The following is a 54,926-nucleotide window of genomic DNA, read 5'->3' as shown; positions in this document are numbered from 1 at the left end:
CCTCGCACGCGTGGGCGGTCAGTTGAGCCGTTGAGCACTGAGCCGACGCGCTGCAACCGGCCGGTGCGTCTTGTTCCAGCGAGCCTGAATCCGTTCGGCCTCTACAGCGTGAAGTCGTAGTCCACCGTGATCGGCGCGTGGTCGCTGAACTTCACCGTCTTGTAGATCGACTCGTGCCGGGCCAGCGCGCCCAGTGCCGGGGTCGCCAGGTGGTAGTCAGTGCGACACCAAATCTGCATTCTTGGTTGTTGCGATCCGACGTCTGAATGCCGACACGATCCAATTTTTCGGCCCCGGTCATTCAGTTTGCCTTGAAGGCTTACGCAGCACGGATTCGATAGACGGATGATCTATCTGCGGTTTTGGTGATTCGCCCAAAGCTCGCAGCTACCCACCAAGCTCGTACACGTCGTGCATTCAGGAAAGGCCCTGCGCTGCAGCCGGGCGTCGGTCACGTCCGGCGCAAGGTGGCAACCGTGTGGACCATCCCGCGGGGGATCGCGTTCCGGGTCGGGGCGGAGTGCCAGGAATTGAATTTGAAATCTGCCGTGAAGCGGGCATGACCCGTGAATTCCTGCGTTTTGTCGAGGTGTTCGCTGCCCGCCAGTGCGGCTATGCCAGCGGTTGCTAAGTGATAGCCAACTCGGCGAAGAACCTGCAGTCAGAAGCGCCGATGTGGACTTGATCAAGCAGATTCGTTTGTCGGAAGCGATGCAGCTTCAAGTTGCATGCCTCCACTCAGGGACCGACGAACGACCGAAGAAAGGACAGGGTTTCCTGGCGTGTGGTCTGTAAGGCTTTCGATGGCTCGATGGACCCCAGACCCTGCGCAGCCAAGGCGCCGGGCGAGAAGTCGGGCACGTAAAAGCGCAACAGCCACTTCAGATCGCTGAAATCCAAATGACCGGCATCTTGCACCGTGACGCTGCGACTGGGGCCGCTGGCAAGCCGCAACACCGCTTCTATGGTCGGGTCCGCTGTGTGGTTGGAGGCGAGCAGGAACATCAGTGGTTTGTGCCACAGGCCCGCAGTGCCGCCATAGACGGTTCCGTCGATGTCCAAGCCTGCTTTTGCGCGTTCATCGGACCGTGCAGTCTGAATAGCGGCCGCGCCGCCGATGGAATGTCCAATGAGTCCTATGCGCGCAAGGTTCAGGTGACCACCCAGCATGCCGGTGTTGGGGCCCTGCAACCAGTCGAGCACATAGCGCTGATCCGCGACCAGCGTGGCCACCGCATCGTCCAGGAATTCCGACAACTGCTGTCCGGCGGCCGCGCCGGCCAGTGCCTGCACCACCTGCCCGTTGGCCAGGGAAGTCGCCCCCGAAATGTAGGGATGGTCAATGGCAACAACGACCATGCCTTGGCTGGCCAGGTCTTCCAAGAGGGTCGAATAGAGTTCAACGACCATGCCATACCCGGGCGAAAAAATGACCACTGGATAAATGCTGCCCGCTTGCAGTGCGGCTGCCGACCCGGCGTTGGTCAAAACGTTGGGCGCAGTGGCGGGGATAGACATTTGCGCCTTCACCAACGGGGCTATGGTTGAGTCTAGATAGTCGGCTCGCACGCCACCAGCGGTTGAGTTCGTGGGGTACCAAACCTTGACACTCAGTTCGCGACGGCCGGTTTCATCAGGCATGTTTTTTTCCGCACGTGAGTCGTCCACCAAACGGAATCCGACCTTGCCAATGCATCGTTCACCGGTGGGCGCGGGTAGCACCAGAGCATCTGGCGAACCGGGGGGCAACTGGCATCGATTGGCATAAGTTTGCGGGGGTGGCGCCGCGACGTCGGCGGCGTCGGAGCCACCGCCGCATCCAGTCACAAAAAGCAAAGCGATGCAGCAGGCGGCCAAGCTGAAACGGGTCATCGCTGCAGCGGTGCAGCGAGACTGTTGGGGGAAGTCAGATTTCATCGTGATGTAAAGGTGCGGTTGACCGGCCAGATTGTTGGGCCACGAACCTTTGGCTTGGCCAAAGGTTGGAGTGCTCCCAACAGCCTTTGGCTGGGTCGCTGACACAATCCAGGAGATGCATGTATTACTGATCGAAGACGATCTGGACCTGGGGCCCGCCTTGCAGAAATCGCTCAAGCTGGAAGGCATCAGCAGCGTATGGCGTAGGCGCGCCGAAGACGCAGAGCGCACGCTGGCGGGCGAGGGCTTCGACTGCGTACTGCTGGACTTGTCCCTGCCCGATGGGGATGGCCTAGACCTCCTCACCCGATGGCGCCGCCAATCGGCGCAGGTACCCATCATCATCATTACCGCTCGAGGCACGCTGCCGGATCGTTTGGCGGGGCTGGACAGCGGTGCGGACGACTTCATCGTGAAACCCTTTGCCCTTGAGGAACTGGCGTCGCGCCTGCGCGCTGTCGTGCGGCGCTCTGCCCGGCAGGCCAGCGATGTTTGGGCTATCGGAGACCTGGAGATCGAACCCCGCGGCCACTGCGCGCGGCTGCGCGCCGAAGCCCTGGACTTGTCGCCGCGTGAATTTCAGCTGCTGCTGGAGTTGGCGCGTGAGCCCAATGCCGTTGTAGTGAAGGGCACACTGGCTCAGCGCCTGGAGCCCTTGGGGGAGCCGTTGGACTTCAGCCTGATAGAGGTGCACGTGTCCAATCTGCGACGCAAGGTCGGTGCCGAGCGCATTAAGACCGTTAGGGGCGTCGGCTACATGCTGGTGCCGTGAAGCCGTTGTTACGCCCGACGCTGGTACGCCGCATCGTGTCCGCGTTGTTGATTGCGTTCGTGCTGGCGTGGTGCGCCGTTGCCACCCACACCTACCTGGGTTTCCGCGCCGGCTTGCAGAGCAACGCCGGCTTGCAGCAGGCGGGCCGTGGCTTGTCGAACGCACTCGCCGACATTCGCCGCGATGATCTCGCGGCCAGCGCGGTGCAGATCACGGCCCAGCAGTTGAACGCGACACGACGTCAAGGCGGTCAACTCCCAGGCGACTTGCTGTTCCAGTTGCGATCCGCGGAGGGTCGTGTGCTCTTCGCATCGCCGGAGATCGCCGACGCGAGTTTGCGCGGCGAGTCCGATCATGTCGTTGATACCAGCTTGAATGGCCAAGCGTATTGGCTATTTACCGGTCACTCCGACCGCTGGCAACTGTGGATGGCCGAACCACAAGTCAGCACGCAATGGGTGCTGTGGTGGGTCTTTGATTCACTGGCCCTGCCGTTCCTGGTGGCCTTTCCCTTTGCGCTCATCCCCGTGTGGGTCGCTGCGGCGCGCGGCCTCGGGCCCTTGCGCAGTCTGGGTAGATCGATCGCGCAGCGCCGGACCGGGGATTTATCACCGCTGGGTGTCGCACCGCGGTATGCCGAACTGACACCGCTGGTGACCGCACTGGACGCCATGCTTCTGCAACTACGCGGCACGGTGGCCCGCGAACGCTCGTTTGTGCATGATGCAGCGCATGAGCTGAGAACGCCACTCGCCGTCATCAGCGCCCAGGCCCATGTGGTATCCCGCACAGTAGATCCGCACGAGCGCGAGCAGGCCACCTTGAATTTGCAGCAGGCTGTGGCCCGCGGCTCGCACCTGGTGCAGCAACTGTTGGAGTTGGCGACTCTAGACGGAGCGGCAAACGCGCCGGCGCAGGTTGTCGATGTGGCCGATCTGACCCGCCAACACCTGGCGCAAGCCATGAGTCCTGCAACAGGCGCGAACGTGGAGCTCATCCTGGATGCCCCTGACAGCCTGACGCTGGCCCTCCCCGTCAATCTGTACGAGTCAGTGTTGCGCAATCTTCTGGACAACGCCGTGAAGTACGCGGGCGGCGCGGGCGAGGTCACATTGACGCTGGTCTTGCTCGACGGCGCGCTGCGCCTGATGGTTGCCGACCGCGGCCCCGGCATCCCTGCAAACGAGCATGCGCTCGTGTTCGAGCGCTTCTACCGGGGCACGGACGCGTCGGCGTCGGGCACGGGCTTGGGTTTGGCCATCGTCCGCCAGGCGTGCTTTCGCATCGGCGGCAGCATCGCCCTGCACGACCGCGGCGGCGGCGGCTGCTTGTTTGTGGCAACGATGCCTGTGACCGTTCCGGCAGGGGCAGCATCGAGTTCCTGGCAGCCCGCTGCGTCACTCGTCAAAGCTGAAAGTCGTAGTCCACCGTGATCGGCGCGTGGTCGCTGAACTTCACCGTCTTGTAGATCGACTCGTGCCGGGCCAGCGCGCCCAGCGCCGGGGTCGCCAGGTGGTAGTCCAGACGCCAGCCCACGTTCTTCGCGTAGGCCTGGCCGCGGTTGCTCCACCAGGTGTAGGCCTCGCCGGTGGTGTCGGGCTTGAGCATGCGGTAGACGTCGACCAGCCCGGCACCGTCGGCACCCGCGTCAAGCAGGCGGGTCATCCAGGCGCGCTCCTCGGGCAAGAAGCCGCTGTTCTTCATGTTGCCCTTGAAATTCTTCAGGTCGATCTCCTGGTGGGCGATGTTGATGTCGCCGCAGAGGATGAACTCGCGTTCCTTTTTCAGCGCATTCAGGTGCGGGAAGAAGCCCTTGAGGAAGCGAAACTTGGCGGCCTGGCGCTCCTCGCCGGACGAGCCGCTCGGGAAGTAGCAGCTGATGATCGACAGCTTGCGGGCTGGCGTGTCGAAGCGCAGCTCGAGGTAACGGCCCTCGGCGTCGAATTCGGCGTCGCCCCAGCCCACGACCACCTCGCTCGGGACGTGCTTGGTGTAAATCGCAGTGCCGGCGTAGCCCTTCTTCTCGGCAAAATGGAAGTGGCCCTGGAGGCCGGCCATCTCTTCGAAGCGGCCTTCGATGTCGCTGGCCTGGACCCGGATCTCCTGCATGCAAATACAATCCGGCGCCAGTTCGGCCACCCAGTCCGCCACGCCCTTGGTGGCGGCCGAACGCAGGCCATTGAGGTTGAGGCTGGTCAGTTTGAACAAAAGGAATTCCCGATGGCTGAGGTGAAGGGGGCGGGCGACAAGCTCGCGCTGGATTTCGTGCAGTTCGCGCTCGACGCCGGCGTGCTGCGCTTTGGCGAGTTCAAGACCAAGGCCGGTCGGCTCAGTCCCTACTTCTTCAATGCCGGCCTGTTCGACGACGGCGCCAAGATGCTGCGGCTGGCGGAATTCTATGCAGAGCGCCTGATCGACAGCGGCCTCGAATTCGACATGCTCTTCGGCCCGGCCTACAAGGGCATTCCCCTGGGCGCGGTGCTGGCCGCCGAGCTGGCCCGTCGCGGGCGCAACGTGCCCTTCGCCTACAACCGCAAGGAAGCCAAGGACCATGGCGAAGGCGGCACCCTTGTCGGCGCCAAGCTGCAGGGCCGCGTGCTCATCGTCGACGACGTGATGTCCGCGGGCACGGCGGTGCGCGAGTCGATTGCCGTGATCCGCCAGGCCGGTGCCACGCCGCATGCAGTAACCATCGCCCTGGACCGACAGGAAATGGCGACCGAGGACGGCGCCGATGTGGCCCACAGCGCGGTGCAGTACGTGCAGAACCAGTTGGGGATGCAGGTGCTGTCGATCGCAAGCCTCGACGACTTGCTACAGTACCTGGCCGAACGCGGCGGCGGCGAACTCGACGCCCATCGCGACAAGGTGCTGGCGTACCGTCAACGCTACGGCGCCGCCTGAAGAGCGGCCCGTCATGGGAGAACCGATGCTGCTGCGGAACCGAACCTTCTTGGCGACCTGGTCGCTGTGTGCGCTGGCAGCGTCCGCTTCGGCGCAGACCGCGGCATCGCCCGGCATCTACAGCTGCACCGACAGCCGAGGCCGCACCATCACCGCCGACCGGCCGATCGCCGACTGCAGCGACCGCGAGCAGCGCGAGCTCGGCCCGAGCGGCACGGTGCGCCGCACCCTCGAACCCACCTACACCCCGCGCGAGCAGGCCGAGCGCGAGGAGCGCGCACGCCTGGCGGCGATGCAGGCCTCGCGGCTGAACGAAGAGCGCCGTCGCGAGCGCGCGCTGCTGATGCGCTACCCCAATCCGACCGCGCACGAACGCGAGCGCTCGGAGGCGATGCTGCAGATCGACGCCGTGATCGACGCCGCCCGCAAGCGGCTCGGCGAGCTGGGCAAGGAGCGCCAGGGCATCGACGACGAGATGGAGTTCTACAAGAAAGACCCGAGCAAGGCGCCGCCGTCGCTGCGCCGCAAGCTCGACGAGAGCGAGCAGAGCGTGGCGATCCAGAACCGATTCATCGCGGCGCAGGAAGACGAGAAGAAGCGGGTGAATGCGCGCTTCGACGAGGAGCGCGGGCGGCTCAAGCTGCTGTGGTCGGCGAACGCGGCCGGCGGCGGCGCCGGCCGCTGAACGTCCGGCCCGCGCTCAACCCAGCTTCGACTTCAGCAGCGCATTGACCTGCGCCGGGTTGGCCTTGCCCTGGCTGGCCTTCATCACCTGACCGACCAGCGCGTTGAAGGCCTTGTCCTTGCCGGCGCGGTACTCGGCGATGTTCTTCTCGTTGGTGGCGAGCACGCCGTCGATGATGGCTTCAAGGGCGCCGGCGTCGCTCATCTGCTTGAGGCCCTTGGCTTCGATGACCGAATCGACGTCGCTCGCTTCGCCGGTCCACAGGGCGTCGAACACCTGGCGCGCCGCATTGTTCGAGATGGTGCCGTCGGCAATTCGGCCGATCAGCGCCGCCAGCACTCCGGCGTTGACCGGTGACGCCTCGATGCCGACGTCCTGCGCGTTCAGACGCTTGGCTATCTCGCCGGTGATCCAGTTGCTCGCCAGCTTGGGCGCAGCACCGGCTGCGACGGCCGCATCGAAGTACTGGGCGAGCGCGACGCTCTGCGTGAGTTGCGCGGCGTCGTACGCCGACAGGCCGTGTGTCTTCACATAGCGCTCAGCCATCGCGCGCGGCAACTCGGGCATCTCGCTGCGCACCCGCTCGATCCATTCCTGCCCAATCGCCAGCGGCGGCAGATCCGGGTCGGGAAAGTAGCGGTAGTCGGCCGCGTCTTCCTTGGTGCGCATCGCGCGCGTCTCGCCGGTGTCGGGGTCGAACAGCACGGTGGCCTGCTGAATGGCGCGGCCGTCCTCGATCTCCTCGATCTGCCAGCGGATCTCGTAATCGATCGCCTGCTGCATGAACTTGAAGCTGTTCAGGTTCTTGATCTCGCGGCGGGTGCCCAGCCTGGCGCCGGGCCTGCGCACCGACACGTTGGCGTCGCAGCGGAAGCTGCCTTCCTGCATGTTGCCGTCGCAGATGCCGATCCAGGTCACGATCTTGTGCAGTTCCTTCGCATAGGCCACGGCCTCGGCGGTGGAGCGCATGTCGGGCTCGGTCACGATCTCGAGCAGCGGCGTGCCGGCGCGGTTCAGGTCGATGCCCGATTGGCCGATGAAGTCTTCATGCAGCGACTTGCCGGCGTCTTCTTCCAGGTGCGCGCGCACCAGGCGCACGGTTTTCGGCTCGTCGCCGACAAAGAAGCTCACCGCGCCGCCCTGCACCACCGGGATCTCGAACTGCGAGATCTGGTAGCCCTTGGGCAGGTCGGGGTAGAAGTAGTTCTTGCGCGCGAACACGCTGCGCGGCGCGATGGTCGAGCCCAGCGCCAGGCCCAGCTTGATGGCGCGTTCGACCGCGCCCTTGTTCATCACCGGCAGCGTGCCCGGCAGCGCCAGGTCGACGGCGCAGGCCTGCGTGTTCGGCTCGGCACCGAAAGCGGTGGAGGCGCGGCTGAAGATCTTGCTGGCGGTCGACAGCTGGGCGTGCGTCTCGAAGCCGATGATGACTTCATAGCCCTGCACCAGCGGGCCGGTCGGGCGGCCTTCTTGCTGCGCTTCGAATGTGTTCACGGGGTCGCTCGTCTCACTCATCTCAGATTCCCTCGGGCGCGCGTGCATGCCAGTCGGTGGCCTGCTGGAAGCGGTGCGCCGCGTTCAGCAGCTGCGCCTCGGCGAAGTAGTTGCCGATCAGCTGCAGGCCGACCGGCATCGCGTCTTCGCCGAAACCCACCGGCAGGCTCATGCCGGGCAGGCCGGCGAGCGAGGCGGGCAGCGTGAAGATGTCGGCCAGGTAGTCGGCGACCGGGTCGTCGCCATGCTCGCCGAGCTTCCAGGCGACCGTCGGCGCCACCGGGCCGGCGATCAGGTCGCAGTCCTTGAAGGCCTGCTGGAAGTCGTCGGCGATCATCCGGCGCACCTTCTGCGCCTGCAGGTAGTAGGCGTCGTAGTAGCCGTGGCTCAGCACATAGGTGCCGATCATGATGCGGCGCTTGACCTCGTCGCCGAAGCCTTCCTCGCGGGTCTTGCCGTACATGTCGGCCAGGTCGCGGTAGTCCTTGGCGCGGTGGCCGAACTTGACGCCGTCGAAGCGGCTCAGATTGCTCGAGGCTTCGGCCGCCGCGAGGATGTAGTACACCGGAATCGACAGCTCGGTGCGTGGCAGCGTGACGGCCACGCGCTTGGCGCCCAGCTTCTCGTACTCGGCCAGGGCGGCATCGACCGCGGCGCGCACGCCGGGGGCCACGCCCCCATTGCCGGACTCGAGGAATTCCTTCGGCACACCGATGCGCAGGCCGTCGAGTGAGCCGTTCAGTGAACGTGAGAAATCTTCGGTCGGGCGGTCGATGGACGTCGAGTCGCGGTCCAGGTCGGGGCCGCACATCGCCGACAGCAGCAGCGCGCAGTCTTCGGCCGAGCGTGCCATCGCGCCGGCCTGGTCGAGGCTCGATGCGAAGGCGACCATGCCGTAGCGCGAGGCGCGGCCGTAGGTCGGCTTGATGCCGGTGATGCCGCAGAAGGAGGCGGGCTGGCGGATCGAGCCACCGGTGTCGGTGCCGGTCACCGCGGGCGCCAGGCGCGCCGCGACGGCGGCGGCGCTGCCGCCCGAGGAGCCGCCAGGAATGCGGGTCGTGTCCCACGGGTTGCGCACGGGCACGGCCTGGTCGGCACCGACGGCGGGCACGGCCACGTTCTCGTTGGCCGAACCCATCGCGAATTCGTCGCAGCTGAGCTTGCCCAGCGCCACCGCGCCGGCGTCGGCCAGGCGCTGCACCACCGTCGCATCGAAGGGCGAGCGGTAGCCGGCCAGCATGCGCGAACCGGCGGTGGTCGGGAAATCGGTCGTGACGAAGATGTCCTTGTGCGCGATCGGCACACCGGCCAGCACCGGTGCGTTGCCCTTGGCGATCCGCGCGTCGGCGGCCCGGGCCTGCGCCAGGGTCACGTCGGCATCGACCGCGACGAAGGCGCCCAGCGCCTGGTGCGCATCGATGCGTTTCAGGAAATGCTGGGCCGCTTCGACCGCCGAGACCTCGCGCGCCGCCAGCGCCTTGGCCAGCCCGGCCACGCTGCGTTGATGCAAATCGGCGCTCATTCGATCACCTTCGGCACGAGGAACAGGCCGCGCTCGACGGCGGGGGCGCTCTTCTGGTTGGCATCGCGGTTGTTCGGCTCGCTCACCATGTCGTCGCGCAGCCGCAGGGTGATGTCTTCGATGGCGGCCACAGGGTGGGCCAGCGGCTCGAGGCCGGTGGTGTCGACGGCGCGCATCTTTTCGACCAGGTCGAAGAAGCCGTTGATCTGGCCCTGCAGGCGCGTGCTTTCTTCGGGCGCCAGTTGCAGACGTGCCAGCGTGGCGATGCGGGCGATATCGGTGGAGGTGAGTGACATTCGGAAATGAGGGCGAAACGGCGTCGAAACCGGCCCCGCCAGGGGGCGAAAACGAGGGAAGTCCAGGGGATTCGGGTATTATCCCGCCTTTGCCGCAACCCCCGCGAACGCGCCGGCTTTTGCTGCAAAAACCATCAATCCATCCCTTCAGACGACCCAAAAAATAGAGCGACGACCTGCCGATGCGCATGCCGTGCTCCAGAGGACTTCCACATGTTTGGAGCTTTCCGTCGGTACTTTTCGACCGACCTCGCCATCGATCTCGGCACCGCCAACACCCTCATCTTCGCCCGCAACAAGGGCATCGTGCTGGACGAGCCGTCGGTCGTGGCCATCCGCCATGAAGGCGGCCCGCACGGCAAGAAGGTGATCCAGGCCGTCGGCCGCGAAGCCAAGGCGATGCTGGGCAAGGTGCCCGGCAACATCGAGGCGATCCGCCCGATGAAGGACGGCGTGATCGCCGACTTCGTGATCACCGAGCAGATGATCAAGCAGTTCATCAAGATGGTGCACCCGCGCTCGCTGCTCGCGCCGAGCCCGCGCATCATCATCTGCGTGCCCTGCGGCTCGACCCAGGTCGAACGCCGCGCCATCAAGGACGCGGCCGAAGCGGCCGGCGCCACCTCGGTCTACCTGATCGAAGAGCCCATGGCCGCGGCCATCGGCGCCGGCCTGCCGGTGTCGGAAGCCTCCGGCTCGATGGTGGTCGACATCGGCGGCGGCACCACCGAGGTGGGCGTGATCTCGCTGGGCGGCATGGTCTACAAGGGCAGCGTCCGCGTCGGCGGTGACCGCTTCGACGAGGCCATCATCAACTACATCCGCCGCAACTACGGCATGCTGATCGGCGAGCCGACGGCCGAGGTCATCAAGAAGACCATCGGCTCGGCCTTCCCAGGCTCCGAAGTCAAGGAGATGGAAGTCAAGGGCCGCAACCTCAGCGAAGGCGTGCCGCGCAGCTTCACCATCAGCAGCAACGAAGTGCTGGAAGCGCTGACCGATCCGCTCAACAACATCGTCTCGGCGGTGAAGAACGCGCTGGAGCAGACGCCGCCCGAACTCGGTGCCGACATCGCCGACCGCGGGATGATGCTCACCGGCGGAGGCGCGCTGCTGCGCGACCTCGACCGCCTGCTGGCCGAGGAAACCGGCCTGCCGGTGCTGGTCGCCGAAGACCCGCTGACCTGCGTGGTGCGCGGCTGCGGCATCGCGCTGGAGCGCATGGACCGTCTCGGCAGCATCTTCACCTCGGAATAAGCGCGGCGGTCGCGTATGCCGCTCGGCACGCTTGATCGCTCCGCGCCGCCGCTCTTTCACCAGGGCCCTTCGGCGCTCAGCAAGCTGATCTTCTTCAGTGCGCTTGCCGTCTTCCTCATGGTCGCCGACGCACGCTTTCACCTGACGCAGCCGGTGCGCGCGGCGGTGAGTGCGGTGCTCTATCCCTTTCAATGGCTGGCGCTGAAGCCGGTGCAGCTGTTCGCCCAGGGCGGCACCTACCTCGAAGACTTGCAGGTGGCGCAGCACAATGAGGCCGAGGCGCGCCGCGCGCTGACGCTGCAGGCCGAGCGTGCGGGCCAGGCCGACAGCCTGGCCAAGGAAAACGAACGGCTGCGCTCGCTGCTCGAACTGCGACAGACGACGCAGACGCCCGGCCGCGCGGCCGAGGTGCTCTACGACGCGGCCGACCCCTACACCCGCAAGGTCGTCATTGACCAGGGGCTGTCGAGCGGCATCGCGGCCGGCTCGCCGGTGATCGACGAGCGCGGCGTGATCGGCCAGGTGACGCAGGTGCTGCCCTTCAGCAGCGAGGTCACGCTGGTGATCGACCGCGACCTCGCCATCCCGGTGCAGAACACCCGCACCGGCGCGCGCAGCGTGGCCTTCGGCGACGCCAGCGCCCACGGCGGCGGTCTCGAATTGCGCTTCATGGCCGCCAACGCCGATCTGCAGGAAGGCGACCTGCTGGCCACCAGCGGGGTCGACGGCGTCTACCCGCCGGGCCTGCCGGTGGCGAAGATCGAGCGCATCGAGCGCCGGGCCGATTCCGGTTTCGCCCGCATCTACTGCCTGCCGCTGGCGCAGGTGACGGGCGCGCGCTATGTGCTGGTGCTGGCACCGATCGGCAGCGCGGCTGCGATGCGGTCCGCGGCCGCAGCGTCGGCGGCCGCCTCGGCCGCGAGCGCCAAGAAGAACGCCGATGCGAAGCCGAAGGCGGTGGCCGCCTCCGGGCCGGCTGCTGCCAAACCGGCGCCGGCCGAACCACGGCGCGTGCCACGCCGCGAAGGACGGACCCCATGATCATGCGTCCCGGCCAGCAGCAGCTGCTGCTGCCGCTCAACCCGGTCTTCATGTGGGGCAGCCTGATCGCGGCCCTGCTGATCGACATGGTGCCCATGGGGCGTGCCGCCTGGGCGCCCGACCTGCTGGCGCTGGTGATCGTGTTCTGGAGCGTGCACCAGCCGGCACGCATTGGCATCGGCGCGGCCTTCGTCTTCGGCCTGTGCATGGATGTGCACCAGTCCGCCATGCTGGGCCAGCATGCGCTGTCCTACACCACGCTGGGCTTCTTCGCGATCATGATGCACCGGCGGCTGCTCTGGTACCCGGTGCTGTCGCAGGCGCCGCAGGTGCTGCCGCTGTTCGCGGTGTCGCACCTGATCGAGCTGGCCATCCGAATGATCGGCGGCGGTGTGTTCCCGGGCTGGTCGTTGCTGATCGCGCCGGTGATCGAGGCGGCACTCTGGCCGATCGTCAGCGTCATCTTGCTGGCGCCGCAGCGGCGCACGCCCGAGCCCGATGCCAACCGGCCCCTGTGACTTGGCCCCCGTGAACTTGCTCCGCGCGCCTGGCGCGCGTAGTCTGCGTCCCGCATGACCGAGATCCGCAACGTTGCCGCCGACCTCGCCCGCTTCAAGCGGCGCGTGATGGTCATCGGGCTGGTGGTGCTCACCGCCTTCGGCCTGCTGTGTTCGCGGCTGGTCTACCTGCAGGTGGTGCGTCACGCCGATCTGGCCGAGCAGGCCGAAAGCAACCGCACGGCGGTGGTACCGGTGGTGCCCAACCGTGGCCTGATCCTCGACCGCAACGGCGTCGTGCTGGCGTCGAACTACTCGGCCTACACCCTGGAGATCACGCCGTCGAAGGCGGGCAAGGTGGACGACACCATCGACGCGCTGGCCGAGGTGGTCGACGTCACCCCACGCGACCGTCGCCGCTTCAAGCGCTTGCGCGAAGATTCGCGCAGTTTCGATTCCGTGCCCATCCGCACCCGCCTATCGGACGAGGAAGTGGCCCGTTTCGCGGCGCAGCGCTACCGCTTCCCCGGCGTCGAGATCAAGGCACGGCTGTTCCGCAACTACCCCTACGGCGAGACGGCAAGCCATGTGCTCGGCTACATCGGGCGCATCAACCAGCGCGAGAAGGAAGCGATGGAGGAGTGGCCGGAAGAAGAGGTGTCCAACTACAAGGGCACCGACTACATCGGCAAGCTCGGCGTGGAGCAGAGCTACGAGAAGACGCTGCACGGGCTGACTGGCGTGGAGCAGATGGAAACCTCGGCCGGTGGGCGCGCGGTGCGCCGGCTGGCCAGCCATCCATCGACACCGGGCGACACCGTGATGCTGTCGCTCGACATCAAGCTGCAGAAGCTGGTCGAGGACATGTACGGCGACCGCCGCGGAGCGCTGGTGGCGTTCAATCCCAAGACCGGCGAAGTGCTGGCCTTCGTCAGCAAGCCGACCTTCGACCCCAACCTGTTCGTCGAAGGCATCGATTCGGACAGCTGGAAGGAGTTGAGCGAGTCGCTCGACAAGCCGCTGCTCAACCGCGCCCTGCGCGGCACCTACCCGCCGGGTTCGACGTACAAGCCCTTCATGGCGCTGGCGGCACTCCAGACCGGCTCGCGCGGGCCGAACGTGGTGGTCAACGACCCCGGCTACTTCAACTTCGGCGGCCACCGCTTCGGCAGCCCCGAAGGCAACATCGGCGGCGTCGACATGCGCCGATCGATCCAGCTGTCGAGCAACATCTACTACTACTCGCTGGCCAACGAGATGGGCGTCGACAAGATCCACGACTTCATGAAGCCGATGGGCTTCGGCCAGATCACCGGCATCGACCTCGGCGGCGAACTGCGCGGCGTGCTGCCCAGCACCGAGTGGAAGCGCAACGCCTACAAGCGGCCCGAGCAGAAGAAGTGGTACGCCGGCGAAACCATCTCGCTGGGCATCGGCCAGGGCTATAACACCTTCACCATGCTGCAGCTGGCGCAGGCGACATCGATCGTTGCCAATGGCGGCGTGCGGTATCGGCCGCACCTGGTGCTCGCCACCCGCGACACGGTCACGGGGCAGATCAAGTCGGTGATCCAGCCGCCCGCAGAGAATCTGGGCTTCTCACCGGCCAACGTGGCCGTGGTGCGCGAAGGTTTGGTGAGTGTCGTCACCGCCGGCACGGCGCGCGGCGTATTCGCCGGTGCGGGCTACCAGGCTGCGGGCAAGACCGGTACGGCCCAGGCCGTGACGCAGGCGCAGAACACCAAGTACAACGCCCGGGCCCTCGAAGAGCATCAGCGGGACCATGCGCTTTTCATGGGCTTCGCGCCGGCCAATGACCCGAAGATCGCACTGGCCGTGATCGTGGAGAACGCCGGCTGGGGCGCCGGTGCGGCCGCACCGATCGCTCGGCGGGTGATGGACTATTGGCTGATGGATCAGTATCCGAACGAGGTCGACATGGCTGCGGTCCGAGTCGGGAAGGCGACGGTGCCGATCGGCAAACCCCGTGTGGCGAGCGAGGTGGCGTGGCCGCCGGTGCCTGCGAACACGCCGGCTACGGCGCCCTGAGCGTCACCATTCGCCGAGCTGGCGCACGCGCTGGTCGAGGTCCATGCGTTCGAAGGCGTCGGCGGACGGACGTGCGACCGGAATCTGCAGGGTGGAAGAGGCGGTGCGAGAAGACGTCTTGCGGCGTCCCATGGCTTGCGCGATGCGCTGGCGCCACGTGGCCGCCGACGCATCGGCAGTGCGGTAGGTGGGTGTGTGGGCGGGCATCGCAGCTCCTTGAGGGGGTTCGCCGATCTTCCGCCTGACGCGCATCCCGCGGGAAAAAGTTTCCGTGAACTTCGTCGTGTTTCCGGGTGTTGGCCGCGCGACTGTGTGCAACGCACCACAATGGAGCCGCTCCTCGGCGGCCGAATCCTGGGCAGGCAAAAAAAAGACGCCGTCCAGCGGCGTCTTTTTCTTTTGTGGCTTCTCTGTGGAAGCCTGTTTGTCTCGGGTTCTTCGAGTTCTGTGCGAAAGCTTTGTCTCCTCGGCACCCCGCTGGACGGGCAGGCCCGTTTGCGAGTTGCGCGACTTTAGAGTGCGCACCGCGGCAGTGCATTGGGAATAACCCGTTGGTGGATACCCGCGCGAAGACCGAAATGTATCTAGATGTGATCGACGGACTCAGCCCGCCACCAACGCGGCCTTGCGGATGCTCTGCAACGTGCTGCCGGGTGTGATGGCTTCCGGGTCGAGCAGACAATGCAGGATGGCCGGCTTGCCGCTGGCCCGCGCCCGGGCCAGCGCAGGCCCGAATTCCTCGGTGCAGGTCACGCGCTCGCCGTGGCCACCGAACACCTCGGCATAGCCGCGGAAATCGGGGTTCTTCAGCTGCGTCGCGCTGACGCGCCCGGGGTAGTGCTTCTCCTGGTGCATGCGGATCGTGCCGTACATCGCGTTGTCGAGCAGCACAACGATGATGGGCAAGCCGTACTGCACCGCGGTCGCGAATTCCTGGCCGTGCATCAGAAAGTCGCCGTCGCCGGCGAACACGACGACCTCGCGCTGCGGCCACAGGCGCTTGGCGCCGACGCCCGCCGGCAGGCCATAGCCCATCGAGCCGCTGGTCGGTGCCAGCTGGCTGGCGAAGGTGCTGAAGGGCCAGAAGCGGTGCACCCAGGTCGCGAAGTTGCCGGCGCCGTTGCAGAAGATGGTGTCGACCGGCAGCACCTCGCGCAGGTGCGTCATGACCTCGCCCATCTGCAGCGGGCCGGGAATGCGGATCGGCGCCGGGTTGCTCCAGGCCAGGAAGTCCTGGTGCGCCTTCGTGGTGGTGGCCGCCCAGGCGGGGGGCGCGGACGGGCGCAGCGTTGCCACGGCGGCCGCGAAGGCTTGCGGTGTGGCGTGAATCGCCTGGGTCGCGCGGTACAGCTTGCCCAACTCGTCGGCGTCGGCGTTCACATGCACCAGCGCTTGCTGCGGCGTCGGGATGCCGATCAGCTCGTAGCCTTGCGAGGGCACTTCCGACAGGCGTCCGCCGATCAGCAGCACCAGGTCGGACGATCGGATGGCCTGCAGCAGCTTCGGGTTGGCACCCAGCCCCAGGTCGCCGCCGTACGACGGATGCTTGGCGCTGCACAGCATCTGGCGCCGGAACGAGCAGTACACCGGCAGCGCGAAGGCTTCGGCGAAGCCGGCGAACTGCTGCACCGCGGCGTCGGACCAGCGGCTGCCGCCCAGGATGACCACCGGCCGCTCGGCCGCCTCGATGCGCTGCTGCAGCTCGGCGATCTGCGCCGCGCCCGGGTGCGTTTCGGTCACCGCATAAGGCAGGGCGTCGGCCACGGTGGCGGCTTCGGTCAGCATGTCCTCGGGCAGCGCGATGACCACCGGGCCGGGCCGGCCGGAGGTCGCGACATGGAAAGCGCGCGAGATCAGTTCGGGCATGCGCGCCGGGTCGTCGATCTGCACCACCCACTTGGCCATGGTGCCGAATACCGCGCCGTAGTCCAGTTCCTGGAAGGCCTCGCGGCCCAGCGCGTCGCGCGCCACCTGGCCCACGAAGAGCAGCAGCGGCGTCGAATCCTGGTGGGCGATGTGCACGCCGGCCGACGCGTTGGTCGCACCGGGGCCGCGCGTCACGAAACAGATGCCGGGTTGGCCGGTGAGCTTGCCCTGCGCCTCGGCCATCATGGCCGCGCCACCTTCCTGGCGGCACACGGTCACGGCGATCGAGGCGTCGTGCAGCGCGTCGAGCACGGCCAGGAAGCTTTCGCCGGGCACGCAGAAGAGCTGCTCGACGCCGTGGGTGATGAGTTGGTCGACCAGGATCTGGCCACCGGTGCGAGGTGAGTTCATGTGCGTTCCGAGAAGGTGGATCTGTTCATTCGAGCGCGGCGCAGGCCGCGGCGATGCGAGCGCAGGCTTCTTCCAGCTGCGCCATCGACGTTGCATACGAGATGCGGAAGTACGGTGCCAGGCCGAAGACGCTGCCCGGCACCATCGCCACCTCGAAATCCTGCAGCAGGTAGCGGCAGAAATCGCCGTCGGTCTGCAGCAGGGTGCCGCTGCGCGTGTGCTTGCCGAGCGCGCCTGCGCAACTGGCGTAGGTATAGAAGGCGCCTTCGGGCACACGGCAGCGCAGGCCGGGCGCGCCGTTCAGCGCGGCCACGACAAAGTCGCGCCGTGCCTGGAAGTCCGCACGGCGCGCGGCCACCAGGTCCTGCGGCCCGGTCAGCGCCTCGATCGCCGCTGCCTGGCTGATCGACGAGGGGCACGAGGTCGTCTGGCTCTGCACCACCGCCATCGCCGCGATCAGCGCGCGCGGCCCGGCCCCGTAGCCGAGCCGCCAGCCGGTCATGGCGTAGGCCTTCGACACGCCGTTCACCGTCAGCGTGCGATCGCGCAGCCGCGGCGCCACCGCCACCGGCGTGGCGAAGGCGAGGCCGTTGTAGAGGATGTGTTCGTAGATGTCGTCCGCCAGCACCCACACCGACGGATGCCGCAGCAGCACCTCGCACAGCGGCTTCAGTTGCACCGCGCTGTAGGCCGCGCCGCTCGGGTTCGACGGCGAGTTCAAGAAGAGCCAGCGCGTGCGCGGCGTGATGGCCGCCTCGAGCTGCGCGGCGCCGAGCCGGAAGCCGTTCGCCTCGGTGCACGCGACCGGCACCGGCACGCCGCCGCAGATCTGCACGATGTCGGCGTACGACGTCCAGTACGGCGCCGGCAGGATCACTTCGTCGCCCGGGTTCAGGCTGGCCATCATCGCGTTGAAGATGACCTGCTTGGCGCCCGCGCTCACGGTGATCTCGTCGAGCGCGAAGTCCAGGCCGTTGTCGTGCTTGAACTTGTGCTGCACCGCGGTCTTCATCGCCGGGCTGCCGTCGAGCACCGTGTAGCGCGTCTCTCCGCGACCGATGGCGCGCACCGCGGCGTCGAGCACGTTTTGCGGCGTGTCGAAGTCCGGCTCGCCCGCGCCCAGCACGATCACCGGCCGGCCGGCGCGCTTCTGCGCATTGGCCTGGTCGGTGATGCGCAGGATCTCGGACACGCCGATGGCGCGCACGCGTTGCGCCGGAACGAAGGCGGTCGTCACGCTCAGTCCCCGATGTCGAAGGTCACGCCTTGCGCGAGGGGCAGCGCCGTCGAGTAGTTGATGGTGTTGGTGGCGCGGCGCATGTAGGCCTTCCAGGCGTCGGAGCCGGCCTCGCGCCCGCCGCCGGTTTCCTTTTCGCCACCGAAGGCGCCGCCGATTTCCGCGCCGCTCGGGCCGATGTTGACGTTGGCGATGCCGCAGTCCGAACCCGCCGCCGACATGAAACGCTCCGCCTCGCGCATGTCGAGCGTGAAGATCGACGACGACAGGCCGGCGCCCACCGCGTTGTGCCATTCGATGGCTTCGTCGAACGACGAATAGCGCACCACGTAGAGGATGGGCGCGAAGGTCTCGCGCAGGGCCGGGCCGGCATGCGACTTCAGTTCGACCAGCGCGGGGCGCACGTAGTAGGCGTCCGGCGTGCCGATGCCGTCGACGCGCTGGCCGCCATGCACGGTCGCGCCGATCTCGCGGCTTTCACCCAGCGCCTTCTGCATGCCGTCGAAGGCGGCGCGGTCGATCAGCGGGCCGACCAGCGTGCCGGCCTCGCGCGGATCACCGACCTGCACGTTGCCGTAGACCTTGGCCAGCTTGGGCACCAGCGCGTCGTACACGCTGTCGTGCACGAACAGGCGGCGCAGCGTGGTGCAGCGCTGGCCGGCCGTGCCCATGGCGGCGAAGGCGATGCCGCGCAGCGCGAGGTCGAGGTCGGCCGACGGCGACACGATGGCCGCGTTGTTGCCGCCCAGCTCGAGGATGGCGCGGGCGAAGCGCGCAGCCAGCTTCGGCGCCACCTGGCGGCCCATGGCGGTCGAGCCGGTGGCCGACAGCACCGGCACGCGGTGGTCGTCGACCAGCACCTCGCCGATGTCGCGTTGGCCGATCAGCAGTTCGAGCAGGCCGTCGGGCGCGTCCGAGCCGAAGCGGGCGATGGCGCGCTGGGCGATGGCATGCGTGGCGAGCGCGGTCAGCGGCGTCTTCTCGGACGGCTTCCACACCACCGAATCGCCGCAGACCAACGCCAGCGCCGCGTTCCACGACCACACCGCCACCGGGAAGTTGAAGGCGGAAATCACGCCGACCACGCCCAGCGGATGCCAGGTTTCCATCATCCGGTGCTCGGCGCGTTCGGTGGCGATGGTCAGGCCGTAGAGCTGGCGCGACAGGCCCACGGCGAAGTCGCAGATGTCGATCATTTCCTGCACCTCGCCGGCGCCTTCCGACGGCACCTTGCCGACTTCGAGCGTCACCAGCCGGCCGAGGTCGGCCTTGTGCAGGCGCAGCTCCTCACCGAGCAGGCGCACCAGTTCGCCGCGGCGGGGTGCCGGCACGTTGCGCCATTTCAGGTAGGCGGCATGGGCACGGCCGATGGCCTCGGCGGCCTGGGCGGTGGAGGTCTCGGCCACAGCCGCGATCTGTTCGCCCGTGACGGGCGAACGCACCGCCAGCGCGCCGCCGGTGTGGGCGGCTCGCGGCACGCCGAGGCGTTGCAGCAGTTCGCCGACTTCGGTCGGCAGGGAGGAGGGGGTGGAAGCGTTGGGCATGGCGGGGGTCCGGCTGGGGAAAGCGATGGCGACACTGTCCGCCAGCGCGACCGGCTTGCATAGCGAAAATGCGGAACGAGTTGATGCCGAGGGAGAATGAAGTCGGCAGAATACCGTGTCTCACATGTAAGAAGGCGTCGATCGAGTCAGCGCTTCATTCCCCCTCCGAATGACGATGTTCAAGAAGTCCTTCCTCCCGCCGGTCGCCGACCTGCTCGCCTTCGAAGCGGCGGCGCGGCACCACAGCATCTCGCGCGCGGCGGACGAGCTGCACCTCACGCAGAGCGCGGTGTCGCGGCAGATCCGCCAGCTGGAGCAGCAGCTGGGCATCGCGCTGTTCCACCGGGTGCGCCAGCGCATCGTGCTCACCGACATCGGCCGCGTCTATGCGGCCGATGTGCGCGCGGTGCTGCAGCAGCTCTCGGGTGCCAGCCAGAAGGTGATGGCGTCGGCCGGCGGCGGGCTGCTCAACCTGGCGGTGCTGCCCACGCTGGGCACGCGCTGGCTGATCCCGCGGCTGGGCGGTTTCGTGGCGCGGCACCCGGAGGTCACGGTGAATTTCGCCGCCCGCTCCGAGCCCTTCGACTTCGCGCAAGAGCCCTTCGACGCCGCCATCCACTTCGGCGCGCCGCACTGGGCCGGCGCCGCCTGTGTCTACCTGATGCACGAGGCGGTGGTGCCGGTTTGCAGCCCGGCCTTTGCGGAGCGCCATGCGATCGGCCGCCCGGAAGACCTGGCGGCGGTGGTGCTGCTGCAGCAGAGCACCCGGCCGACGCAGTGGGCGGAATGGTTCGAGCAGGTCGGCGTGGCCGGCGCGCCGGCGCTGCGCGGCCCGCGTTTCGAGCAGTTCGCGATGATCGCGCAGGCGGCGGTGTCGGGCCTCGGCGCGGCGCTGTTGCCGAGCTTTCTGGTCGAGGCGGAGATCGCCGCCGGCGCGCTGACCGTGCTGTTCCCCCAGGCGCTGACCAGCGCGGACGCCTATTACCTGGTCTACCCCGAGTCGCGCGCGCAGGTGCCGCTGCTGCTGGCATTCCGCGACTGGATCGTCGGCGAGGCGCAGGCCGACGCAGCGGCGATCAATCCACCTGCGGCAGCTCGATCTTCTGCGCGGCCGGCGAGCTCGCCAGGCTCTGCGTCGGGCGGCGCAGGGTCGCATCGAAGGGGTTGATGCGCGGGCCGATGGCGGCCGCCTCGCGCTTGAGCAGATCGACCACCGTGGGCATGCGGTCGGCGTTCAGCCGGTCGGCGATGGTGCCCACGCTCAGCGCGGCCACGGCGCGGCCTTCGCGGTCGCAGATCGGCACCGCCACGCCGGCCATGCCTTCGAGCAGCCCGGTGTTGCGGCCGGCGTAGCCCTGCTGGCGCACCTTCTCGATCTCGGTGCGCAGGTAGACCTCGTCGTACACGCCGTACTCGCGCACCCGCGACAGGTTGAAGCGGATGACCTCCTCGCGCTCGGCCTCCGGCAGGAAGGCGAGGATCGCCAGCGCACCCTGGCCCACACCCAGCGCGATGCGCCCGCCGATGTCGCCGGAGAAGGAGCGGATGGGGAAGGGGCCTTCGCTGCGGTCGAGGCAGACGGCGTCGAAACCGCTGCGCACCAGCAGGAAGATGCTGTCGCCCAGGCTGGCGCTCAGGCGCAGCAGGGCGGGCCGGCACAGGGCGCGCAACCCGCCGCCTTCGCCAGCCTTTGCCGCCAACGCGAAGAAGTCGATGCTGAGCCGGTAGAGCTTGCTGCGCTCGTCCTGCTCCACCACGCCCTCGGTGACCAGCGATTGCAGCAAACGGTGCGTGGTGGCCTGCGTCAGGCCCACATTGCGTGCGATCTGGGTCACGCGGCCGCCCTCGGCCTGCAATTCGGCCAGCGCGCGGATCACCAGGAAGGCGCGGGGCACGCCCCCGGTGGTGGTGGAAGTGGTCGTCATGGGCGGGTCCTGCGGAATCTCTTGACTCCAGTTTATCGCAAACATTCCAATGAACGGAATAAAACAGAGATAACTTCCGATTAATGGAATACCACGAGCATTCTGGTTCGGTTATTGCAATAGATTGGTTCGAACGCCACGGGGATTCATACCTGCGGTGGCTCCCCGATCGATGAAAGGCCGTCCATGTCATTTCTTCAACTCACCGGCGTGACCAAGTTCTACGGCACGACCTGCGCCGTGCAGGCCATGAACCTCACCGTGGAGAAGGGCGAGTTCGTCTCGCTGCTCGGCCCCTCGGGCTGCGGCAAGACGACCACGCTGCAGATGATCGCGGGCTTCGAGGCCGTGAGCAGCGGCCGCATCGAACTCGACGGCAAGGACATCACCACCGCCAAGGCCAACACACGCGGGCTGGGCATCGTGTTCCAGACCTACGCGCTGTTCCCCCACATGACGGTGGCCGACAACGTGAGTTTCGGCCTCGAAATGCGCAAGATGCCCAAGGCCGAGCGGCAGGAGCGCGTCGCGCAGGCCCTGGCGCTGGTCCACCTCGAGGTGCACGCCAAGAAGTACCCGCGCGAACTCTCTGGCGGCCAGCGTCAGCGCGTCGCCCTGGCCCGCGCCCTGGTGATCGAGCCGCCGGTGCTGCTGCTCGACGAGCCGCTGTCCAACCTCGACGCCAAGCTGCGCGAGGAGATGCAGTTCGAGCTGCGGCAGATCCAGCGCAAGGTCGGCACCACCACCATCATGGTCACGCACGACCAGAGCGAGGCGATGTCCATCAGCGACCGGGTGGTGGTGATGGAAGGCGGCCGCGCCACGCAGATCGACCATCCGCACCGCGTGTACGAGCACCCGCGCACCCGATTCATCTCGACCTTCGTCGGCAAGGCGAACCTGCTGGAAGGCCGCGTGGTCTCGGTCGGCACCCGCACGCGCGTCGAGATCGGTCCGCTCGCCGTCGAGGTGGACGACGCGGGCTTCCGCCCCGGTGCCGCCGTGCTGCTGAGCGTGCGGCCCGAGAAGGCGCAACTCGTCGCCGCGGGCAGCGGCCGGCTCCAGGGCGTGGTGGGCGAGCGCTTCTTCCTCGGCAGCCAGTGGCTCTACCGCGTGGGCACCGTCGTCGGCGATCTGATGGTGCTGAGCCCCAACGACGGCCGCGATGCGCTCGACGAAGGCCAGGCCGCCGGCATCGACTGGCCCGACCACTGCACGCGCCTGCTGCCAGCCGACGAATCCGTCGCGGCGGAGGCGGCCGCCCTATGAGCGCGCTCACCCGAAAGTCCACGCCCTGGTGGCTCTCGGCCCCGGCGCTGGTGCTCTTCACTGTGCTGCTGCTGGTGCCGCTGCTGCTCACCGCGGTGCTGTCGTTCAATGTCTACGACCCGGCGCTGGGCGTGAAGAGCGGCGAGTTCACGCTCGAGCACTACACCCACCTGTTCACCGACTCCTACTACTACGGCATCTTCTGGCGCACCTTCTGGATCTCGGCGCTGGTCGCACTGATCTGCGTGCTGATCGGCACGCCCGAGGCCTATGTGCTGAGCCGCATGCGCAACCCGTGGCGCTCGATCCTGCTGCTGGTGGTGCTCGCGCCGCTGCTGGTGTCGGTGGTGGTGCGCGCTTTCGGCTGGAGCATGCTGCTCGGCCCCGAGGGCCTGGTGAACGGGCTGCTCGGCGTCTTCGGCCTCGGTCCGGTCAAGATCCTCTACACCGAGACGGCCATCGTCATCGCGCTGGTGCACGTGATGCTGCCCTTCATGGTGATCCCGGTGTGGACCTCGCTGCAGAAGCTCGACGGTGGCGTCGAGAACGCGGCCCTGTCGCTCGGCGCCACGCCCTTCACCACGCTGCGGCGCATCGTGCTGCCGCAGGTCATGCCCGGCATCCTGTCGGGCAGCCTGATCGTCTTCGGCCTCGCGGCGAGCTCCTTCGCGATTCCGGGCCTGCTCGGCGGCCGGCGCCTGAAGATGGTCGCCACGGTGGTGTACGACGAGTACCTGCACGAGCTGAACTGGCCGCTCGGTGCCGCCGTCGCGCTGGTGCTCCTCGTTGCGAACCTCCTGGTGATGCTGAGCTACAACCGGCTCGTCGAAGGCCGCTACAAGAAGTCGTTGGGCTGAACCATGACCCCCACGCTCCTTCACTTCGTGTATTCGCTGCCCCCCAAGGGGGCGCAGGCCTCCCTTGGGGCGGCCCGGCGGGAGGCCTCATGACCAAGAACGGCCCCCTCGCCCTCGCGTTCAACGCGCTCGTCATCGCCTTCATGCTGGCGCCCCTGGTGGTCGTCTGCGTGGTGGCCTTCACGCCCGAGAACACGCTCACGCTGCCCACCACCGAGTTCTCGCTGCGCTGGTTCCGCGCGGTGTTCGAGCATTCGGACTTCATGCAGTCCTTCTGGAACAGCCTGTGGCTGGCGCTCGCCTCGGCCACCATCGCGACACTGCTCGCGGTGCCGGCGGGCATGGCGATCACGCGCTACGCCTTTCCGGGGCGTGACTTCCTCAACGCGCTGTTCCTGTCGCCGCTGATCATTCCGCACCTGGTGCTGGGTGTCGCGCTGCTGCGGATGTTCGCGCTGGTGGGCGGCACGGGCAGCTTCGGCTTCCTGATCTTCGCGCACGCGCTGATCGTCACGCCCTACACGTTGCGCCTGGTGGTGGCCGCGCTGGTCGGCTTCGACCGCAGCGCCGAGCAGGCCGCGCTGTCGCTGGGCGCGAGCCAGGCGACCGTGTTCAAGCGCATCACGCTGCCGATGATCCTGCCGGGCGTTACGGGCGGCTGGTTGCTGGCCTTCATCAACAGCTTCGACGAAGTGACGATGTCGATCTTCGTCACCTCGCCGAGCACGGTGACGCTGCCGGTGCGCATGTACATGTACGCGACCGAGTCGATCGACCCGCTGATGGCGGCGGTGTCGGCGTTGATGGTGGCGGTCACGGCCGTGGCGATGATCGTGCTCGATCGGCTCTATGGCCTTGACCGCGTGCTGGTGGGCGGGCACCGATGAGCGTCGTCACCGTCCAACCGCTGCTGCGCCGCGTCGCCGAGACGCAGCGCGCGGCGGTGTCGTTCACGCTCGACGGCCGGTCCGCGCAGGCGCTGGAAGGCGACACGGTGCTGACCGCCGTGCTCACGCAAAGCGCGCAGCTGCGCCGCAACGAATTCAGCGGCGAACCGCGTGCCGGCTTCTGCCTGATGGGCGCCTGCCAGGACTGCTGGATCGCCACCGTCGATGGCGCCCGGCTGCGCGCCTGCTCGACCTTCATCGCGCCCGGCATGGCTTTACTGAGTGACGTGAGCGGCGTGAGCGGTGGAGCGCCCGCATGACGACGGCGTTGCAACCCGTGATCGTCGGCGCCGGCCCGGCCGGCATCCGCGCCGCGCAGACGCTCGCGGCGCACGGTCTGCGGCCGGTGCTGATCGACGAGGCCGCGCGCGCCGGTGGCCAGATCTACCGCCGCCCGCCCGCGCATTTCAAGCGCACGCCCAAGACGCTCTACGGCACCGAGGCCGCCCGTGCCACCGCCGTGCATGCGGCCATCGACGGTGTGCAGGACCGCATCGACCATCGCCCCGACAGCCTCGTGTGGAACGTGCAGGACCACCAGCTCGACGTGCTGCACGGCCCGACGCAGACCACGCGCACGGTGCCGTACCGGCAGCTCATCGTCGCCACCGGCGCCACCGACCGCGTGCTGCCGGTGCCGGGCTGGACGCTGCCTGGCGTGTACACGCTCGGCGGCGCGCAGGTGGCGCTCAAGTTCCAGGGCTGTGCCATCGGGTCGCGCGTGGTGCTCGCGGGCACCGGGCCGCTGCTCTATCTGGTCGCGTACCAGTATGCGAAGGCGGGCGTCGAGGTGGCAGCGTTGCTGGACACGGCGCATTTCGCCGATCAGCTTGCGGCCGTGCCCGCGATGCTGCGGCAGCCTGCGGTGTTGGCGAAGGGTGTGTACTACGTCGCCTGGCTGCGCGCGCACGGTGTCGCGCTGCACAGCGGCGTGCGGCTGGTCCGCATGCAGGGCGACGAGCGCGTGCGTTCGGTCGTCTGGGCCAAAGACGATGGCGAGCACACGATCGACTGCGACGCCGTCGGCTTCGGCTACGCGCTGCGCTCCGAAACCCAACTGGCCGATCTGCTCGGCTGCCGCTTCGCCTTCGCGCCGATGCACCGTGCGCACCTGCCCGAGCGCGATGCGGCCGGGCGCTCCAGCGTGCCGGGCGTGTACCTCGCGGGCGATGGCGCCGGGATCATGGGTGCCGATGCGGCCGAGTGGGCCGGCGAGTTGGCGGCGCTGACGCTGCTGACCGACCGTGGCGTCGCCATCGACACGCAGCGCGCGGGCGTGTTGCAGCAGCAACTCGCCAAGCTGGCCGGCTTCCGTGCGGGTCTCGAACGCGCCTTTCCCTTTCCCACCGAGTGGGCCGCGCACGCGCCCGACGAACTCGTCGTCTGCCGCTGCGAGAACGTCACGGCCGGGGAGCTGCGCCGCACCATCGCCGACAGCGGGGCCGACGAGATGAACCGCCTCAAGGCCTTGACGCGCGTCGGCATGGGCCGTTGCCAGGGCCGCATGTGCGGCGTTGCGGCGGCGGAAATCCTCGCGCACGCCACGGGACAGCCGGTGGCGCAGGTCGGCCGCTTCCGTGGGCAGGCACCGATCAAGCCGATCCCGATCCATCTGGTGCATGCGCCGAGCCCTGCGCACAAAGAGGTGGCGGCATGACGCAACGGATCAGCACCGACGTCGCCATCGTCGGTGGCGGCATCGTCGGCAGCTCGGCCGCACTGGCCCTGCGCCGGATGGGGCTGCGCGTAGTGCTATTGGAGCGAGACCTGTGCGGCTCGCGCTCCAGCGGCGTGAACTACGGCGGCGTGCGCCGCCAGGGTCGGCCGATTAGCCAGTTGCCGCTGGCGCAGCGCGCGCACGGCATCTGGGGGCGCCTGCCCGAACTGCTCGGCACCGATGGCGAGTACATCCGCTCGGGCCACTTCAAGATCGCCCGCAGCGAGGACGACCTCGCCGCACTCGAGATCTACCGCGACAAGGCACGCGACTTCGATCTCGGGATCGACATCCTCTCGGGCGCGCGGCTGCGCGAACAGTGCCCGTGGCTCGGCGGCAAGGCCGTCGGTGGTTCGCTCTGCATGGAAGACGGCCAGGCCAATCCGCGCCTGGTGTCGCCCGCCTTCGCCCTCGCGGCCCGCCGCGCCGGCGCCGACATTCACGAGCGCACCCGCGTCGACGAGATCGCGCACGACGGCCAGTTCTTCCATCTGCGCGCGGGCAACACGCTGGCGGTGAAGTCGCAGGTGCTGCTCAACTGCGCCGGCGCCTGGGCCAACACCATCGCCGAACAGTTTGGCGACACGGTGCCCATGCACTCCGGTCACCCGGCCATGGCAGTCACCGAACCGCTGCCCTTCTTCATGGACTGGAGCCTGGGCGTGGAAGGCGGCAGCGTGTACTGCCGGCAGGTCGCGCGCGGCAACCTGGTGCTGGGCGGCGGGCCGGGCCGTGCGCTCGATGCCGACCGCGCACGGTCCGACCGCGCCTCGATGGCCGCGCTCGCCGCGCAGGCGATCGAACTGCTGCCGGTGCTGCGCCACGCCCATTTCATCCGCACCTGGAGCGGCACCGAAGGCTACCTGCCCGACCGCCAGCCGGTGATCGGCCCGAGCCGCACCACGACCGGGCTGTTCCACGGCTTCGGCTTTGCCGGCGCCGGCTTCCAGGTCGGGCCCGCCGTGGGCGAGGTGCTGGCGGAACTGGTGAGCGATGGCCGCAGCACGACGCCCATCGACGCCTTCGGCATCGGCCGTTTCGCCAACGCACCCGTTGCCGAGCCAGCGCTCGCGCACTGAACCGTTCTCTCTCCGCATCCCCTTCACCCACCGAAAGGAAAGCCATGTCTACCTACCGCATCGCCCCCCGGACCGCGGCCCTGCGCCGCACCGTCTTCACCGCGGCGGCTGCCGCCGCCCTGGCCGCCAGCGGCACGGCCGGCGCGCAGACCAAGACGATCTACATCGGCATGAACGGCGGCACCTTCGAGAAGGCGTACACGCAGTACGTCTTCCCGGCCTTCGAGAAGGCCAACAACGTCAAGGTGGTGGTCGTGCCCGGCACCTCGTCCGACATCCTGGCCAAGGCGCAGGCCAACAAGGACCGTCCGCAGATGCATGTGATGTTCCTCGACGACGGCATCATGGCGCGCGCCATCGGCATGGGCCTGTGCGAGAAGCAGCGCCCGAGCGCCGCGCTCAACGAGATCTACCCGGCCGCGCGCTTCAAGGGCGACATGGCCAGCGGCGTGAGCCTGGGCATGACCGGCCTGGCCTACAACGCGAAGATGTTCAAGGAAAAGGGTTGGGCCGCGCCGACCTCGTGGATGGACCTCGCCGACCCGAAGTACAAGGGCAAGGTGGTGTTCCAGTCGGCCTCGGCGTCGTCCTTCGGCCTGCATGGTTTCCTGATGTTCAACCGCATCCAGGGCGGCAACGAGAAGAACGTCGAGCCCGGCTTCAAGGCCTGGCCGACGACCATCGGCCCGAACGTGCTGGAGTACATCCCGAGCTCGGCCAAGCTCTCCGAGATGGTCCAGACCAACGAGGCGGCGATCTTTCCGCTGACCCCGACGGCCGTGGCGGCCATGAAGACCAAGGGCATCCCGGTCGAATACGCGAACCCGAAGGAGGGCTCGGTGGTGCTGATCGTCGGCCAGTGCGTGATCGCCAACAACAGCGAGCCCGAGCTGGCGCAGAAGCTGACCGAGTTCCTGCTGTCGCCGCTGGCGCAAGCGAACGTGCTGCAGTACGGCAGCCAGATCCCGACCAACCCCAAGGCACCGGTCATGGGTGAGGGCGTTGCCCAGGTGGCGGCGATCAACGGCTACATGAAGACAGCGATCACGGTGGATTGGGACAGCATCAATGCGAATCGGCCGGCCTGGAATGCGCGGTGGAATAAGACGATCGAGCGTTAAGTGCGGGGTGGACGCGATCGTTGTGCATTTCCAGCGAGCGCAATCGTCGCGCCCGCACCGCCTGCCGGGCGCTCTCCATAGCGCCTACTGCGACTAGCGTCCGAGCACCCACCCCGCCGCCTTCTCCGCCATCATCAACGTCGGGCTGTTCGTATTCCCACTCGTGATCGTCGGCATCGCCCCCGCATCCACCACCCGCAGCCCCGCAATCAACCCGCCACGCCCATCCCGCACCCGCAAGCGCGAATCCAGCACCGCCATCGGGTCGCTGTCGGCGCCCATCTTCGTGGTGCCCACCGGATGGAAGATGGTGGTCGCGATGTCACCGGCCAGGCGCGCCAGGTCGTCGTCGCTCTCGTACTGCGGCCCCGGTTTCCATTCCTCCGGCTTGTACTTCGCGAGCGCGGGCTGCGCTGCGATGCGGCGCGTGACGCGCAGCGAGTCGGCAGCGACCTTGCGGTCTTCGTCGGTGCTCAGGTAGTTGGGTGCGATGGCGGGCGCATCTCCGAAGCGTGCGCTCTTGATGCGCACCGAGCCTCGGCTCGTCGGGTTCAGGTTGCACACGCTCGCGGTGAAGGCCGGAAAGGCGTGCAGCGGCTCGCCGAAGGCGTCGAGCGACAGCGGCTGCACGTGGTATTCGAGGTTCGGCCACTCATGGTCGGGCGAACTGCGCGTGAAGGCGCCGAGCTGCGACGGCGCCATGCTCATCGGCCCGCTGCGCTTCATCAGGTATTCGAGCCCGATCTTCGCCTTGCCCATCATCGAGGAGGCCAGCACGTTGAGCGTCGGCGCGCCGTCGATCTTGAACACGGCGCGGATCTGCAGGTGGTCCTGCAGGTTCGCGCCCACGCCGGGCAGGTCGGCCACCACGTCGATGCCGCGTTCGCGCAGCAGGTCGGCCGGGCCGATGCCCGAGAGCTGTAGCGTCTGCGGCGAGCCGATGCTGCCGGCGCACAGCAGCACCTCGGCGGTGGCGTGAGCCGTCACCATCTCCTGGCCGTCCCACACGTGCGCGCCGGTGCAGCGCTGCGAGCCGTCGGGCTGCGTCTCGACGATCAGCTTCGTCACCTGCGCGCCGGTCCACATCTCGAAGTTGGGGCGGCCGTAGCAGACCGGCCGCAGGAAGGCCTTGGCCGTGTTCCAGCGCCAGCCGTTCTTCTGGTTGACCTGGAAGTAGCCCACGCCTTCGTTGCTGCCGCGGTTGAAGTCGGTGGAATGCGGAATGCCGGCTTCCTGCGCGGCCTGCGCGAAGGCATCGAGGATGTCCCAGCGCAGGCGCTGCTTTTCCACCCGCCATTCGCCGCCGGCGCCGTGCATCGCGTCGGCGCCGAGGTAGTGGTCTTCATGCTGCTTGAAGGCGGGCAGCACGTGCTCCCATTTCCAGGCGTCGTCGCCGGTGAGCTGTGCCCACTGGTCGTAGTCGCGCGCCTGGCCGCGCATGTAGATCATCCCGTTGATGCTGGAACTGCCGCCCAGCGTCTTGCCGCGCGGGTAGCGCAGCGTGCGGCCGTTCAGGCCCGGGTCGGGTTCGGTGCTGTAGAGCCAGTCGGTGCGCGGGTTGCCGATGCAGTAGAGGTAGCCGACCGGGATGTGGATCCAGTGGTAGTCGTCGCGGCGGCCGGCCTCGATCAGCAGCACGCGCTTGCGCTTGTCCGCCGAGAGCCGGTTGCACATCAGCGCGCCGGCCGTGCCGCCGCCGATGACGATGTAGTCGAATGTGGTGTCGCTCAACGCGTTGTCTCCAAACTGAACAAACAAAAAGCCCGGGCCGGTGTATCCGGGCCTCGGGCTTGGCAGTTTAGGCGGCAATCGCTGGCGCGATGCTTACGTCACGGGTCGGTCGTTCACACGTTCTCAGGCCACCTCGGCGAGCGCGTCGCCCAGGGCGTTGATCATGCGGTCGATCTCGGCCTTCTCCGCGATGAAGGGCGGTGCGAGCTGGATCGTGTCGCCGCCGTAGCGCACGTAGAAGCCCTTCTTCCAGCACGCCATGGCCACCTCGTAGGGGCGCTTGGCCGGCTCGCCGGGCACCGGTGCCAGCGTGATGCCCGCGGCCAGGCCGAAGTTGCGGATGTCGGTGACGTGCTGGCTGCCCTTCAGGCTGTGCACCGCGTTCTCGAAGTGCGGCGCCAGCGCGCGCACGCGACCGACCATGTCTTCGCTCGTCAGCACGTCGAGCGCCGCGATGCCGGCGGCGCAGGCCACCGGGTGGGCCGAGTAGGTGTAGCCGTGCGGGAACTCGACCAGGTAGTCCGGGCCGCCGGCGGCCATGAAGGTGTCGTAGATCTCCTTGCTGGCGATCACGGCGCCCAGCGGCTGCGCGCCGTTGGTCACCTGCTTGGCGACGTTCATGATGTCCGGCGTCACGCCGAAGGCGTCGGCGCCGGTGAGTGCGCCCATGCGGCCGAAGCCGGTGATGACCTCGTCGAAGATCAGCAGGATGTTGTTCGCGGTGCAGATGTCGCGCAGGCGCTGCAGGTAGCCCGCGGGCGGCACGATCACGCCGGCCGAGCCGGACATCGGCTCGACGATGACGGCGGCGATGTTCGACGCATCGTGCAGCGCGATGAGGTCGAGCAGCCGGTCGGCCAGGTGCGCGCCTTCGGTCGGCATGCCGCGCACGAAGGTGTTGCCGGGCAGCACGGTGTGCGGCAGATGGTCGGCTTCCACCGCCTGGCCGAACAGCTTGCGGTTGCCGCCGATGCCGCCGACCGAGATGCCGCCGAAGTTCACGCCGTGGTAGCCCTTCTCGCGGCCGATCAGCCGCGTCTTGCTCGCCTGGCCCTTGGCACGCCAGTAGGCGCGGGCCATCTTGAGCGAGGTGTCGGCGGCTTCGGAGCCCGAGCCGGTGAAGAAGACGTGGTCCAGGCCGGCGGGCGTCAGTTCCTTCAGCTTGTTGGCCAGCTCGAAAGAGGCCGGATGGCCGAACTGGAAGGCCGGCGCGTAGTCGAGCTTGGCGATCTGGCGGCTCACTGCCTCGGTGATCTCCGGGCGGCCGTGGCCGAGCCCGGTGCACCACAGGCCCGACAGTCCGTCGAACACCTTGCGGCCGCTGTCGTCGGTGAAGTACGCGCCCTTGGCTTCCACCACCATGCGCGGATCGGCCTTGAAGTTGCGGTTGCCGGTGAAGGGCATCCAGTGCGCATCGAGCCAGGCGGCGTCGGTGCGGGTGGCGGCAGGTGGCGTCGGGGCGGTCGAGGTGGTCATGGACGGTGCCGCGGACGGCGTGGTGGGGGAAGTGAACGAATTGTTGAGCGCGCGCTTATTCGTGAAAATGGCGCAATGTCGAAGTTCACTTGAGCATTCATGCAAGTAAATCCTCCCCACAACCCCAACGAAAAATCACGCGCATTGCTCGGCCAGCTGAGCGACATGGACCTGCGCCTGCTCAAGGTGTTCAAGAGCGTCGTCGAATGCGGTGGCATGGCGGCGGCCGAGCTGGAGCTGAACATCGGCACGTCCACCGTGAGCCGCCACGTCAAGGACCTGGAGACGCGCATGGGCCTGGTGCTGTGCCGGCGCGGGCGGGCCGGCTTCGCGCTCACGCCCGAAGGGCAGCGCGTGTACGACGAGACGCTGCGCCTGCTGGCCTCTGTCGAGGCCTTCCGCAGCAGCATCGACGACATCCACCACCGCATGGGCGGGCAGCTCGACGTGGCGGTGTTCGACAAGACCGCGAGCAATCCGCAGGCGCGCGTCGGCGACGCCATCGCGCGCTTCGCCATGCGGGCGCCCGAGGTGCGGCTCAACATCCACGTCGGCTCCATCAACGCCATCGAGCGCGGCGTGATCGATGGCCCTTTCCAGGTCGGCATCATCCCGGCGCATCGCAGCTCGAAGACGCTGGCCTATGCCGACCTGTTCGGCGAGACGATGCTGCTGTATTGCGGCGCGCGCCACCCGCTGTTCGGCGTGGCGCATGCCGGCCTGACCTGGGAGAAGTTGCGCGCCCATGCCTTCGCCGGCCTGGGTTTCCACTCGCCCAACATGGAGTTGAGCCACCGCGCCCGGCTGGTGCGCAAGGCCACCGGCTTCGACCAGGAGGCGATCGCGATGCTGGTGCTGTCCGGCCAGTACCTGGGCTTCCTGCCCGACCACTATGCCAAGGGCTTCGAGCAGGAAGGGCTGATGCAGGCGGTGGCGCCCAAGCGCTTTCGTTATGCCTGCCGCTTCGTCAGCGTGCTGCGGCGTTCGCCGGCGCCGTCGCGTGCGGCGCAGTTGTTCCAGGACTGCCTGGTGGCGGCGCACGAAGGCGGCTGAGTGGCCGGATACTTGCAAGGCACTATCGCGGCGCACCAGGCGCCGCATTCATTGAAGAGAAGAGAAACGGAAATTGATATGACGATGGCAATGAGCTGGTCCGAATGGGCGGACCACGATGCGGTGGCACTGGCCGAGCGGGTGCGCAAGGGCGACGTCAGCCCGGCCGAGCTGGCGGCGCAGGCGAAGGCGGCCATCGACAAGGTCAACGGCCCGCTCGATGCGGTGGTCGAGGTGTTCGACGACGCCGTGGCCGACCCGGTGAGCAATGGCACGAACACCGGCGGCACCTTCGCCGGCGTGCCCTACCTGATGAAGGACCTGGGCCCGACGCTCAAGGGCCGCCTGCAGGAATTCGGCTCGCTGCTGATGCAGGGCCACCGCCCGACCGAAGACAGCTTCCTCACCGGCAAGATCCGCCAGGCGGGCCTGAACATCATGGGCCGCACCACCACGCCCGAGTTCGGCGTGTGCAGCTCGGCAGAAAACTCGCTCTACGTCACGCGCAACCCCTGGGACACGGCCTACACCACCTACGGCTCTTCGGCCGGCACCGGCGCCATCGTGGCCGCTGGCGTGCTGCCGATGTCGCATGCCACCGACGGTGGCGGCTCGATCCGCATCCCGGCTGGCGCCAACGGCAACATCGGCCTGAAGGTCTCGCGCGGCGTCTTCTCGCTGGCGCCGAACCTGTCGGACCTCTCGGGCCTGGTGTCGATCCAGGGCTGTCACAGCCGCACGGTGCGCGACACGGCGGCCTTCGTCGACCAGTGCCGAGGCGGCGCACCCGGCGAGTTCATGCCCTTCTGGGCGCCGGCCGAGCCGTACAGCGAACTGATCCAGAAGGACCCGGGTCGCCTGCGCATCGCGCTGTCGCACGCGTGGGGCGACTACCGCGCCACGCCGCATTTCGTGGCCGAGCTGGAGCGCGTCGGCCGCTTCCTCGAAGGCCTGGGCCACCACGTGGAATGGGCGCTGCCGAAGGTCGACTTCCAGACCGCCTTCGCCGCGCAGACCACCTGCTACATCAGCAACTTCGCGCAGGTCATTGCCGGCCAAATCGCACGCCTGGGCCACGAGCGCCCGCCGGCCGAACTGCTGGAGCCGATCAACATCAAGATCTGGGAAGCGGGCCTGAACACCACCTACGGCGAGCGCTCGAAGATGCAGGCGGTGTTCAACACCACCTCGCGCGCCTTCGGCAATTTCTTCGAGGACTGGGACATCATCCTCACGCCGGTGACCGCGCTGCCCACGGTCAAGGTCGGCACGCCGGAGTACCTCACCACCAGCGACACGCCTTCGGTCTACGACTGGTTCGCCAACCTGTGGCAGAACTTCGCGTACACGCCGCTCGCCAACCTGTGCGGCATGCCGGGCATCTCGTTACCGTTGGCTGCGCAGGAGAACGGTCTGCCGCTGGGCATCCAGGCGCAGGCGCGTCAGGCCAACGACGGGCTGCTGCTGCAACTGGCGGCGCAGATCGAACGAGCCATCGGGGGCCAATGGAACGCGGGGCTGCGGCCGGGTGTGCATGTGACGGGCGCTTGAACTCGGTTTGACGGGGCGAGGCTTCAAAAGAAAAACGCCGCGAGCCAACAAAGGCCCGCGGCGTTTTTCATGGAAGCAGTCGAGTTACTTGGCCGTCGGCATCACGAACTCGGCACCCTTGCCGATGCTCTCCGGCCAGCGCTGCATGATCGACTTCTGCTTGGTATAGAAGCGCACGCCTTCTTCGCCATACGCATGCATGTCGCCGAACAGCGAGCGCTTCCAGCCGCCGAAGCCATGCCAGGCCATCGGCACCGGGATCGGCACGTTGATGCCGACCATGCCGACCTGGATGCGGCGGCCGAATTCGCGCGCCACGTTGCCGTCGCGGGTGAAGCACGAGACGCCGTTGCCGAACTCGTGCGCGTTGATCAGGTCCACCGCGTCCTTCAGGTCGGCCACGCGCACGCAGCCCAGCACCGGGCCGAAGATCTCTTCCTTGTAGATGCGCATTTCGGGCGTGACGTGGTCGAACAGCGTGCCACCCATCCAATAGCCGTCGTCGCAACCGGTGCCGGCCTTGGCACCGTCGAACTTTCGGCCATCCACCAGCAGCTTGGCGCCTTCGGTCACGCCCAGGTCGATGTAGCCGGTGATGCGTTCATGCGCAGCGCGCGTGACGATCGGGCCCATCTCGGCGTCGAGGTTCTCGCCGTCGAGCACCTTCAGCGTCTTGGTGCGCTCGATCAGCTTGGGCAGCAGGCGGTCGGCCACGTCGCCCACCAGCACCGCCACCGAGATTGCCATGCAGCGCTCGCCAGCCGAGCCGTAGCCGGCGCCGATCAGCGCGTCGACCGCCTGGTCGATGTCGGCGTCGGGCATCACGACCATGTGGTTCTTCGCGCCGCCCAGGGCCTGCACGCGCTTGCCGTGGCGGGCGCCGGTTTCGTAGATGTAGTTGGCGATCGGTGTGGAGCCGACGAAGCTCACGGCCTTGACGTCGGGGTGCTCGAGCAACGCATCGACCGCGACCTTGTCGCCCTGCACCACGTTGAACACGCCGTCGGGCAGGCCGGCCTTCTTCAGCAGCTCGGCCATCATCAGCGAGGCGCTCGGGTCGGTCGGGCTCGGCTTCAGCACGAAGGTGTTGCCGGCCGCGATGGCCACCGGGAACATCCACATCGGCACCATCACCGGAAAGTTGAACGGCGTGATGCCGGCCACCACGCCGAGCGGCTGGCGCAGCGTCCAGTTGTCGATGCCGGTGCTGACCTGGTCGGTGAAGTCGCCCTTGAGCAGCTGCGGAATGCCGCAGGCGAACTCGACGATGTCGATGCCGCGGCTGACTTCGCCCTGCGCATCGGTGAAGACCTTGCCGTGCTCGGCGGTGATCAGGTGCGCCAGTTCGTCCTTGTGCTCGTTGAGCAACTGCAGGAACTTGAACATCACGCGGGCGCGGCGGATCGGCGGCGTGTCGGCCCAGGCCGGGAAGGCGGCCTGTGCCGAGGCGACGGCGGCGTTGACCGCCGCCTTGTCGGCCAGGCCGACCTTGCCGGTGACCTTGCCGCTGGCGGGGTTGGTCACGTCCTGGCTGCGGCCGGACTCGTTGGCCACGGCGCGGCCGTGGATGTAGTGGTCGATGGAGGCGATGGTCATGCGGTGTCTCGGGTGCGAGGAAGGATGACCGGCAGTTTAGGCACGCGGCACCGTGGCGCCAAGCCGCCTTGGGCTTAACTGATTGTTCGCGTTGATGAACAATGCAGTCATGGACTCTCGAAAGATCGAAGCGCTCTGGACCCACCTGCACGCCCTCACCGTGCTGGCGCAGCAGGGCAGCTACACGGCCGCCGCGCAGCGCCTGGGCGTGAGCAAGGCGGCGATGAGCCAGCGCATCGTCGAGCTGGAGCAGGCAGCGGGCGTGCCGCTGGTGCAGCGCACAACGCGCAGCGTGCGGCTCACCGAAGCCGGCCAGCGCCTGGTCGACGAGATGCGCCCGAACTTCGAGCAGATCTCCCACAGCTTCGCCGGCGTGCGCGACCTGGCCGGCGTGCCGCGCGGGCGGGTGCGGGTGACGGCACCGGTCGCCTTCGCACGCCAGCAACTGGTGCCGCGGTTGGCGGATTTCCTGCGCGCCTACCCCGAGGTGCGCATCGAGCTCGACCTGTCGGACCGGCTCCGCTCGCTGGCAATGGAAGGCTTCGACCTCGCGATCCGCCACACCGCCGCGCCGCCTGACACCCATGTCGCCTGGGTGCTGTGCCCGACGCGCTCGGTGCTGGCGGCCAGCCGCGGCTACCTGCGCCGCCGCGGCACGCCCGATTCGCCGGCGGCGCTCGCCGCGCACGACTGCCTGCATTACCCCCGCGCGCAGGACACGCCGACCTGGCACCTGGAGCGGCGCGCCGGTCGCGCCGGGAGTGCGGGAAGCGACGGCCAGCGCGTCACGGTGCCGGTGTCGGGCCCGCTGGCGGCCAACAACAGCGAGGCCTTGCGCGACGCGGCCCTGGCAGGGCTGGGCATCGCGCTGCTGCCGGACTTCAGCGCGCAGGCGGCGCTGCGCGCGGGCAAGCTGGTCGAGGTGCTGCCGCAGTGGACGCCGGTCGGCGCCTTCGGGGAGCGGCTGTATGCCATCCGCCCGTACGCGAGCCATGTGCCGCGCGCGGTGGCGGCCTTTGTCGCCTGGCTGCGCACCTCGCTGGCCGAGGGCTTTGGCGCCAAGCATTGACGCGCGCGTCATACCCTCCGGTTAGGATGACGCGCCACCACCAACGAGCCTCCCGGAACAGACCGCCTCCATGCCACTTTCCGCGCCGAACACTGCGCCTGCCACGCTCACCGCCGCGCCGAACGAGCCGGTGCGTGCACCGCCCCGCGTGGCGCGCGGTGGGGAAGGCGCGGCGGTGGCGGAAGGCCAGTGGACAGCCCTGGCCTTCTCGTCGCGCCAGGACTGGACCGTTCTCGCCGACAGCCTGCACGCGCTGCCGAACGGCGATGTCGCCTGGGACCTTCGTCCCATCGAGCAGCTGGACCACATCGGTGCCCAGGTGCTGTGGCGGCACTGGGGTGGCACCTGGCCCCAGCGCATCGAGATGGACCCGCCGCACAAGGCCGTGCTCGAGCACGTGGCGCGGTTCACCTGCGCCGCGCCGTCCGACGCCGGCCCCACGCTGGCCGACCGGCTCAAGGCCTACGCCCACCACGGCCCGCGCGCACTCGCGGTCGCGCGCGACCTCCTGCGGATGATCGGCCAGCTCGTGCTGGACATCGGCACCTTGGTCCGCGCACCGCACCGCGCGCCCTGGCGCGACCTGTCGGGCCAGCTCTACCAATTCGGCACCACGGCGCTGCCGATCACCGCGCTGGTGGGGGCGTTGATCGGCGTGGTGCTGGCCTACCTCATGTCGAACCAGCTGCGCAACTTCGGTGCAGAGGCTTTCATGGTCAACATCCTGGGCCTGTCGCTGATCCGCGAACTGGGGCCCGTGCTGGCCGCGGTGCTGGTCGCCGGCCGCTCGGGCTCGGCCATCACGGCGCAGATCGGCGTGATGCGGGTGACCGAGGAACTCGATGCCATGCGCGTCATGGGCATCCCGCACGGCTACCGGCTGGTGATGCCGCGGGTGCTGGCGTTGGCCATCGCGATGCCGCTCATCAGCATGTGGACCTCGATGGCGGCGCTCGCCGGCGGCATGGTCGCGGCCAACCTCACGCTCGACCTGTCGCCCGCTTATTTCATGCAGGCGCTGCCGCGCGCGGTGCCGCTGTCGAACCTCTGGCTGTCGCTCGGCAAGTCGGCGGTGTTCGGCGTCCTGATCGCGCTGGTGGGCTGCTACTTCGGCATGAAGGTCAAGCCCAACACCGAGAGCCTCGGGCGCGGCACGACCTCGTCGGTCGTGACCTCGATCACCGTGGTGATCCTGGTCGACGCGCTGTTCGCCGTGCTGTTCCGCAGCGTGGGGTTCCGATGATCGATGTGCCCGCAGCCGACGCGCCGGTGGTGGTCGACATCCGCAAGCTGTGGACGACCTTCAAGTCGCCCGACGGCGAGCAGGTGGTGCACCGCGACCTCGACCTGTCGATCCGCCGCGGCGAGGTGTTGTCGCTGGTCGGCGGCTCGGGCACCGGCAAGACGGTGCTGCTGCGCCAGATCCTCGGGCTCGAACATCCGACGCGCGGCGAGGTGACGGTGCTGGGCCAGCGCCCCGGCCAGCTGGGTGCCCGCGATGCGGCCAAGGTCGGCATGCTGTTCCAGCACGGCGCGCTGTTCTCGGCCTTCAGCGTGCTCGAGAACATCGCCTTCCCGTTGCGCGAACTGCGCCTGCTGCCCGACGACCTGATCCGCGACGCGGCCCTGGTCAAGCTGCAGATGGTGGGCCTGAAGCCCGAGCATGCCAACCGCAGCCCGTCGGACCTGTCGGGCGGCATGATCAAGCGCGTGGCCCTGGCGCGCGCGCTCATCATGGACGCGCCGCTGCTGCTGCTCGACGAGCCCACCGCCGGCCTCGACCCCGCGGCCTCCGACAGCTTCTGCGACCTGCTGCGCAGCCTGCACCGCGAGCTGGGGCTGACGGTGGTGATGGTCACGCACGACCTCGACACGCTGTTCGACCTCTCCACGCGCATCGCGGTACTGGCCGACCAGCGCGTCATCGTCTCGGGGCGCCCGCGCGAGGTGATCGCCTACGAGCACCCGTTCATCCACGACTACTTTCTGGGCGGGCGCGGCCAACGCGCCATGGAAGCCCTGCACGACACCCCCGCCGGCAACGCGCCGGCCGAAAGGTAGACCCCATGGAAAACAAGGCCCATGCCCTCGCCGCCGGCGCCTTCGTGCTCGGCCTGGTCGCCGTGCTCGTCGCGCTGGTGGTCTGGCTCACCCGCGACGACACGGTGCGCAACACCTACGAACTCTCGACCCGCGACGCGGTGAGCGGCCTGCAGCCGCAGGCGATGGTGCGCTACCGCGGCATCGCGGTGGGCAAGGTCACGGCCATCGACTTCGATCCGAAGGTCAAGGGCAACGTGCGGGTGCGCATCACCGTCGATCAGCGCGTGCCGCTCACGCAGTCGAGCTTCGCCACGCTGAGCTACCAGGGCGTCACCGGCCTGGCCTTCATCGCGATCGACGACAAGGGCGAGTCGCAGGTGGCGCTGGCGCCCGACGAGTCCAACCCGCCGCGCATCCCGCTCAAGCCTTCGGTGCTGGCGCAACTGCAGGACCGCGGCGAAGTCATCCTCAACCAGGTCGAGGAAGTGACGAAGCGGGTCAATGTGGTGCTGGGCGACACCAACCAGAAACGCATTGCCGACGCGCTGGAGAACATCGCGCAGGCCGCGGCCAGCGCCAACCAGTTGACCAAGCAGCTCGACAACACCGTCAAGACCGGCCTGAATCCGGCGCTCACGGCGCTGCCGCCGCTGATCGACCGCACGCGCGACACGATGGGCAGCGTCAAAACCGCGGCCGGCGACATCTCGCGCGTGGCCAACAACCTGAACACCACCGCCAACCGGCTCAACGCGCCCGATGGCCCGATCGACCGGCTGGGCGACGGCACCAAGGCGCTGTCGCAGGCGGTGGACAGCTTCAACATGGCGACGCTGCCGCGGATCAACCGCGTGGCCGACGACACGTCGGGCGCGGTGCGCCGCCTCGGCCGCGCCGCCGACGGCATCAACGACAACCCGCAGTCGCTGCTGTTCGGCAGCGGCGGCGCCGTCGCCGGCCCGGGCGAGCCGGGCTTTTCCGCACCGGCCGCTGCACGTCCTTGAGGTTGATGACCATGCCCACCACACGCTTTCTCCCCGCCGCGGTCTTTGCCGCTGCCGTCGTTCTTCTGGCCGGATGCGGCGCGCTGCCCGACCGGCCGTCGCGCGCGATGCTCTACGACTTCGGCCCGGTGTTGTCGGCCGGGGCACCCGCCCCCGGCGATGCGACACCGCGCCCGACGCTGTCGCTGGCCGAGATCGATGCCAGCGCACGGCTGGAGGGCACGCAGATCCTGTACCGACTGGCCTACGCGGACGCCAACGAGCTGCGGCCGTACGGGCAGTCGCGCTGGAGCGTGGCGCCCAACCAGTTGCTCTACAGGCGCCTGCGCGACGCCCTGGCCGAACGCCGCACGGTGCTCAGCCGGGAAGAGAGCGCGAGCCTGGCGCGCACGGCGGGCCGCGTGCCGCGCACGCTGCGCGTATCGCTCGAGGAATTCAGCCACTACTTCGAGGCGCCGACGCAGAGTGTCGGGCTGGTGCGGCTGCGTGCCACGCTCGTGCAGAGCGCGCCCGGCGGCGACAGCGTGGTGGCGCAGCGCAGCTTCACCGCGCAGCGCCCGGCGTCGAGTGCGGACGCGCCGGGTGGTGTGCGGGCGCTGGCCCTGGCCAGCGATGCGGCGATCGCGGAACTGGTCGCCTGGGTCGATCGGCAACCCTGAAGTCGACGCCGCCGTGCGCGCTCAGGGCACCGCGATCCGGCCGAGGATCGGAAACAGTTTTCCCAGCCCGTCGGCCATCACCTCGACCGCCAGCGCGGCGAGGATCAGGCCCATCAGCCGCGTCATCACGTTGATGCCGGTCTTGCCGAGCACGCGCGCGATCGGCTCGGCCAGGGAGAAGGCGATGCCGGTCGCCAGCCCGATCACCACGCCGTAGCCGACCAGCACGGCCAGCTCCCAGAGGTGGCGCGTCTTCTCGGCATAGATCACCATCGTCGACATGGTGGCCGGCCCGGTCAGCAGCGGGATGGTGAGCGGCACGACGGCGATCGACGCGCCCAGCGAGGCCTTGACCTCGGTGGCGCGGATCTCTTCCTTGTTGGTCTTGGCCTCGGCCGGCTGCGCGTTGAGCATGTTGAGCGAGCTGATGAGCAGCAGCATGCCGCCGCCGACCTGGAAGCTTGCGATCGAGATGCCGAAGAAGCCGAGCAACTGCAGGCCCAGCAGCGCGCTGATCGCGATCACCACGAAGGCGCTGAAGGCCGAGATCCACGCGGTGCGGCGGCGCTGGCGCTCGTTGTATTCCTGCGTGTAGTGGATGAAGAAGGGCACGATCGCCAGTGGGTTCACGATGGCCAGCAGCGTGATGAGCGGCTTGATCAGGTCCATCGTCGGGGTGGCCATCAGCGTCCCCTGGTGACGTCGAGCAGCGCTGCCGTCGTGTAGCTGGCCTCGGGCGAGAGCAGCCACAGCACGGCCCCGGCAATCTCTTCGGCGCTGCCGACGCGCTTCATCGGCACGGTGGGCGCGAGCATGGCGGCGCGCTCGGGCATGCCGCCGGAGGCGTGGATGTCGGTGGCGATCAGGCCCGGCCGCACCGCGTTCACGCGGATGCCTTCGTCGGCCACCTCCTTGGCCAGGCCGATCGTGAAGGCGTCGATGGCGCCCTTGCTCGCCGCGTAGTCGACGTATTGGCCGGGCGAGCCGAGCCGCGATGCCGCGCTGGAGATGTTGACGATGGCGCCGCCGCTGCCGCCATGCTTCGTGCTCATGCGCCGCACCGCTTCGCGGGCGCAGACGAAGCTGCCGATCACGTTGATGCGGAACATGCGCTCCAGCCGCGCCACGCTCATCTCGTCGACGCGTGCCTGCATGTCGACCACGCCCGCGTTGTTGACCAGGGCGGTGAGCCGACCGAGCTTGGCGTCGACCTTCTGGAACATGGCCAGCACCTGTGCCTCGTCGCCCACGTCGGCCTGCACCGCGATGGCGTTACCGCCGCCGGCGCGGATGGTGCGCACTACCTCGTCGGCCGCCAGCGAGTTGCTGGCGTAGTTGACCGCCACCGCATACCCGCGCTGTGCGGCGAGCAATGCGACGGCAGCACCGATGCCGCGACCACCGCCCGTGATCAAAAGGATCTGCTGGTCCAATTCCCGCCTCCTGCACGAAAGCCGTGCGTGGGTTAAAAAAGCGCCCCGGCGCGATTACATCATCGCTGCCTTCCTGGAGACATCCATGCCCCGTACCGTCGACTACTACTTCACCCCGCAGAGCCCCTGGACTTACCTCGGCCACGCCCGCTTCGCCGCCATCGCGCAGGCGGCGGGCGCCACTGTGCGGGTGCGGCCGGTCGACTTCGGCGCGGTGTTCCCGGTCTCGGGCGGCCTGCCGCTGGGCAAGCGCGCGCCGCAGCGCCAGGCCTATCGGCTGGTCGAGATGGCGCGCTTCTCGCAGCACCTGGGCCTGCCGATGAACGTCAAGCCGCGCTTCTTCCCGGTGGCGGGCGACGATGCATCCAAGCTCATCATCGCGGTCGACATGCAGGACGGCGCCGACGCGGCGATGCAGGTCTGCGGTGCGATCTTCACGGCCGTGTGGGTGCAGGAGCGCAACATCGCCGACCCGAAGGTGCTGTCGGCGATCGCCGTCGAATGCGGCCTGCCAAGCCAGCGCGTCGAGCAGTCGCAGAGCCAGGCCGTGCAGGAGCGCTACGAGGCCTACACGCAGGAAGCCATCGACGCGCAGGTATTCGGGGCCCCCACGTACGTGATCGACGGCGAACTGTTCTGGGGCCAGGATCGGCTGCACTTCGTCGAGCGCGTGCTGCAAAGCAAGCCCCACTGATTTCCTCAATCCAACCGGAGCAACGACCATGGGTCAATTCATCGATCTCGCCGCCAAAGACGGCTTCACCTTCCCCGCCTACGTGGCCGAGCCCGCGGGCCAGCCGAAGGGCGCCATCGTCGTGTTGCAGGAGATCTTCGGCGTCAACTCGCACATCCGCTCGGTGGCCGACGGCTACGCGGCCGCGGGCTACCTGGCGGTGGCACCGGCGACCTTCCACCGCGTGAAGCCCGGGGTCGAACTCGGCTACACCGGCGACGACATGCAGGCCGGCTCGGCGCTCAAGGCCGCGGTCGAAGCGCTGCCCGCCCCCGGCGTGCTGCAGGACGTGCAGGCCGCGGTGGAATACGCGGCGAAGGCCGGCAAGGTCGGCGTCGTGGGCTACTGCTGGGGCGGCCTGCTGACCTGGCGCTCGGCTGCAGGGGTGGCCGGCATCGCGGCGGCGGCGCCGTACTACGGCGGCGGCATGACCACGCCGGAAGAGGCGGCGCTCAGTCCCAAGGTGCCGGTGCTCGCGCACTTCGGCAGCAAGGACCACTGGATCTCGCTCGAGTCGGTCGAGGCCTTCAAGAAGGCGCAGCCCGAGGTCGAGGTGCATGTGTACGAAGCCGACCACGGCTTCAACTGCGACCAGCGCGGCTCGTACGACGCAGCCGCCGCCAAGCTGGCGAAGGAACGCACGCTGGCCTTCTTCGCCCAGCACGTGGGCTGACGCCTATTTCCTGATCGCTTTCGCGCGGGCTCCGATGCGGGTCTGCAGGAAGTCGAGCAGGGCCTTCAGCGCGGCGCTGTTGTGGCGCCGCTGCAGGTAGGCCGCGGACAGCCACATGTCGCCACGCACATAAGGCGCGAGCACCGGCACCAGCTCGCCGCGGTCGAGGTGCGGTTGCACCAGCAACGCCGGCATGTAGATCACGCCGAAGCCGTGCAGGGCCACCTCGATCAGCGGCCCGGCCTCGGTGGCGTCCATGCGGCTTTTCACCGACACGTCCAGCGGCTTGCCTTCCACGTCGAAGCGCCATTGAGGATGCGTGCCCAGGCGTGAATGCGTCAAGGCGTCGTGGCCGACCAGATCGGACGGGTGCGCGGGCGTGCCGTGTTTCTTCCAGTACAGCGGCGACGCACACACCACCAGCGGCATTTGCAGCAGCTTGCGCACGATCAGGTTGTCGTCGGCGATGGGCCCGAAGCGCAAGGCGACATCGATCGCTTCTTCGGCCATGTCGACCGTGCGGTTGCTCAGGTGCAGGCTGATGCTGACGTCGGGGTAGTAGCCCATGAACTGCGCCAACAGCGTGGGCAGGTCGCCCTGGCCCATGCCGTGCGGGGCCGAGATGCGCAGGCGGCCGGTGGGCCGGCTCGCATGCTCCTGGATCTCGGCCTGCGTGAGCGCCACCATCTCCATCACGGGCGTGCTGCGTTCGAGCAGCAGCGCGCCGGCGTCGGTCAGGCTCACCGAGCGTGTCGAGCGGTTGAGCAGCCGCACGCCGAAGCGGGTTTCGAGTTCGGCAACGTACTTGCTGACCGTGGCTTTCGACATGTCGAGCCGCTTGGCCGCGCGCGAGAAACTGCCCAGGGTTGCGACCTCTCGGAAGGTCTTCAGAAGGTCGAAGCTGTCCATTTTTTAAGAGCGGGCGCGCCGGTTTGCGGCGCGTTCCATTGTTTCGTTTTCATGAACACGGTGGTTCGTTTTCTCACGGGTTTACCCGGCATTTTCCTTCGAGAATTTGTTCCACGGGCCAGCCGCCAGATGCCAGCCCGATCTTTGAATAAACATCCGAGGAAACGAAAAATGAAGACCACCCAGATCATCGCTGCTGCTGCCCTGACCCTGCTCGCCGCTGTCGGCGCCCAAGCCGAAACCTACGACGGCGTTCAGCAAGTCGTGTCGGTCAAGAGCCGTGCCACGGTCGACGCCGAAGCCGTCGCTGCTGCGCGCGCACCGGACCAGAACATCAACCGCAGCTCGAAGGTCGCGCCGGCCCTGGCGTCGCCGGCCAGCCGCGCTGCCGTGGCCGCCGAAGCTGTCGCTTCGGCCAACGCCGCCAACCAGAACCTGGACCGCAAGTCCTTCGTGAACAGCACGGTGCCGGCCGAGTACACCAACGGTTCGCTCGCCACCAAGCGCGCCGGCCTGTGATCGCGGCGGCCGCCCCGTGCGGCCGCGGTTGATTCAGACCTTCGACAAAAAGGCCGGACGGTGCATCGCACCGCCCGGCCTTTGTTCGTGCCGACTCAGTGCGCGGTGCGGGCGAGGTAGCGCTTGCGCCAGAACACCAGGACCAGCGTCACGGCGATGACGCCCATCGAGCCCATCGCGATCCAGAAGCCATCGGCCTTGTGGATCAGCGGGATGAATTCGAAGTTCATCCCGAAGATGCCGGCAATCAGGTTGAGCGGCAGGAAGATGGCGGTGAGTGCTGTCAGCACCCGCATGATGTCGTTGGCACGGTGGCTCTGCACGCTGAAGTGCATCTGCACGGCCGTTTCGGCGTTCTGCTCGAGCCGGCGCACATGGTGCACCACGCGTTCGATGTGTTCGAGTACATCGCGGCTGCGCACCATGATCAGCTCGCGCTCGCGCACTTCGGTGGGCAGGTCGGGGGTGGGCAGTGTCTCCATCGCGTCGATCCAGTCCTGGACAGCCGAACGCTGGTCTTCGCAGATCTCGTTGAGGTGGTGCAGCGACTGCCGCGCTTCCATCAGCGCACTCCAGTTGGTGAAGCGGCTGCGCGGATCGATCAGCTCGGCCTGCCAGTGGTCGAGCTGGCGGGTGAGTTCGCGCCGCAGGTCCAGATAGGCATCGACGATCTGGTTCACCACCCGCAGCATCAGGTCGGCCGGCCCGGTGGGAACCCGGGCGCTGGTGGCGCGCGCATCGAGGGCCGGGGCTGCCGCATCGGCGCGATCACCGAGTGCGGCTGCCATCAGCTTGGCGGCATAGACGTCGCGCACCGCGCCGTCTTCCGGGTGCACCGAGAGCAGCACCCGGTCGAACACCGCGAAGCCGACCGGTCGGGTGTCGACGCGCCGCAGCACCGGCGGACCTCTGCGACCGGTCGCCGGTTCGCCGGCCGGCACCGCGCTGCGTTGCCCCGCCGCCAGGCGGCGGAACACGAGCACGTCGTACTGCGAGGTGTAGTCGTAATGCGAGGGCAACTGGTCGTTGAGCAGGTCGCTCACATGCAGGTCGACCAACTGCATGCCGCACAAGGTCTGCAGAATGTCCTGCACGTCGGCCAGCGATGCGCGGAACTCGTCGCGGGTCAGCGAGAGCCACACGTAGCCGTTCTGGCATGCGCCGGGCAATGCCAGGGGCGCCAGGGCGTCGTGTTCGGCGACCTGCGAGCCGGTGATCTCGAAAATTCGCACGGGACCGGCTGCTTCAGCGCTGCTGCTTCAGCAGCCGGGCGGCTTCGAGCGCGAAGTAGGTCAGCACGCCATCGGCGCCCGCGCGCTTGAAGGCCAGCAGGCTTTCAAGCATGACCGCGTCGTGGTCGAGCCAGCCGTTCTGCGCGGCGGCCTTGAGCATCGCGTACTCGCCGCTCACCTGGTAGGCGAAGGTGGGCACACGAAACTCGTCCTTCACGCGCCGCACGATGTCCAGGTAGGGCATGCCGGGCTTCACCATCACCATGTCGGCGCCCTCGGCAATGTCGATGCCGACCTCGCGCAGCGCCTCGTCGCTGTTGCCCGGGTCCATCTGATAGACCTTCTTGTTGCTCTTGCCAAGATTCGTGGCGGAGCCGACCGCGTCGCGGAACGGGCCGTAGAAGGCGCTCGCGTACTTGGCGCTGTACGCCATGATCCGCGTGTGGATGTCGCCGTTGGCTTCGAGCGCATCGCGCACCGCGCCGATGCGGCCGTCCATCATGTCGCTCGGCGCGACGATGTCGACGCCGGCCCCGGCCTGCGTCAGCGCCTGCTTCACCAGTACCTCGACCGTCGGGTCGTTGAGCACATAGCCGGTGTCGTCGAGCAGGCCGTCCTGGCCGTGGCTGGTGTAGGGGTCGAGCGCCACGTCGGTCATCACGCCCAGTTCGGGGAAGCGCGACTTGAGGGCCGACACGACGCGCGGGATCAGGCCGTCGGGATTGAAGGCCTCGTCGCCGGCCGGGGTCTTGAGCGCGCCGTCGATCACCGGGAACAGCGCCATCACCGGGATGCCGAGTGCCACGCATTCCTCGGCCACCGGCAGCAGGGTGTCGAGGCTGAAGCGCTCCACGCCGGGCATCGAGGCCACCGCATCGCGCTTGTTCTGCCCTTCCTGCACGAACACGGGGTAGATCAGGTCGTGCGCGCTGAGCGCGTGCTCGCGGACCAGGTTGCGCGTGAAGCTGTCGCGGCGGAGGCGGCGCGGTCGGCCAGCGGGGAAGGGGGCATGCAGGGTCATGTCGAAAATTGTGCCCGATGTGGCCTTCACGCCGCTTCGGCGTCCGGTCGCGCCGTGCGCAACGGGGGCTGGGCACGAAGCGAAGGGGAGGTGACGGAATGTGCAAATGTCAGAAAAAGTTAACCATTTGCTTGATACGTTGATTTTGCTTTGTTAAATTCTGACCTGGGCGGCTTGCCGCTCCCCGCTTTTCCTCCCTGAGCGGGTGCCTTGATGTGTGACAGCAAAAGGGCTTCCCAGCCCGACGCTTTGGCGTCGGGCTTTTTTTTGAACATTTTTGCTCGCCCCCAGGTCGCGCGCACTGCGTGTCGCGCTCCGCACCCCCTACCGGGGGCAACACCGGCGGCCGGGCGGAGCCGTTCCGCGGTGTTTCACGAACAGAGCGCGCCTCGACGTCTGCCGGGGCACGGTCTGTGCGGTCTTTGTTCAGCTCCCACTAAACTGGCCGCCATGCTCTGGATCAAATCGCTGCACATCGTCTTCATCGCCAGCTGGTTTGCCGGACTCTTCTATCTCCCACGCATCTTCGTCAATCTCGCCATGGTGCCGCCCGGCTCCGAAGCGGAGCGTGCCCGCCTGCTGCTGATGGCGCGCAAGCTGCTGCGCTTCACGACCTTCCTGGCCGCGCCGGCGATCGTTTTCGGCATCTGGCTGTGGATGGGCTACGGCATCGGCCGCGGCCCGGGCAATGGATGGATGCACGCCAAGCTGGCGCTGGTGCTGGTCGTGATCGGCTACCACCACGGCTGCGCGGTGATCCTGCGAAAGCTCGCCGCCGGCACGGACCGGCGCAGCCACCGCTGGTACCGCTGGTTCAACGAATTGCCGGTGCTGCTGCTGCTGGCGATCGTGGTGCTGGTCGTGGTCAAACCCTTCTGAGGCGGCGCCGGTCGACCGTGCCTCACGTCCGCATCGCCCGGTGAGCACCCCGCACAAGTCCGCCGCCCTGCCGCTTGCGCTGGCCTATGCAGCGCTGATCGTCTACGCCAGCCTCTATCCGTTCGCGGACTGGCGCGACCAGGGCATCGCGCCGTGGTCCTACCTGTGGGCGCCGTGGCCCAAGTACTGGACTGTCTTCGATTTCGGCATCAACGTGGCGGGCTATGTCCCCCTGGGGGCGCTGATGGCGCTGGCGGTGCTGAGGACGCGGCCCGGCGTCGGTGGCGGGCAGGCGGTGTTGCGGGCCGGGCTTGCCGGCGCTGCCATCGCCTTCGCGATGGAGACCCTGCAAAGCTACCTGCCGGCGCGCATCCCGTCGAACGTCGACCTGGGCCTGAACACGCTCGGCGCGTTCGCTGGCGCCGTGCTGGCCGCAGCGCTCGAGCGCGCGGGCGCCGTTGCCCACTGGGCCCGCGCCCGCTCGTACTGGTTCGTCGAGGACGCGCGCGGTGGCCTGGTGCTGCTGGCGCTGTGGCCGGTGGCCTTGCTCTTTCCGGCGGCGGTGACCTTCGGGCTCGGCCAGGTCTTCGAGCGGCTCGAGGCGGCGATCGCGGAATGGCTGGCCGACACCCCTTTTCTCGACTGGATGCCGCTGCGCCAGTTCGAGCTGCAGCCGCTGGTGCCGGCCGTCGAACTGCTGTGCGTCATGCTTGGCGCGCTGGTGCCGTGCCTGCTCGGTTTCCTGGTCACGCGATCGGCCTCGCGTCGCGCCCTGCTGATGCCGGCGACCCTGCTCGCCGGTGTGGCGGCCAGCGCCTTGTCGGCCGCCCTGAGCTGGGGCCCGCAGCACGCCTGGGCCTGGCTGAGCCTGCCGGTCCAACTCGGCATCGCGGCGGCGGTGATCGTGGGCATGCTGCTCCTCGGCGCGCCCCGCCGGCTCTGTGCCGCGCTGCTGCTGGTGGCGCTGGTGCTGCATCTGAGTCTGCTGAACCAGGCGCCCGAGAGCGCCTACTTCGCGCAGACGCTGGCCACCTGGGAGCAGGGGCGCTTCATCCGTTTCCACGGGCTGGCGCAGTGGCTGGGCTGGCTGTGGCCCTTCGCGACACTGGGCTACGTGCTGGTGGCGCTGTCGCGTCGGGTGCGCCAAACCTAGAATCGGTCGATGTCCAGTTCACCGACTTCCGCCGCGTCTGGCTACTACGCGCGCCACATCTTTTTCTGCCTGAACGAACGCAAGAATGGCGAGGACGCCTGCGCCAAGCACCACGCGCAGGAAGGCTTCGACCGCTGCAAGTCGAAGGTGAAGGAAGCGGGGCTCGCTGGCGTGGGCCAGGTGCGCGTCAACAAGGCGGGCTGTCTGGATCGCTGCGCCGGCGGCCCGGTGGCGGTGGTGTATCCGGAAGCGGTCTGGTACACCTTCGTGGACGCTGACGACATCGACGAGATCGTCGAGTCGCACCTGAAGAATGGCCAGATCGTCGAGCGGCTGCTGCTGCCGTCCGACGTCGGCCGCTGACCGCGAAACTGCGCTCGTGATGAATTCGCAGACCGAAAAACTCCGCCTGGAAGGGGGGGTGGGCGTGATCGAAGCCCAGCGCGACCGGCCGGCCGATGGTGCTGCATCGCGCGGCGTCGCCGTGATCGCCCACCCGCATCCGCTCTTCGGCGGCACCATGGACAACAAGGTGGTGCAGACGCTGGCACGCGCCTTCGTGGCGAGCGGCTGGACGGCGGTGCGCTTCAACTTCCGCGGCGTCGGCGCCAGCGAAGGCGTGCATGACGACGGGCGCGGCGAAGCCGAGGACTTCGCCGCACTGCTGGCGCAGGTCGCGCCGGAGGGCCCGGTGGCCGTGGCGGGCTTCTCCTTCGGCGGTTTTGTGGCGGTCAACGCGCTGCAGACCTTGTGGTCGGCGCGCGAGGTTCAGCAAGTGGTGCTTGTGGGGACCAGCGTGGCGCGCGTGGTGCCGCCGCCGCTGCCCGAAGGCGCGCTCGAACGGGCACTGGTCGTGCACGGCGAGGCCGACGACACGGTCGCCCTGTCGGCCGTGATGGATTGGGCGCGGCCGCAGTCACTTCCTGTCACAGTCGTTCCCGGAGGCGGCCATTTCTTTCACGGACAATTGCCGCTCTTGAAAAATCTCGTGGCCCGCCATCTGCGCGCGGGCTGATTGCAGGTCGTCCCCCATCTCCCATGAATCGTTTGTCTGACGCGCTCCGCGCGCTGGTGCTGGCCGCTGCCGCATCCTTCTCCATGCTTGCTTCGGCCCAGGTGCCGGCACCACCCGAGGTGGCAGCGCGCAGCTACCTGCTGCTCGACGTCACCGCCAACCAGCTCCTGGCGCAAAAAGACATCGACAGCCCGGTCGAACCGGCCTCGCTGACCAAGCTGATGTCGGCTTATCTGGTGTTCGACGCCCTGAAGTCCAAGAAGATCAGTCTGACGCAGGCGCTGCCCGTGAGCGCACGGGCTTGGAAGATGCCGGGCTCGCGCATGTTCATCGACCCGAAGATGCAGGTGCCGGTCGACGACCTCGTCAAGGGAATGATCGTCCAGTCGGGCAATGACGCCACCATGGCGCTGGCCGAGGCGGTCGGCGGCACGGCCGAGCACTTTGTCGAGCTCATGAACGAGCAGGCCAAGGCGCTTGGCATGAAGGCCACGGCCTACAAGAACCCCGAAGGCCTGACGGTGCCCGGCCACACCACGACGGCGCGCGACCTGAGCATCCTGGCCACGCGGCTGATTCGCGACTTTCCGGAGTACGTCCACTACTACGCGATCAAGAAGTACCGTTACCCGGGCACGCCCTCGACCAACGACACCAACCGAAATCTGCTGCTGTTCCGCGATCCGACGGTCGACGGCCTGAAGACCGGCCACACCGATGCGGCCGGCTACTGCATGATCGTCACCGCCAAGCGCGACTTCCCGAACCTCGGCGGCGGACGGCGTCTGTTGTCGATCGTGCTGGGCGCATCGAGCGAAAACGTTCGCGCGAACGAGTCGCAGAAGCTGCTCAACTGGGGCTACACCGCCTACGACGCCGTCAAGCTGTTCGATGCCAATCAGCCCGCCGCCACGCCGCCTGTCTGGAAGGGCAAGGCCGACACGGTCAAGCTGGGCCGGCCCGAGCCGATCGTGGTGGCGGTGCCCGCCGGCTCTGCGAGCAAGATCAAGACCCAGGTCGCGCGCCCGGAGCCGCTGGTGGCGCCGTTCGCCAGGAACCAGGCCGTCGGTTCGCTCAAGGTCACGCTGGGCGACGAGCCGGTCGCCGAAGTCCCCCTGGTTGTGCTCGAGCCGGTGGAGCAGGCCGGCATCCTGGGCCGGGCATGGGACGCCCTGCGCCTCTGGATCAAGTAATCCGCCCCAAGGCCTGGGCGGCCTGCTATACTCGCAGGCTTTTCGGAAATTTCCGAAGGGTTTCACGTTTTCGTCATTTCCCGGCCTCTCATGTCACGATGAGGCGCAAGGTCGGGGTGTTTTGGGATTCATTCATTCATGCCAACCATCAATCAACTGGTGCGTCAGGGTCGAACGGTCGAAAAGATCAATTCGAAGAGCCCTGCCATGCAGAACTCGCCGCAACGCCGCGGTGTCTGCACCCGCGTCTACACCACGACGCCTAAGAAGCCCAACTCGGCGCTGCGTAAGGTCGCCAAGGTGCGCCTGACCAACGGCTTCGAAGTCATCTCCTACATCGGCGGCGAAGGCCACAACCTGCAGGAACACAGCGTCGTGCTGGTTCGCGGCGGTCGTGTCAAGGACTTGCCCGGTGTTCGCTACCACATCGTGCGCGGTTCGCTCGACTTGCAAGGCGTGAAAGACCGCAAGCAGTCGCGTTCCAAGTACGGCGCGAAGCGTCCCAAGAAGGCTTAAGCCTTCCTGTCATCAGAAAACAAGCGGTGTTCGGTTGCCTTGGCGGGCACATCGAGCGAAGTGACCCAATGTCGGGTCGAGTAAGTGAGAGTTCTTGTTGGCTCTCGCGGCACCGGAATCGGTGCCAACTGAAGCAAAGAGGTTAGTAACATGCCACGTCGTCGCGAAGTCCCCAAACGTGAAATCCTGCCGGACCCGAAGTTCGGCAATGTCGAGCTGTCCAAATTCATGAACGTGATCATGGAAGGCGGCAAGAAGGCTGTGGCCGAACGCATCATTTATGGTGCGCTCGAGCAGATCGAGAAGAAGAACCCGGGCAAGGACCCGGTCGAAGCCTTCACGATGGCCATCAACAATGTGAAGCCGATGGTCGAAGTGAAGTCGCGCCGCGTCGGTGGCGCGAACTACCAGGTGCCCGTCGAAGTGCGCCCGGTGCGCCGTCTGGCGCTGTCGATGCGCTGGATCAAGGAAGCCGCCCGCAAGCGTGGCGAGAAGTCGATGGCCCTGCGTCTGGCCAACGAACTCATGGAAGCCACGGAAGGCCGTGGCGGTGCCATGAAGAAGCGCGATGAAGTGCACCGCATGGCTGAAGCCAACAAGGCGTTCAGCCACTTCCGCTTCTAAAGAACCGTCCTTAAATCAGACAGGCTGGAAGCCCGACCTACCGTGTGGTGGGCGGGCTTTCATCCGTTAACGGAGTAAATTTTCATGGCACGCAATACCCCCATCGAGCGCTACCGCAACATCGGTATCTCGGCGCACATCGACGCTGGCAAAACCACGACGACCGAGCGCATCCTGTTTTACACGGGCGTGAATCACAAGATCGGCGAAGTGCACGATGGCGCTGCCACGATGGACTGGATGGAGCAGGAGCAGGAGCGTGGCATCACGATCACCTCGGCTGCTACCACCTGCTTCTGGAAGGGCATGGCCGGTACGTTCGACGAACACCGCATCAACATCATCGACACCCCCGGCCACGTGGACTTCACGATTGAAGTCGAGCGCTCGATGCGCGTACTCGACGGCGCTGTGATGGTCTATGACGCCGTCGGCGGCGTGCAGCCCCAGTCGGAAACCGTCTGGCGCCAAGCCAACAAGTACAAGGTTCCGCGCCTCGCGTTCGTCAACAAGATGGACCGCACCGGCGCCGACTTCCTGCGCGTGCGCCAGATGATGGTCGACCGCCTGAAGGCCAACCCGGTCGTGATCCAGATCCCGATCGGTGCCGAAGACCGCTTCCAAGGCATCGTCGACCTCGTCAAGATGAAGTCGATCATCTGGGACGACGACAAGGGCGTGACCTTCAAATACGGTGAAATCCCTGCCGACCTCGCCGACGTGTGCGCCGAATACCGCGAGAAGCTGGTAGAGGCCGCTGCCGAGTCGAGTGAAGAGCTGATGAACAAGTACCTCGAGGGCGAGGCCCTGACTGAACTCGAGATCAAGGCTGGCATCCGTCAGCGCACCATCGCCGGCGAGATTCAGCCGATGCTGTGCGGCTCCGCGTTCAAGAACAAGGGCGTCCAAGCCATGCTCGACGCCGTCGTCGAATACATGCCCGCACCGACCGACATTCCGCCTGTCAAGGGCATGGATGAAGACGAGGTACCGACGACCCGCAAGGCCGACGACGGCGAAAAGTTCTCGGCGCTGGCGTTCAAGCTGATGACCGACCCGTTCGTGGGCCAGTTGACCTTCGTGCGCGTCTATTCGGGCGTGTTGACCAAGGGCGACAGCGTCTACAACCCGGTGCGCGGCAAGAAAGAGCGCATTGGCCGGATTGTGCAGATGCATGCCAACAACCGCGTGGAAGTCAACGAAATTCGCGCTGGCGACATTGCCGCCTGCATCGGTTTGAAGGAAGTGACCACGGGTGAAACCTTGTGCGATCCGACCTCGATCCTGACGCTCGAGCGCATGGTGTTCCCGGAATCGGTGATCTCGCAAGCGGTCGAGCCCAAGACCAAGGTTGACCAGGAAAAGATGGGCATCGCATTGCAGCGTCTGGCGCAGGAAGATCCGTCCTTCCGCGTGAAGACCGACGAAGAGTCGGGCCAGACCATCATCGCCGGCATGGGTGAACTGCATCTGGAAATCATCGTGGACCGCATGAAGCGCGAGTTCGGCGTGGAAGCCAACGTCGGCAAGCCGCAGGTGGCTTACCGCGAAACGATCCGCAAGACCGTCGAAGATGCCGAAGGCAAGTTCGTTCGCCAGTCGGGCGGTAAGGGTCAGTATGGCCACGTCGTGCTCAAGGTCGAGCCGCAAGAGCCGGGCAAGGGTTTCGAGTTCGTCGACGCCATCAAGGGCGGCGTGGTTCCTCGCGAATACATCCCCGCGGTCGAAAAGGGCGTCATCGAAGCATTGGGCCAGGGCGTGCTCGCCGGTTATCCGGTGGTGGACGTCAAGGTCACGCTGCACTTCGGTTCGTACCACGACGTGGACTCGAACGAAATGGCATTCAAGATGGCCGCGATCTTTGGTTTCAAGGAAGGCTGCCGCAAGGCCAGTCCGGTGATCCTCGAGCCGATGATGGCCGTGGAAGTCGAAACGCCTGAAGACTACGCCGGCAACGTGATGGGCGATCTGTCCAGCCGTCGCGGCATGGTGCAAGGCATGGAAGACATGATGGGTGGCGGCAAGGCCATCAAGGCCGAAGTGCCCTTGTCGGAAATGTTCGGCTACTCGACCACGCTGCGCTCGATGTCGCAAGGCCGGGCCACGTACACGATGGAGTTCAAGCACTACGCTGAAGCGCCCCGCAACGTGGCCGAGGCGATCGTCGCTTCTCGCGCCAAGTAAGTTTCAAGAATGTGGGGCCGCGCGGTGCGCGGCTCTTCTTGTCTGCGATCCGGTGCCGCCCTGTTCCCGTGCGGGGCGAACCAGCAATCGGATGCAGACATAAAACCAATACACGGGACTGCTCTTTCTAAGGATTGAAAATGGCAAAAGGTAAATTCACCCGCACCAAGCCGCACGTGAACGTGGGCACGATCGGTCACGTCGACCATGGCAAGACCACGCTGACGGCGGCGATCGCCACGGTGCTGTCGGC

54 protein-coding genes and 1 pseudogene (1 of these 55 running past the window's edge) are annotated in these 54,926 nt (G+C 67.5%); 36 read left to right on the top strand and 19 right to left on the bottom strand.

Translation table 11 applies throughout. The features are described 5' to 3' along the window. Positions 1-34 carry the 3' portion of a GntR family transcriptional regulator gene (locus tag ACSFBE_RS23095; RefSeq protein WP_435492736.1) on the top strand. Its footprint begins 695 nt before the window's first position, so 34 of the gene's 729 nt are visible here — the last part of the coding sequence; its start codon lies beyond the left edge, outside the window; it ends in the stop codon at positions 32-34. Positions 35-101: 67 nt separating this feature from the next. Here the strand turns inward: ACSFBE_RS23095 and ACSFBE_RS23090 are convergent. Both ACSFBE_RS23090 and ACSFBE_RS23085 read right to left on the bottom strand, forming a co-directional pair. Continuing rightward, a pseudogene (locus ACSFBE_RS23090) lies at positions 102-224 on the bottom strand (exodeoxyribonuclease III); the annotation flags it as partial. 514 nt (positions 225-738) lie between these two features. After that, on the bottom strand, positions 739-1,917 hold the full coding sequence (locus ACSFBE_RS23085; protein WP_435492735.1) for an alpha/beta hydrolase family protein: 1,179 nt from the start codon (positions 1,915-1,917) through the stop codon (positions 739-741). Between the two features lie 115 nt (positions 1,918-2,032). Between ACSFBE_RS23085 and ACSFBE_RS23080 the strand changes: the two genes are divergently transcribed. Continuing rightward, entirely contained in the window at positions 2,033-2,689 is a 657-nt protein-coding gene (locus ACSFBE_RS23080) for a response regulator (RefSeq protein WP_435492734.1), read from the top strand. After that, positions 2,686-4,122 carry a sensor histidine kinase gene (locus tag ACSFBE_RS23075; protein ID WP_435492733.1) on the top strand — a complete coding sequence of 479 codons (1,437 nt, stop codon included), beginning with the start codon at positions 2,686-2,688 and terminating at the stop codon, positions 4,120-4,122. The genes ACSFBE_RS23080 and ACSFBE_RS23075 overlap by 4 nt, the downstream gene beginning before the upstream one ends. Here ACSFBE_RS23075 and ACSFBE_RS23070 read toward each other — a convergent pair. Then, entirely contained in the window at positions 4,094-4,897 is an 804-nt protein-coding gene (locus ACSFBE_RS23070) for an exodeoxyribonuclease III (protein ID WP_435492732.1), read from the bottom strand. The genes ACSFBE_RS23075 and ACSFBE_RS23070 overlap by 29 nt on opposite strands. A 12-nt stretch (positions 4,898-4,909) precedes the next feature. Here ACSFBE_RS23070 and pyrE point away from each other — a divergent pair, with 12 nt between their 5' ends. Both pyrE and ACSFBE_RS23060 read left to right on the top strand, forming a co-directional pair. Further along, positions 4,910-5,593 carry an orotate phosphoribosyltransferase gene (gene pyrE / locus ACSFBE_RS23065; protein WP_435492731.1) on the top strand — a complete coding sequence of 228 codons (684 nt, stop codon included), beginning with the start codon at positions 4,910-4,912 and terminating at the stop codon, positions 5,591-5,593. A 25-nt stretch (positions 5,594-5,618) separates the two neighbouring features. After that, a complete protein-coding gene (locus ACSFBE_RS23060) occupies positions 5,619-6,278 on the top strand; it encodes a DUF4124 domain-containing protein (RefSeq protein WP_435492730.1) in 660 nt (219 codons plus the stop codon). 15 nt (positions 6,279-6,293) lie between these two features. Here ACSFBE_RS23060 and gatB read toward each other — a convergent pair whose 3' ends face one another. Genes gatB through gatC form a run of 3 tightly spaced genes read right to left on the bottom strand, consistent with a single transcriptional unit; the run spans position 6,294 to position 9,590 of the window. Then, positions 6,294-7,793, bottom strand: coding sequence for an Asp-tRNA(Asn)/Glu-tRNA(Gln) amidotransferase subunit GatB (gatB, locus tag ACSFBE_RS23055; RefSeq protein ID WP_435492729.1), 1,500 nt, complete (start codon positions 7,791-7,793; stop codon positions 6,294-6,296). Position 7,794: 1 nt separating this feature from the next. After that, positions 7,795-9,294, bottom strand: coding sequence for an Asp-tRNA(Asn)/Glu-tRNA(Gln) amidotransferase subunit GatA (gatA, locus tag ACSFBE_RS23050; protein WP_435492728.1), 1,500 nt, complete (start codon positions 9,292-9,294; stop codon positions 7,795-7,797). Then, positions 9,291-9,590 carry an Asp-tRNA(Asn)/Glu-tRNA(Gln) amidotransferase subunit GatC gene (gene gatC / locus ACSFBE_RS23045; protein WP_435492727.1) on the bottom strand — a complete coding sequence of 100 codons (300 nt, stop codon included), beginning with the start codon at positions 9,588-9,590 and terminating at the stop codon, positions 9,291-9,293. The genes gatA and gatC overlap by 4 nt, the downstream gene beginning before the upstream one ends. A 213-nt stretch (positions 9,591-9,803) precedes the next feature. Between gatC and ACSFBE_RS23040 the strand changes: the two genes are divergently transcribed. Genes ACSFBE_RS23040 through mrdA form a run of 4 tightly spaced genes read left to right on the top strand, consistent with a single transcriptional unit; the run spans position 9,804 to position 14,434 of the window. After that, entirely contained in the window at positions 9,804-10,847 is a 1,044-nt protein-coding gene (locus ACSFBE_RS23040; protein WP_435492726.1) for a rod shape-determining protein, read from the top strand. A gap of 15 nt (positions 10,848-10,862) precedes the next feature. Then, complete coding sequence (gene mreC, locus ACSFBE_RS23035) at positions 10,863-11,888, top strand: rod shape-determining protein MreC (RefSeq protein ID WP_435492725.1); 1,026 nt, start codon at positions 10,863-10,865, stop codon at positions 11,886-11,888. Continuing rightward, positions 11,885-12,406 (top strand): rod shape-determining protein MreD, encoded by a 522-nt coding sequence (gene mreD / locus ACSFBE_RS23030; RefSeq protein ID WP_435492724.1) that lies wholly within the window; start codon positions 11,885-11,887, stop codon positions 12,404-12,406. Before mreC ends, mreD begins: the two co-directional genes overlap by 4 nt. 54 nt (positions 12,407-12,460) lie before the next feature. After that, on the top strand, positions 12,461-14,434 hold the full coding sequence (mrdA, locus tag ACSFBE_RS23025; RefSeq protein ID WP_435492723.1) for a penicillin-binding protein 2: 1,974 nt from the start codon (positions 12,461-12,463) through the stop codon (positions 14,432-14,434). A 3-nt stretch (positions 14,435-14,437) separates the two neighbouring features. Here the strand turns inward: mrdA and ACSFBE_RS23020 are convergent, their stop codons facing one another. The 4 genes from ACSFBE_RS23020 to amaB form a co-directional block, all read right to left on the bottom strand. Beyond that, positions 14,438-14,641, bottom strand: coding sequence for a hypothetical protein (locus ACSFBE_RS23020; protein ID WP_435492722.1), 204 nt, complete (start codon positions 14,639-14,641; stop codon positions 14,438-14,440). Between the two features lie 396 nt (positions 14,642-15,037). Next, the gene (locus ACSFBE_RS23015; RefSeq protein WP_435492721.1) at positions 15,038-16,711 is read right to left on the bottom strand and encodes a thiamine pyrophosphate-binding protein; all 1,674 of its coding nucleotides are present in this window, start codon (positions 16,709-16,711) and stop codon (positions 15,038-15,040) included. 25 nt (positions 16,712-16,736) lie between these two features. Next, positions 16,737-17,948, bottom strand: a complete 1,212-nt coding sequence (locus ACSFBE_RS23010; RefSeq protein ID WP_435492720.1) for a pyridoxal phosphate-dependent aminotransferase — start codon at positions 17,946-17,948, stop codon at positions 16,737-16,739. 2 nt (positions 17,949-17,950) lie between these two features. Next, complete coding sequence (amaB, locus tag ACSFBE_RS23005; RefSeq protein ID WP_435492719.1) at positions 17,951-19,492, bottom strand: L-piperidine-6-carboxylate dehydrogenase; 1,542 nt, start codon at positions 19,490-19,492, stop codon at positions 17,951-17,953. Positions 19,493-19,667: 175 nt separating this feature from the next. Here amaB and ACSFBE_RS23000 point away from each other — a divergent pair, with 175 nt between their 5' ends. Then, positions 19,668-20,660 (top strand): LysR family transcriptional regulator, encoded by a 993-nt coding sequence (locus ACSFBE_RS23000; protein WP_435492785.1) that lies wholly within the window; start codon positions 19,668-19,670, stop codon positions 20,658-20,660. On the opposite strand, the gene ACSFBE_RS22995 is transcribed toward ACSFBE_RS23000, so the two are convergent. Further along, a complete protein-coding gene (locus ACSFBE_RS22995; protein WP_435492718.1) occupies positions 20,569-21,417 on the bottom strand; it encodes an IclR family transcriptional regulator in 849 nt (282 codons plus the stop codon). The two genes, ACSFBE_RS23000 and ACSFBE_RS22995, sit on opposite strands and share 92 nt — an antisense overlap. Before the next feature lie 186 nt (positions 21,418-21,603). Between ACSFBE_RS22995 and ACSFBE_RS22990 the strand changes: the two genes are divergently transcribed. The 7 genes from ACSFBE_RS22990 (at position 21,604) to ACSFBE_RS22960 (ending at position 28,407) form a co-directional block, all read left to right on the top strand. Continuing rightward, positions 21,604-22,686, top strand: a complete 1,083-nt coding sequence (locus ACSFBE_RS22990) for an ABC transporter ATP-binding protein (RefSeq protein ID WP_435492717.1) — start codon at positions 21,604-21,606, stop codon at positions 22,684-22,686. Continuing rightward, positions 22,683-23,543, top strand: a complete 861-nt coding sequence (locus tag ACSFBE_RS22985; RefSeq protein ID WP_435492716.1) for an ABC transporter permease — start codon at positions 22,683-22,685, stop codon at positions 23,541-23,543. Before ACSFBE_RS22990 ends, ACSFBE_RS22985 begins: the two co-directional genes overlap by 4 nt. A gap of 89 nt (positions 23,544-23,632) precedes the next feature. Beyond that, positions 23,633-24,430, top strand: a complete 798-nt coding sequence (locus ACSFBE_RS22980; protein ID WP_435492715.1) for an ABC transporter permease — start codon at positions 23,633-23,635, stop codon at positions 24,428-24,430. After that, positions 24,427-24,750, top strand: a complete 324-nt coding sequence (locus ACSFBE_RS22975; RefSeq protein WP_435492714.1) for a (2Fe-2S)-binding protein — start codon at positions 24,427-24,429, stop codon at positions 24,748-24,750. Before ACSFBE_RS22980 ends, ACSFBE_RS22975 begins: the two co-directional genes overlap by 4 nt. Next, entirely contained in the window at positions 24,747-26,147 is a 1,401-nt protein-coding gene (locus ACSFBE_RS22970; protein WP_435492713.1) for an FAD/NAD(P)-dependent oxidoreductase, read from the top strand. The genes ACSFBE_RS22975 and ACSFBE_RS22970 overlap by 4 nt, the downstream gene beginning before the upstream one ends. Next, the gene (locus ACSFBE_RS22965) at positions 26,144-27,286 is read left to right on the top strand and encodes an NAD(P)/FAD-dependent oxidoreductase (RefSeq protein WP_435492712.1); all 1,143 of its coding nucleotides are present in this window, start codon (positions 26,144-26,146) and stop codon (positions 27,284-27,286) included. Before ACSFBE_RS22970 ends, ACSFBE_RS22965 begins: the two co-directional genes overlap by 4 nt. A gap of 44 nt (positions 27,287-27,330) precedes the next feature. Next, positions 27,331-28,407, top strand: coding sequence for an ABC transporter substrate-binding protein (locus ACSFBE_RS22960; protein ID WP_435492711.1), 1,077 nt, complete (start codon positions 27,331-27,333; stop codon positions 28,405-28,407). A 93-nt stretch (positions 28,408-28,500) separates the two neighbouring features. Here ACSFBE_RS22960 and ACSFBE_RS22955 read toward each other — a convergent pair whose 3' ends face one another. Together ACSFBE_RS22955 and aptA are read right to left on the bottom strand one after the other, a co-directional pair. Then, on the bottom strand, positions 28,501-30,138 hold the full coding sequence (locus ACSFBE_RS22955) for a GMC family oxidoreductase (protein ID WP_435492710.1): 1,638 nt from the start codon (positions 30,136-30,138) through the stop codon (positions 28,501-28,503). Between the two features lie 123 nt (positions 30,139-30,261). Next, positions 30,262-31,614 carry an omega-aminotransferase AptA gene (aptA, locus tag ACSFBE_RS22950; RefSeq protein ID WP_435492709.1) on the bottom strand — a complete coding sequence of 451 codons (1,353 nt, stop codon included), beginning with the start codon at positions 31,612-31,614 and terminating at the stop codon, positions 30,262-30,264. Positions 31,615-31,713: 99 nt separating this feature from the next. On the opposite strand from aptA, the gene ACSFBE_RS22945 reads away from it, so the two are divergent. Both ACSFBE_RS22945 and ACSFBE_RS22940 read left to right on the top strand, forming a co-directional pair. Continuing rightward, complete coding sequence (locus tag ACSFBE_RS22945) at positions 31,714-32,667, top strand: LysR family transcriptional regulator (protein ID WP_435492708.1); 954 nt, start codon at positions 31,714-31,716, stop codon at positions 32,665-32,667. 78 nt (positions 32,668-32,745) lie between these two features. After that, positions 32,746-34,218 carry an amidase gene (locus tag ACSFBE_RS22940; RefSeq protein ID WP_435492707.1) on the top strand — a complete coding sequence of 491 codons (1,473 nt, stop codon included), beginning with the start codon at positions 32,746-32,748 and terminating at the stop codon, positions 34,216-34,218. 84 nt (positions 34,219-34,302) lie between these two features. Here the strand turns inward: ACSFBE_RS22940 and ACSFBE_RS22935 are convergent, their stop codons facing one another. Then, positions 34,303-35,814 carry a CoA-acylating methylmalonate-semialdehyde dehydrogenase gene (locus ACSFBE_RS22935; protein WP_435492706.1) on the bottom strand — a complete coding sequence of 504 codons (1,512 nt, stop codon included), beginning with the start codon at positions 35,812-35,814 and terminating at the stop codon, positions 34,303-34,305. Between the two features lie 109 nt (positions 35,815-35,923). On the opposite strand from ACSFBE_RS22935, the gene ACSFBE_RS22930 reads away from it, so the two are divergent. From ACSFBE_RS22930 to ACSFBE_RS22910, 5 genes are all read left to right on the top strand, one after another. Further along, positions 35,924-36,883: a LysR family transcriptional regulator gene (locus tag ACSFBE_RS22930; protein ID WP_435492705.1), complete on the top strand. Its 960-nt coding sequence runs from the start codon at positions 35,924-35,926 to the stop codon at positions 36,881-36,883. Between the two features lie 70 nt (positions 36,884-36,953). After that, positions 36,954-38,126 carry an MlaE family ABC transporter permease gene (locus ACSFBE_RS22925; RefSeq protein WP_435492704.1) on the top strand — a complete coding sequence of 391 codons (1,173 nt, stop codon included), beginning with the start codon at positions 36,954-36,956 and terminating at the stop codon, positions 38,124-38,126. Next, a complete protein-coding gene (locus tag ACSFBE_RS22920; RefSeq protein ID WP_435492703.1) occupies positions 38,123-38,944 on the top strand; it encodes an ABC transporter ATP-binding protein in 822 nt (273 codons plus the stop codon). The genes ACSFBE_RS22925 and ACSFBE_RS22920 overlap by 4 nt, the downstream gene beginning before the upstream one ends. 5 nt (positions 38,945-38,949) lie before the next feature. After that, positions 38,950-39,930, top strand: a complete 981-nt coding sequence (locus ACSFBE_RS22915; protein ID WP_435492702.1) for an MlaD family protein — start codon at positions 38,950-38,952, stop codon at positions 39,928-39,930. Positions 39,931-39,941: 11 nt separating this feature from the next. After that, positions 39,942-40,589: an ABC-type transport auxiliary lipoprotein family protein gene (locus ACSFBE_RS22910; protein WP_435492701.1), complete on the top strand. Its 648-nt coding sequence runs from the start codon at positions 39,942-39,944 to the stop codon at positions 40,587-40,589. A 21-nt stretch (positions 40,590-40,610) separates the two neighbouring features. Here ACSFBE_RS22910 and ACSFBE_RS22905 read toward each other — a convergent pair whose 3' ends face one another. After that, the gene (locus ACSFBE_RS22905; protein ID WP_435492784.1) at positions 40,611-41,258 is read right to left on the bottom strand and encodes a MarC family protein; all 648 of its coding nucleotides are present in this window, start codon (positions 41,256-41,258) and stop codon (positions 40,611-40,613) included. Positions 41,259-41,272: 14 nt separating this feature from the next. Then, positions 41,273-42,022: an SDR family oxidoreductase gene (locus tag ACSFBE_RS22900; RefSeq protein ID WP_435492700.1), complete on the bottom strand. Its 750-nt coding sequence runs from the start codon at positions 42,020-42,022 to the stop codon at positions 41,273-41,275. An 85-nt stretch (positions 42,023-42,107) separates the two neighbouring features. Between ACSFBE_RS22900 and ACSFBE_RS22895 the strand changes: the two genes are divergently transcribed. Further along, positions 42,108-42,716, top strand: a complete 609-nt coding sequence (locus tag ACSFBE_RS22895) for a 2-hydroxychromene-2-carboxylate isomerase (RefSeq protein WP_435492699.1) — start codon at positions 42,108-42,110, stop codon at positions 42,714-42,716. Positions 42,717-42,744: 28 nt separating this feature from the next. Continuing rightward, positions 42,745-43,428, top strand: coding sequence for a dienelactone hydrolase family protein (locus tag ACSFBE_RS22890; protein ID WP_435492698.1), 684 nt, complete (start codon positions 42,745-42,747; stop codon positions 43,426-43,428). A gap of 3 nt (positions 43,429-43,431) precedes the next feature. Here the strand turns inward: ACSFBE_RS22890 and ACSFBE_RS22885 are convergent, their stop codons facing one another. After that, positions 43,432-44,337 (bottom strand): LysR family transcriptional regulator, encoded by a 906-nt coding sequence (locus ACSFBE_RS22885; protein WP_435492697.1) that lies wholly within the window; start codon positions 44,335-44,337, stop codon positions 43,432-43,434. A 171-nt stretch (positions 44,338-44,508) separates the two neighbouring features. Between ACSFBE_RS22885 and ACSFBE_RS22880 the strand changes: the two genes are divergently transcribed. Next, positions 44,509-44,856 carry a hypothetical protein gene (locus ACSFBE_RS22880; protein ID WP_435492696.1) on the top strand — a complete coding sequence of 116 codons (348 nt, stop codon included), beginning with the start codon at positions 44,509-44,511 and terminating at the stop codon, positions 44,854-44,856. Positions 44,857-44,951: 95 nt separating this feature from the next. Here ACSFBE_RS22880 and ACSFBE_RS22875 read toward each other — a convergent pair whose 3' ends face one another. After that, positions 44,952-46,088, bottom strand: a complete 1,137-nt coding sequence (locus ACSFBE_RS22875) for a magnesium transporter CorA family protein (protein WP_435492695.1) — start codon at positions 46,086-46,088, stop codon at positions 44,952-44,954. A gap of 13 nt (positions 46,089-46,101) precedes the next feature. Next, positions 46,102-47,109, bottom strand: a complete 1,008-nt coding sequence (gene hemB, locus ACSFBE_RS22870; RefSeq protein WP_435492694.1) for a porphobilinogen synthase — start codon at positions 47,107-47,109, stop codon at positions 46,102-46,104. A 450-nt stretch (positions 47,110-47,559) separates the two neighbouring features. Between hemB and ACSFBE_RS22865 the strand changes: the two genes are divergently transcribed. The 9 genes from ACSFBE_RS22865 to ACSFBE_RS22825 all read left to right on the top strand — a co-directional run. Then, on the top strand, positions 47,560-47,988 hold the full coding sequence (locus ACSFBE_RS22865) for a CopD family protein (protein WP_435492693.1): 429 nt from the start codon (positions 47,560-47,562) through the stop codon (positions 47,986-47,988). A 40-nt stretch (positions 47,989-48,028) separates the two neighbouring features. Beyond that, a complete protein-coding gene (locus ACSFBE_RS22860; protein WP_435492692.1) occupies positions 48,029-49,141 on the top strand; it encodes a VanZ family protein in 1,113 nt (370 codons plus the stop codon). 9 nt (positions 49,142-49,150) lie between these two features. Beyond that, positions 49,151-49,504, top strand: a complete 354-nt coding sequence (locus ACSFBE_RS22855; RefSeq protein WP_435492691.1) for a (2Fe-2S) ferredoxin domain-containing protein — start codon at positions 49,151-49,153, stop codon at positions 49,502-49,504. Positions 49,505-49,523: 19 nt separating this feature from the next. Further along, positions 49,524-50,156, top strand: a complete 633-nt coding sequence (locus tag ACSFBE_RS22850) for an alpha/beta hydrolase (protein ID WP_435492690.1) — start codon at positions 49,524-49,526, stop codon at positions 50,154-50,156. A 23-nt stretch (positions 50,157-50,179) separates the two neighbouring features. Next, positions 50,180-51,349: a D-alanyl-D-alanine carboxypeptidase family protein gene (locus ACSFBE_RS22845; protein WP_435492689.1), complete on the top strand. Its 1,170-nt coding sequence runs from the start codon at positions 50,180-50,182 to the stop codon at positions 51,347-51,349. 138 nt (positions 51,350-51,487) lie between these two features. Beyond that, positions 51,488-51,865, top strand: coding sequence for a 30S ribosomal protein S12 (gene rpsL, locus ACSFBE_RS22840; RefSeq protein ID WP_013543948.1), 378 nt, complete (start codon positions 51,488-51,490; stop codon positions 51,863-51,865). Positions 51,866-52,015: 150 nt separating this feature from the next. After that, positions 52,016-52,489 carry a 30S ribosomal protein S7 gene (gene rpsG / locus ACSFBE_RS22835; protein WP_114968651.1) on the top strand — a complete coding sequence of 158 codons (474 nt, stop codon included), beginning with the start codon at positions 52,016-52,018 and terminating at the stop codon, positions 52,487-52,489. Positions 52,490-52,573: 84 nt separating this feature from the next. Continuing rightward, positions 52,574-54,673 (top strand): elongation factor G, encoded by a 2,100-nt coding sequence (fusA, locus tag ACSFBE_RS22830; RefSeq protein ID WP_435492688.1) that lies wholly within the window; start codon positions 52,574-52,576, stop codon positions 54,671-54,673. Positions 54,674-54,813: 140 nt separating this feature from the next. Continuing rightward, positions 54,814-54,926 (top strand): GTP-binding protein (locus ACSFBE_RS22825; protein ID WP_296316415.1); only part of this gene is annotated, 113 nt, incomplete at its 3' end.

The organism is Variovorax sucrosi (assembly GCF_051216635.1).
In the GTDB taxonomy this organism is placed as follows: Bacteria; Pseudomonadota; Gammaproteobacteria; order Burkholderiales; family Burkholderiaceae_C; genus Variovorax.
This window is presented reverse-complemented; position numbering and strand designations above follow the sequence as displayed.

What these genes read in the sequence shown, in the direction of transcription:
- ACSFBE_RS23085 (WP_435492735.1), bottom strand. Translation starts at nt 1,917, where the DNA reads ATGAAATCTGACTTCCCCCAACAGTCTCGCTGCACCGCTGCAGCGATG.
- ACSFBE_RS23080 (WP_435492734.1), top strand. Translation starts at nt 2,033, where the DNA reads ATGCATGTATTACTGATCGAAGACGATCTGGACCTGGGGCCCGCCTTG.
- pyrE (WP_435492731.1), top strand. Translation starts at nt 4,910, where the DNA reads ATGGCTGAGGTGAAGGGGGCGGGCGACAAGCTCGCGCTGGATTTCGTG.
- ACSFBE_RS23060 (WP_435492730.1), top strand. Translation starts at nt 5,619, where the DNA reads ATGCTGCTGCGGAACCGAACCTTCTTGGCGACCTGGTCGCTGTGTGCG.
- gatB (WP_435492729.1), bottom strand. Translation starts at nt 7,793, where the DNA reads ATGAGTGAGACGAGCGACCCCGTGAACACATTCGAAGCGCAGCAAGAA.
- gatA (WP_435492728.1), bottom strand. Translation starts at nt 9,294, where the DNA reads ATGAGCGCCGATTTGCATCAACGCAGCGTGGCCGGGCTGGCCAAGGCG.
- gatC (WP_435492727.1), bottom strand. Translation starts at nt 9,590, where the DNA reads ATGTCACTCACCTCCACCGATATCGCCCGCATCGCCACGCTGGCACGT.
- ACSFBE_RS23040 (WP_435492726.1), top strand. Translation starts at nt 9,804, where the DNA reads ATGTTTGGAGCTTTCCGTCGGTACTTTTCGACCGACCTCGCCATCGAT.
- mreC (WP_435492725.1), top strand. Translation starts at nt 10,863, where the DNA reads ATGCCGCTCGGCACGCTTGATCGCTCCGCGCCGCCGCTCTTTCACCAG.
- mreD (WP_435492724.1), top strand. Translation starts at nt 11,885, where the DNA reads ATGATCATGCGTCCCGGCCAGCAGCAGCTGCTGCTGCCGCTCAACCCG.
- mrdA (WP_435492723.1), top strand. Translation starts at nt 12,461, where the DNA reads ATGACCGAGATCCGCAACGTTGCCGCCGACCTCGCCCGCTTCAAGCGG.
- ACSFBE_RS23020 (WP_435492722.1), bottom strand. Translation starts at nt 14,641, where the DNA reads ATGCCCGCCCACACACCCACCTACCGCACTGCCGATGCGTCGGCGGCC.
- ACSFBE_RS23015 (WP_435492721.1), bottom strand. Translation starts at nt 16,711, where the DNA reads ATGAACTCACCTCGCACCGGTGGCCAGATCCTGGTCGACCAACTCATC.
- amaB (WP_435492719.1), bottom strand. Translation starts at nt 19,492, where the DNA reads ATGCCCAACGCTTCCACCCCCTCCTCCCTGCCGACCGAAGTCGGCGAA.
- ACSFBE_RS23000 (WP_435492785.1), top strand. Translation starts at nt 19,668, where the DNA reads ATGTTCAAGAAGTCCTTCCTCCCGCCGGTCGCCGACCTGCTCGCCTTC.
- ACSFBE_RS22995 (WP_435492718.1), bottom strand. Translation starts at nt 21,417, where the DNA reads ATGACGACCACTTCCACCACCACCGGGGGCGTGCCCCGCGCCTTCCTG.
- ACSFBE_RS22990 (WP_435492717.1), top strand. Translation starts at nt 21,604, where the DNA reads ATGTCATTTCTTCAACTCACCGGCGTGACCAAGTTCTACGGCACGACC.
- ACSFBE_RS22985 (WP_435492716.1), top strand. Translation starts at nt 22,683, where the DNA reads ATGAGCGCGCTCACCCGAAAGTCCACGCCCTGGTGGCTCTCGGCCCCG.
- ACSFBE_RS22980 (WP_435492715.1), top strand. Translation starts at nt 23,633, where the DNA reads ATGACCAAGAACGGCCCCCTCGCCCTCGCGTTCAACGCGCTCGTCATC.
- ACSFBE_RS22975 (WP_435492714.1), top strand. Translation starts at nt 24,427, where the DNA reads ATGAGCGTCGTCACCGTCCAACCGCTGCTGCGCCGCGTCGCCGAGACG.
- ACSFBE_RS22970 (WP_435492713.1), top strand. Translation starts at nt 24,747, where the DNA reads ATGACGACGGCGTTGCAACCCGTGATCGTCGGCGCCGGCCCGGCCGGC.
- ACSFBE_RS22965 (WP_435492712.1), top strand. Translation starts at nt 26,144, where the DNA reads ATGACGCAACGGATCAGCACCGACGTCGCCATCGTCGGTGGCGGCATC.
- ACSFBE_RS22960 (WP_435492711.1), top strand. Translation starts at nt 27,331, where the DNA reads ATGTCTACCTACCGCATCGCCCCCCGGACCGCGGCCCTGCGCCGCACC.
- aptA (WP_435492709.1), bottom strand. Translation starts at nt 31,614, where the DNA reads ATGACCACCTCGACCGCCCCGACGCCACCTGCCGCCACCCGCACCGAC.
- ACSFBE_RS22945 (WP_435492708.1), top strand. Translation starts at nt 31,714, where the DNA reads ATGCAAGTAAATCCTCCCCACAACCCCAACGAAAAATCACGCGCATTG.
- ACSFBE_RS22940 (WP_435492707.1), top strand. Translation starts at nt 32,746, where the DNA reads ATGACGATGGCAATGAGCTGGTCCGAATGGGCGGACCACGATGCGGTG.
- ACSFBE_RS22935 (WP_435492706.1), bottom strand. Translation starts at nt 35,814, where the DNA reads ATGACCATCGCCTCCATCGACCACTACATCCACGGCCGCGCCGTGGCC.
- ACSFBE_RS22930 (WP_435492705.1), top strand. Translation starts at nt 35,924, where the DNA reads ATGGACTCTCGAAAGATCGAAGCGCTCTGGACCCACCTGCACGCCCTC.
- ACSFBE_RS22925 (WP_435492704.1), top strand. Translation starts at nt 36,954, where the DNA reads ATGCCACTTTCCGCGCCGAACACTGCGCCTGCCACGCTCACCGCCGCG.
- ACSFBE_RS22920 (WP_435492703.1), top strand. Translation starts at nt 38,123, where the DNA reads ATGATCGATGTGCCCGCAGCCGACGCGCCGGTGGTGGTCGACATCCGC.
- ACSFBE_RS22915 (WP_435492702.1), top strand. Translation starts at nt 38,950, where the DNA reads ATGGAAAACAAGGCCCATGCCCTCGCCGCCGGCGCCTTCGTGCTCGGC.
- ACSFBE_RS22910 (WP_435492701.1), top strand. Translation starts at nt 39,942, where the DNA reads ATGCCCACCACACGCTTTCTCCCCGCCGCGGTCTTTGCCGCTGCCGTC.
- ACSFBE_RS22905 (WP_435492784.1), bottom strand. Translation starts at nt 41,258, where the DNA reads ATGGACCTGATCAAGCCGCTCATCACGCTGCTGGCCATCGTGAACCCA.
- ACSFBE_RS22895 (WP_435492699.1), top strand. Translation starts at nt 42,108, where the DNA reads ATGCCCCGTACCGTCGACTACTACTTCACCCCGCAGAGCCCCTGGACT.
- ACSFBE_RS22890 (WP_435492698.1), top strand. Translation starts at nt 42,745, where the DNA reads ATGGGTCAATTCATCGATCTCGCCGCCAAAGACGGCTTCACCTTCCCC.
- ACSFBE_RS22885 (WP_435492697.1), bottom strand. Translation starts at nt 44,337, where the DNA reads ATGGACAGCTTCGACCTTCTGAAGACCTTCCGAGAGGTCGCAACCCTG.
- ACSFBE_RS22880 (WP_435492696.1), top strand. Translation starts at nt 44,509, where the DNA reads ATGAAGACCACCCAGATCATCGCTGCTGCTGCCCTGACCCTGCTCGCC.
- hemB (WP_435492694.1), bottom strand. Translation starts at nt 47,109, where the DNA reads ATGACCCTGCATGCCCCCTTCCCCGCTGGCCGACCGCGCCGCCTCCGC.
- ACSFBE_RS22865 (WP_435492693.1), top strand. Translation starts at nt 47,560, where the DNA reads ATGCTCTGGATCAAATCGCTGCACATCGTCTTCATCGCCAGCTGGTTT.
- ACSFBE_RS22855 (WP_435492691.1), top strand. Translation starts at nt 49,151, where the DNA reads ATGTCCAGTTCACCGACTTCCGCCGCGTCTGGCTACTACGCGCGCCAC.
- ACSFBE_RS22850 (WP_435492690.1), top strand. Translation starts at nt 49,524, where the DNA reads ATGAATTCGCAGACCGAAAAACTCCGCCTGGAAGGGGGGGTGGGCGTG.
- ACSFBE_RS22845 (WP_435492689.1), top strand. Translation starts at nt 50,180, where the DNA reads ATGAATCGTTTGTCTGACGCGCTCCGCGCGCTGGTGCTGGCCGCTGCC.
- rpsL (WP_013543948.1), top strand. Translation starts at nt 51,488, where the DNA reads ATGCCAACCATCAATCAACTGGTGCGTCAGGGTCGAACGGTCGAAAAG.
- rpsG (WP_114968651.1), top strand. Translation starts at nt 52,016, where the DNA reads ATGCCACGTCGTCGCGAAGTCCCCAAACGTGAAATCCTGCCGGACCCG.
- fusA (WP_435492688.1), top strand. Translation starts at nt 52,574, where the DNA reads ATGGCACGCAATACCCCCATCGAGCGCTACCGCAACATCGGTATCTCG.